Source organism: Actinokineospora inagensis DSM 44258 (assembly GCF_000482865.1).
In the GTDB taxonomy this organism is placed as follows: Bacteria; Actinomycetota; Actinomycetes; order Mycobacteriales; family Pseudonocardiaceae; genus Actinokineospora; species Actinokineospora inagensis.
Map to the genome: position 1 here is coordinate 1 of NZ_AXWW01000054.1, position 53,707 is coordinate 53,707.

At 70.3% G+C, this 53,707-nt stretch carries 50 protein-coding genes, 3 tRNA genes and 1 pseudogene; 20 read left to right on the forward strand and 34 right to left on the reverse strand.

The window, feature by feature from the left end:
• Nucleotides 1-30: 30 nt before the first annotated feature.
• Nucleotides 31-195, reverse strand: a complete 165-nt coding sequence (locus H504_RS42080; protein ID WP_169735428.1) for a hypothetical protein — start codon at nt 193-195, stop codon at nt 31-33.
• A gap of 154 nt (nt 196-349) precedes the next feature.
• Between H504_RS42080 and H504_RS0120110 the strand changes: the two genes are divergently transcribed.
• Nucleotides 350-422 (forward strand) — tRNA-Asn (locus H504_RS0120110).
• 272 nt (nt 423-694) lie between these two features.
• On the opposite strand, the gene H504_RS0120115 is transcribed toward H504_RS0120110, so the two are convergent.
• Nucleotides 695-982: a hypothetical protein gene (locus H504_RS0120115; protein ID WP_026424236.1), complete on the reverse strand. Its 288-nt coding sequence runs from the start codon at nt 980-982 to the stop codon at nt 695-697.
• A 443-nt stretch (nt 983-1,425) separates the two neighbouring features.
• Between H504_RS0120115 and H504_RS0120120 the strand changes: the two genes are divergently transcribed.
• Nucleotides 1,426-1,499 (forward strand) — tRNA-Ile (locus tag H504_RS0120120).
• Nucleotides 1,500-1,522: 23 nt separating this feature from the next.
• On the opposite strand, the gene H504_RS0120125 is transcribed toward H504_RS0120120, so the two are convergent.
• The 5 genes from H504_RS0120125 to H504_RS0120145 all read right to left on the reverse strand — a co-directional run bounded on the left by H504_RS0120125 (nt 1,523) and on the right by H504_RS0120145 (nt 4,926).
• Nucleotides 1,523-2,107 carry a dihydrofolate reductase family protein gene (locus H504_RS0120125; RefSeq protein WP_026424237.1) on the reverse strand — a complete coding sequence of 195 codons (585 nt, stop codon included), beginning with the start codon at nt 2,105-2,107 and terminating at the stop codon, nt 1,523-1,525.
• Complete coding sequence (locus tag H504_RS0120130; protein ID WP_026424238.1) at nt 2,104-2,919, reverse strand: metalloregulator ArsR/SmtB family transcription factor; 816 nt, start codon at nt 2,917-2,919, stop codon at nt 2,104-2,106. The genes H504_RS0120125 and H504_RS0120130 overlap by 4 nt, the downstream gene beginning before the upstream one ends.
• Before the next feature lie 32 nt (nt 2,920-2,951).
• Nucleotides 2,952-3,539: a PadR family transcriptional regulator gene (locus H504_RS0120135; protein WP_245614378.1), complete on the reverse strand. Its 588-nt coding sequence runs from the start codon at nt 3,537-3,539 to the stop codon at nt 2,952-2,954.
• A 194-nt stretch (nt 3,540-3,733) separates the two neighbouring features.
• A complete protein-coding gene (locus H504_RS0120140) occupies nt 3,734-4,147 on the reverse strand; it encodes a VOC family protein (protein ID WP_026424240.1) in 414 nt (137 codons plus the stop codon).
• Between the two features lie 44 nt (nt 4,148-4,191).
• Complete coding sequence (locus tag H504_RS0120145; RefSeq protein ID WP_026424241.1) at nt 4,192-4,926, reverse strand: tyrosine-protein phosphatase; 735 nt, start codon at nt 4,924-4,926, stop codon at nt 4,192-4,194.
• Nucleotides 4,927-5,216: 290 nt separating this feature from the next.
• Here H504_RS0120145 and H504_RS36085 point away from each other — a divergent pair, with 290 nt between their 5' ends.
• A complete protein-coding gene (locus H504_RS36085) occupies nt 5,217-7,322 on the forward strand; it encodes a glycosyl hydrolase family 18 protein (RefSeq protein ID WP_051386065.1) in 2,106 nt (701 codons plus the stop codon).
• A gap of 60 nt (nt 7,323-7,382) precedes the next feature.
• Here H504_RS36085 and H504_RS0120155 read toward each other — a convergent pair whose 3' ends face one another.
• The 8 genes from H504_RS0120155 to H504_RS0120190 form a co-directional block, all read right to left on the reverse strand.
• The gene (locus H504_RS0120155) at nt 7,383-8,354 is read right to left on the reverse strand and encodes a CobW family GTP-binding protein (protein WP_026424242.1); all 972 of its coding nucleotides are present in this window, start codon (nt 8,352-8,354) and stop codon (nt 7,383-7,385) included.
• Nucleotides 8,355-8,377: 23 nt separating this feature from the next.
• Nucleotides 8,378-8,854 carry an NUDIX domain-containing protein gene (locus tag H504_RS0120160; protein ID WP_026424243.1) on the reverse strand — a complete coding sequence of 159 codons (477 nt, stop codon included), beginning with the start codon at nt 8,852-8,854 and terminating at the stop codon, nt 8,378-8,380.
• Nucleotides 8,851-9,249 carry an OsmC family protein gene (locus H504_RS0120165; RefSeq protein WP_026424244.1) on the reverse strand — a complete coding sequence of 133 codons (399 nt, stop codon included), beginning with the start codon at nt 9,247-9,249 and terminating at the stop codon, nt 8,851-8,853. The genes H504_RS0120160 and H504_RS0120165 overlap by 4 nt, the downstream gene beginning before the upstream one ends.
• Before the next feature lie 684 nt (nt 9,250-9,933).
• On the reverse strand, nt 9,934-10,629 hold the full coding sequence (locus H504_RS0120170) for a copper homeostasis protein CutC (RefSeq protein WP_026424245.1): 696 nt from the start codon (nt 10,627-10,629) through the stop codon (nt 9,934-9,936).
• A 323-nt stretch (nt 10,630-10,952) separates the two neighbouring features.
• Nucleotides 10,953-11,312 (reverse strand): VOC family protein, encoded by a 360-nt coding sequence (locus H504_RS0120175; protein ID WP_026424246.1) that lies wholly within the window; start codon nt 11,310-11,312, stop codon nt 10,953-10,955.
• Between the two features lies 1 nt (nt 11,313).
• Nucleotides 11,314-12,366: a WD40/YVTN/BNR-like repeat-containing protein gene (locus H504_RS0120180; protein WP_157440527.1), complete on the reverse strand. Its 1,053-nt coding sequence runs from the start codon at nt 12,364-12,366 to the stop codon at nt 11,314-11,316.
• A 563-nt stretch (nt 12,367-12,929) separates the two neighbouring features.
• Nucleotides 12,930-13,580 carry a response regulator gene (locus tag H504_RS0120185; RefSeq protein ID WP_026424248.1) on the reverse strand — a complete coding sequence of 217 codons (651 nt, stop codon included), beginning with the start codon at nt 13,578-13,580 and terminating at the stop codon, nt 12,930-12,932.
• A gap of 2 nt (nt 13,581-13,582) precedes the next feature.
• A complete protein-coding gene (locus tag H504_RS0120190) occupies nt 13,583-14,797 on the reverse strand; it encodes a sensor histidine kinase (protein WP_026424249.1) in 1,215 nt (404 codons plus the stop codon).
• 97 nt (nt 14,798-14,894) lie between these two features.
• Between H504_RS0120190 and H504_RS36090 the strand changes: the two genes are divergently transcribed.
• Nucleotides 14,895-15,659, forward strand: a complete 765-nt coding sequence (locus H504_RS36090) for an SGNH/GDSL hydrolase family protein (RefSeq protein ID WP_035305056.1) — start codon at nt 14,895-14,897, stop codon at nt 15,657-15,659.
• Between the two features lie 931 nt (nt 15,660-16,590).
• Here H504_RS36090 and H504_RS36095 read toward each other — a convergent pair.
• The 3 genes and pseudogenes from H504_RS36095 to H504_RS0120215 all read right to left on the reverse strand — a co-directional run bounded on the left by H504_RS36095 (nt 16,591) and on the right by H504_RS0120215 (nt 18,895).
• Nucleotides 16,591-17,651: pseudogene (locus tag H504_RS36095) on the reverse strand (FAD-dependent oxidoreductase).
• A 45-nt stretch (nt 17,652-17,696) separates the two neighbouring features.
• Nucleotides 17,697-18,110 carry a GNAT family N-acetyltransferase gene (locus tag H504_RS0120210; RefSeq protein WP_026424250.1) on the reverse strand — a complete coding sequence of 138 codons (414 nt, stop codon included), beginning with the start codon at nt 18,108-18,110 and terminating at the stop codon, nt 17,697-17,699.
• A gap of 20 nt (nt 18,111-18,130) precedes the next feature.
• The gene (locus tag H504_RS0120215) at nt 18,131-18,895 is read right to left on the reverse strand and encodes a helix-turn-helix domain-containing protein (protein WP_051386066.1); all 765 of its coding nucleotides are present in this window, start codon (nt 18,893-18,895) and stop codon (nt 18,131-18,133) included.
• Between the two features lie 77 nt (nt 18,896-18,972).
• Here H504_RS0120215 and H504_RS36100 point away from each other — a divergent pair, with 77 nt between their 5' ends.
• Genes H504_RS36100 through H504_RS0120235 form a run of 4 tightly spaced genes read left to right on the forward strand, consistent with a single transcriptional unit; the run spans nt 18,973 to nt 23,549 of the window.
• Entirely contained in the window at nt 18,973-19,548 is a 576-nt protein-coding gene (locus H504_RS36100) for a TIGR03086 family metal-binding protein (protein ID WP_157440528.1), read from the forward strand.
• A 10-nt stretch (nt 19,549-19,558) separates the two neighbouring features.
• The gene (locus tag H504_RS0120225) at nt 19,559-20,596 is read left to right on the forward strand and encodes an NAD(P)/FAD-dependent oxidoreductase (protein ID WP_026424252.1); all 1,038 of its coding nucleotides are present in this window, start codon (nt 19,559-19,561) and stop codon (nt 20,594-20,596) included.
• Nucleotides 20,597-20,644: 48 nt separating this feature from the next.
• Nucleotides 20,645-22,009, forward strand: coding sequence for an FAD-binding oxidoreductase (locus H504_RS0120230; RefSeq protein ID WP_026424253.1), 1,365 nt, complete (start codon nt 20,645-20,647; stop codon nt 22,007-22,009).
• Nucleotides 22,010-22,028: 19 nt separating this feature from the next.
• Nucleotides 22,029-23,549 (forward strand): acetolactate synthase large subunit, encoded by a 1,521-nt coding sequence (locus H504_RS0120235; protein WP_026424254.1) that lies wholly within the window; start codon nt 22,029-22,031, stop codon nt 23,547-23,549.
• 876 nt (nt 23,550-24,425) lie between these two features.
• Here the strand turns inward: H504_RS0120235 and H504_RS0120240 are convergent.
• The 3 genes from H504_RS0120240 to H504_RS0120250 form a co-directional block, all read right to left on the reverse strand.
• Nucleotides 24,426-25,214 carry a hypothetical protein gene (locus H504_RS0120240; protein WP_026424255.1) on the reverse strand — a complete coding sequence of 263 codons (789 nt, stop codon included), beginning with the start codon at nt 25,212-25,214 and terminating at the stop codon, nt 24,426-24,428.
• A gap of 288 nt (nt 25,215-25,502) precedes the next feature.
• Nucleotides 25,503-25,712 carry a hypothetical protein gene (locus tag H504_RS0120245; protein ID WP_026424256.1) on the reverse strand — a complete coding sequence of 70 codons (210 nt, stop codon included), beginning with the start codon at nt 25,710-25,712 and terminating at the stop codon, nt 25,503-25,505.
• 169 nt (nt 25,713-25,881) lie between these two features.
• The gene (locus tag H504_RS0120250; RefSeq protein ID WP_051386068.1) at nt 25,882-27,132 is read right to left on the reverse strand and encodes a helix-turn-helix domain-containing protein; all 1,251 of its coding nucleotides are present in this window, start codon (nt 27,130-27,132) and stop codon (nt 25,882-25,884) included.
• A 529-nt stretch (nt 27,133-27,661) separates the two neighbouring features.
• Between H504_RS0120250 and H504_RS0120255 the strand changes: the two genes are divergently transcribed.
• The 5 genes from H504_RS0120255 (at nt 27,662) to H504_RS0120275 (ending at nt 31,877) form a co-directional block, all read left to right on the forward strand.
• Nucleotides 27,662-28,750 carry a Re/Si-specific NAD(P)(+) transhydrogenase subunit alpha gene (locus H504_RS0120255; RefSeq protein WP_026424258.1) on the forward strand — a complete coding sequence of 363 codons (1,089 nt, stop codon included), beginning with the start codon at nt 27,662-27,664 and terminating at the stop codon, nt 28,748-28,750.
• Complete coding sequence (locus tag H504_RS0120260) at nt 28,751-29,038, forward strand: NAD(P) transhydrogenase subunit alpha part 2 (protein ID WP_026424259.1); 288 nt, start codon at nt 28,751-28,753, stop codon at nt 29,036-29,038.
• Nucleotides 29,035-30,423, forward strand: a complete 1,389-nt coding sequence (locus H504_RS0120265; RefSeq protein WP_026424260.1) for an NAD(P)(+) transhydrogenase (Re/Si-specific) subunit beta — start codon at nt 29,035-29,037, stop codon at nt 30,421-30,423. The genes H504_RS0120260 and H504_RS0120265 overlap by 4 nt, the downstream gene beginning before the upstream one ends.
• Nucleotides 30,424-30,498: 75 nt before the next feature.
• Nucleotides 30,499-31,035, forward strand: a complete 537-nt coding sequence (locus tag H504_RS0120270) for a hypothetical protein (protein WP_026424261.1) — start codon at nt 30,499-30,501, stop codon at nt 31,033-31,035.
• The gene (locus H504_RS0120275) at nt 31,032-31,877 is read left to right on the forward strand and encodes an oxygenase MpaB family protein (protein WP_026424262.1); all 846 of its coding nucleotides are present in this window, start codon (nt 31,032-31,034) and stop codon (nt 31,875-31,877) included. Before H504_RS0120270 ends, H504_RS0120275 begins: the two co-directional genes overlap by 4 nt.
• Nucleotides 31,878-32,674: 797 nt before the next feature.
• Here the strand turns inward: H504_RS0120275 and H504_RS0120280 are convergent.
• Nucleotides 32,675-33,019, reverse strand: coding sequence for a histone-like nucleoid-structuring protein Lsr2 (locus H504_RS0120280; RefSeq protein ID WP_026424263.1), 345 nt, complete (start codon nt 33,017-33,019; stop codon nt 32,675-32,677).
• A gap of 421 nt (nt 33,020-33,440) precedes the next feature.
• Here H504_RS0120280 and H504_RS0120285 point away from each other — a divergent pair, with 421 nt between their 5' ends.
• Complete coding sequence (locus H504_RS0120285) at nt 33,441-34,442, forward strand: D-cysteine desulfhydrase family protein (protein ID WP_425394067.1); 1,002 nt, start codon at nt 33,441-33,443, stop codon at nt 34,440-34,442.
• A 14-nt stretch (nt 34,443-34,456) separates the two neighbouring features.
• Here the strand turns inward: H504_RS0120285 and H504_RS0120290 are convergent, their stop codons facing one another.
• The gene (locus H504_RS0120290; protein WP_026424265.1) at nt 34,457-34,960 is read right to left on the reverse strand and encodes a DUF3145 domain-containing protein; all 504 of its coding nucleotides are present in this window, start codon (nt 34,958-34,960) and stop codon (nt 34,457-34,459) included.
• Nucleotides 34,961-35,369: 409 nt separating this feature from the next.
• Here H504_RS0120290 and H504_RS0120295 point away from each other — a divergent pair, with 409 nt between their 5' ends.
• Nucleotides 35,370-36,680 carry a hypothetical protein gene (locus H504_RS0120295; RefSeq protein WP_051386069.1) on the forward strand — a complete coding sequence of 437 codons (1,311 nt, stop codon included), beginning with the start codon at nt 35,370-35,372 and terminating at the stop codon, nt 36,678-36,680.
• A gap of 4 nt (nt 36,681-36,684) precedes the next feature.
• On the forward strand, nt 36,685-37,266 hold the full coding sequence (locus H504_RS0120300; protein ID WP_026424267.1) for a hypothetical protein: 582 nt from the start codon (nt 36,685-36,687) through the stop codon (nt 37,264-37,266).
• Nucleotides 37,267-37,290: 24 nt separating this feature from the next.
• Here the strand turns inward: H504_RS0120300 and H504_RS0120305 are convergent, their stop codons facing one another.
• The 5 genes from H504_RS0120305 to H504_RS0120325 all read right to left on the reverse strand — a co-directional run bounded on the left by H504_RS0120305 (nt 37,291) and on the right by H504_RS0120325 (nt 42,280).
• Nucleotides 37,291-38,538, reverse strand: coding sequence for a beta-ketoacyl-[acyl-carrier-protein] synthase family protein (locus H504_RS0120305; protein ID WP_026424268.1), 1,248 nt, complete (start codon nt 38,536-38,538; stop codon nt 37,291-37,293).
• Between the two features lie 100 nt (nt 38,539-38,638).
• A complete protein-coding gene (locus tag H504_RS0120310) occupies nt 38,639-38,890 on the reverse strand; it encodes an acyl carrier protein (RefSeq protein ID WP_026424269.1) in 252 nt (83 codons plus the stop codon).
• A 78-nt stretch (nt 38,891-38,968) separates the two neighbouring features.
• On the reverse strand, nt 38,969-39,943 hold the full coding sequence (locus H504_RS0120315; protein ID WP_026424270.1) for a beta-ketoacyl-ACP synthase III: 975 nt from the start codon (nt 39,941-39,943) through the stop codon (nt 38,969-38,971).
• A complete protein-coding gene (locus H504_RS0120320) occupies nt 39,940-40,875 on the reverse strand; it encodes an ACP S-malonyltransferase (RefSeq protein WP_026424271.1) in 936 nt (311 codons plus the stop codon). The genes H504_RS0120315 and H504_RS0120320 overlap by 4 nt, the downstream gene beginning before the upstream one ends.
• Nucleotides 40,876-41,092: 217 nt before the next feature.
• Nucleotides 41,093-42,280, reverse strand: coding sequence for a PucR family transcriptional regulator (locus H504_RS0120325; protein WP_026424272.1), 1,188 nt, complete (start codon nt 42,278-42,280; stop codon nt 41,093-41,095).
• A gap of 1,040 nt (nt 42,281-43,320) precedes the next feature.
• On the opposite strand from H504_RS0120325, the gene H504_RS0120335 reads away from it, so the two are divergent.
• The gene (locus H504_RS0120335) at nt 43,321-43,941 is read left to right on the forward strand and encodes a nicotinamide mononucleotide transporter family protein (protein WP_026424273.1); all 621 of its coding nucleotides are present in this window, start codon (nt 43,321-43,323) and stop codon (nt 43,939-43,941) included.
• 45 nt (nt 43,942-43,986) lie between these two features.
• Here H504_RS0120335 and aceE read toward each other — a convergent pair whose 3' ends face one another.
• Nucleotides 43,987-46,752 carry a pyruvate dehydrogenase (acetyl-transferring), homodimeric type gene (gene aceE, locus H504_RS0120340; RefSeq protein ID WP_026424274.1) on the reverse strand — a complete coding sequence of 922 codons (2,766 nt, stop codon included), beginning with the start codon at nt 46,750-46,752 and terminating at the stop codon, nt 43,987-43,989.
• Between the two features lie 303 nt (nt 46,753-47,055).
• On the opposite strand from aceE, the gene H504_RS0120345 reads away from it, so the two are divergent.
• The 3 genes from H504_RS0120345 (at nt 47,056) to H504_RS0120355 (ending at nt 48,171) form a co-directional block, all read left to right on the forward strand.
• Nucleotides 47,056-47,487 (forward strand): DUF3052 domain-containing protein, encoded by a 432-nt coding sequence (locus tag H504_RS0120345; RefSeq protein ID WP_026424275.1) that lies wholly within the window; start codon nt 47,056-47,058, stop codon nt 47,485-47,487.
• Between the two features lie 107 nt (nt 47,488-47,594).
• Nucleotides 47,595-48,053, forward strand: coding sequence for a peroxiredoxin (locus H504_RS0120350; RefSeq protein ID WP_026424276.1), 459 nt, complete (start codon nt 47,595-47,597; stop codon nt 48,051-48,053).
• A gap of 43 nt (nt 48,054-48,096) precedes the next feature.
• A tRNA-Val gene (locus tag H504_RS0120355) sits at nt 48,097-48,171 on the forward strand.
• Nucleotides 48,172-48,214: 43 nt separating this feature from the next.
• On the opposite strand, the gene H504_RS0120360 is transcribed toward H504_RS0120355, so the two are convergent.
• From H504_RS0120360 to dbpB, 5 genes are all read right to left on the reverse strand, one after another.
• Nucleotides 48,215-49,390, reverse strand: coding sequence for a site-specific integrase (locus tag H504_RS0120360; RefSeq protein ID WP_035305064.1), 1,176 nt, complete (start codon nt 49,388-49,390; stop codon nt 48,215-48,217).
• Nucleotides 49,390-49,656: a helix-turn-helix domain-containing protein gene (locus tag H504_RS40305; RefSeq protein ID WP_084467932.1), complete on the reverse strand. Its 267-nt coding sequence runs from the start codon at nt 49,654-49,656 to the stop codon at nt 49,390-49,392. Before H504_RS40305 ends, H504_RS0120360 begins: the two co-directional genes overlap by 1 nt.
• Nucleotides 49,657-49,862: 206 nt before the next feature.
• A complete protein-coding gene (locus H504_RS0120365) occupies nt 49,863-51,422 on the reverse strand; it encodes a hypothetical protein (protein WP_051386070.1) in 1,560 nt (519 codons plus the stop codon).
• Complete coding sequence (locus H504_RS36105) at nt 51,419-52,459, reverse strand: bifunctional DNA primase/polymerase (protein WP_051386071.1); 1,041 nt, start codon at nt 52,457-52,459, stop codon at nt 51,419-51,421. Before H504_RS36105 ends, H504_RS0120365 begins: the two co-directional genes overlap by 4 nt.
• 151 nt (nt 52,460-52,610) lie before the next feature.
• The coding region (gene dbpB / locus H504_RS0120375) for a DGQHR domain-containing protein DpdB (RefSeq protein ID WP_026424279.1) at nt 52,611-53,707 on the reverse strand (1,097 nt) is incomplete at its 5' end.

The following is a 53,707-nucleotide window of genomic DNA, read 5'->3' on the forward strand; positions in this document are numbered from 1 at the left end:
GGGGGGGACCACCGCACACAACCGGGTGATCTACCGGCGCAGTTCCTCCACCTTCGCCCGCGCGATCCCCGCCGCGCCCTGCACGGCAGGGTGATCCGTGATCCGCCGGTACGCCCGCAGGATCTGCTCGTACCGCCCCCGCCCCGCCTTGGCGCCCAGGACGTACCCGATCCCCGCACCCACCAGGAACCTCACCACCGCGCCTCCACACCCCGATCCGGTCCATCTCGTTCCATCCTCCCCCACCAGCCCCACCCATGCCGTCCCGCCACCGGGGTACCCCCTGCGTGTCCTTGGTCGACATGCGCTAGAGTTACCACCCGTCGGCCCCCAGGGGGCCGGACGACAATCCTCCATAGCTCAATTGGCAGAGCATTCGACTGTTAATCGAAGGGTTGATGGTTCGAGTCCATCTGGAGGAGCAAGAGACCCGTTCTCCCAGGTCAACACCCGGGAGAACGGGTCTTCTTCGTTCTGCGGCGGCTACCTCAGTGCTCGGTAACACTTCGAGCCGAGGCTTTCACCACGACGATCCAACCTGCCGTCGTTGCCCCACCTGCGGTGGCACCCTCACCACGGACCGTTCAAGTCGGACTGTTCGTCTGCGGATCGGTGCAGCCGGAGCAACACGCACCCGACGCGACGCTCCGCTGCTACGGGATGCCCTCGCCCGACTCGGCGCCGTCGAACGCCGTCAGGCTGGGGCTTCTCGTGGCGGCGTCCGTACAACTGCGGCGCCCACCAGTATCAGGGCACCGGCGCCGGCAAGCGGCCACCCAATGCTGCGGCGGGTACCAATGGCCGATTCGCAGTCCTCGGTCAGCAGCTCGTTGATGTTGTGGGCCACACCCTTCATCGCGTCACCGCACTGAACGTCCGTACCGGCGACGGAGGTTGACGTGGGGGTGGCGAGCAGCAGGATACCTACGAGCAGCAGGAGTGCGCCGAAGATCTTGGCTGCGGGACGTGGGGCGATGGTCACGCCTCGCATGATCGGCTGATGATCCGTTGGTGTTACGAGGCGGCCCCCTGCGGTATGCCGGGGGCCGCGGCTATCACAGCCGACCGGTCCGGATCGCGGTGACAAGGTTGCCGACGTCGACATGCAGCGATGCCCCTCTGGGGTTCTTGCTGTCTCGAACCGCGCCTAGATCGTCGGGGCCCTCCGGATCGCTGCTTCGGACATGGTGACCCACAGTCCGGGCGCGTCCGGTGCGGTGAGGCGGGTCTGTCGATCGGCCCCGGGGCGGCAACCAGCGGCTCGACATCGGCTCGATCGTTGAAGGGGCTCGACGCGAGCAGGGCTCGGGCATAGTCCGCAGTCTGGAGCGCGCGCCCGCGTTTGGCGGCTTCCCGACCAGAGTTGATCAAGGTAGGCGGCAGGTGTCCGCTCCACGAACACCCTGGGTAAGATCCAACGGGCTGGGGGCGGTAGCTCAGTTGGTCAGAGCAGGGGACTCATAATCCCTTGGCCGTGGGTTCGAGCCCCACCCGCCCCACTCTCCGGCGCCGCTGCCCCTCGTTACCGAGTTCGGTCGTAGACCAACGCCATTTCGCCCAGGGAGCCGGTTTCCTGGTGGGTGAGGGTCCACTTGGACGCCGGGAAGTTCTCGAAGAGGCGGTCGCCGCCGCCCGCGAGTTCGGGGGTGACGATCAGGTAGAGGCGGTCCAGCAGGTCGGCGGCCAGTAACGGCTTGATGATGCTGGGGCTCGTGTTGACCAGGATGTCGCCGGTGCCGGTGGACTTGAGGTCGGCGATCACCTGGGGGACCGGGTCGTTGGCGAGGCGGGTGCGCGGCCAGGGGGATTCGGCGAGGGTGCCGGAGAAGACGACCTTCTCGGTGTCGACGAGCCACTGGGCGTAGGCGCGGTCGCGGGGGTCCGTGTCGGGGTTGTCCAGGACGGTGGGCCAGAAACCGAGGAAGCCCTGGGCGCTGCCCCTGCCGAGGACGGCCGTGGTGGCGTTGGCGAGCATGCGGGTCATCTGGTCGCGGGCGACGTCGGTGGTGGCGTAGGGGACGATGGCGGTGAGGTCCATCGGGCCGCCCGCGCCGTGGTAGCGGCCGTCGAGGGTGAGGGCGATGTTGGCGGTGACGAGGCGGGTCATGACCGGGGCCTTTCGATGGTGGTGACGAGGTTGTCCAGGACTTGGCCCCAGCCCGCGGAGATGCCGGCGATGAAGGGGACCGCCTTGGCGGTGGTTTCGGTGATGTGCAGGTCGAGCCGCAGCGCGGTTCCGGCCGAGGCGGGGGATGCGGTGGCGGGGGACAGGGTCAGGTCGTAGTGGCCGGTGAAGAAGACCGCCCCGGCCGCGTCGAGCACCGAGAGGTCGAAGACCAGGTGTGACGGGGCGTCGGCGGTGTGCACGCGGCCGGACGACAGGTACCGGCGGCCATCGGCGTCCTGGTATTCGAGGACCGCGTCGCCGCCGGGGTCGGGGGCGATGGCGCAGGTGGTGATCGTCATCGACGGTGGGGCGCACCAGGCCGCGAGCAGGTCCGGGTCGACCCACTGCCGCCAGACCACGTCGACGGGGGCGGCCAGGGACCGTTCGAAGGTGAACGCGCGGCCGTCCGCCCAGCGGTCCTGGGCGACGGTGGCCTCCGACTCGATGGCCGCGCGGTACCGGTCGAGGACGTCCCGTTCACCCGAGTGGGCGACCGCGGTCGCGATCAGGGCGCGCAAGCGGTCTTCCAGGGTCCGTAACGGTGCCGTCTCGATGGCGTAGACGCGGCGTTGGCCCAGCGGGTGGACGGACACGATGCCCGTCCTGGCCAGGGTTTGCAGGTGTTTGGTGGTCTGCGGTTGGCGCAGCCCGGCCAGGTCGGCCAGTTCACCGACCGACCTGGGGCGTTCGGCCAGGAGCTCCACGATGCGCCACCGCGCGCCGTCGCCGAGTGCTGCTGCGATCTCGTCCACGAGGCAAGTATTCACCACGCAGAATATTCTTGTCAAGGAATGACTTGGCTCGGGGTTGGCCAGGCCAGCGAGCCGCTGTCCAGGTCGGCCTGCAGGGCGCGCACCCAGTCGAGTTCCCCGGTCACCCTGGCGAGCTCGTACTCCAGTTCCACCAGCAGGACGCGGGGGAGTCGCGGGCCGAGTTGGTCGAAGTCGGCGCGCAGCGCGGTCGCCGCCTCGGTCAGCGCGGCGGCCCGTTCGGCCAGCGCCTCCTGGGCCTCGCCAACGGAAACGCAGCCCACGTAGGACAAGGCGGCGACGAACGGGGTCGGGTCCCGGTCGGGTGTGGCGAGCAGTCGGCGCACTCTGGACCGCAGTTCGTCGCGGCCCGCGTCGGTCAGGCGGTAGCGGGTGCGTTCCGGGCGGTTGCCCGCGCGGGTGGTCTCGACGGCGATGACCAGGTTGTCCCGGCTGAGGCGTTCCACCGCGTGGTACATGCTGCGCGGCAACCCGACGACGAAGTCCTTGCGCGTGTCGATGATCTGCCGGTGCATGTCGTAGGTGTGCCGCTCGCCGTGGAGGAGCAGGGCGAGCACGGTCAACCCGACGAGATCGCGGTCGGCGCGGCGCAACGGGGGCACGCCCGCGACCGTATGAAGCGCGCCGCTATATGGCAAGCCGCCATAACAGTCGTCGGGTGTGGCACGGACGGGACACAGTGGACCGGTTGTCGGCACATCCAGTGGGAGCGCAACCGCGATAAAGGGACAAGCAACCCGAAAAGCGACAACACCGTGCCCGGATGGCGGACACGGTGTTGTGCGGGGGTGGGACCTCAGTCGCGCGGACCGGCGATGTTCACCAGCCACGGCACGCCGAAGCGGTCGGTGAACGAGCCGTACTCGTCGCCCCACATCTGCCTGGCCAGCGGGGTCTCGATGGTCGCGCCGTCGGTGAGCTTGTCCCAGTAGCCGCGCAGCAGGTCGGACTCGTCGCCGCTGAGGCTGACGGTGATGTTGGTGCCGGGCCGGTGCTCCATGCCGGGCGCGAGGTCCGCGCCCATCAGCACGAGCCCGGACCCGGTTTCCAACTGGCCGTGCATCACCTTGTCGGCCAGCGACGGGTCCGGCGCGCCGAACTCGCCGAAGGTGTTGACCACCAGGGTCCCGCCGAGCGCGGACTGGTAGAACTCCAGCGCCTCGCGGGCGGTGCCGGGGAAGGTCAGGTAGGGGTTGAGCCGAGAGGTCATCGCGGTCCTCCGTTCGGACTAACGGTCGCCCGGATCCTCGCAGATCAGGCTCGGTGCGTCCACGCGTGCGTCAACTTCTCGCGCAGCCCGCGCACGGTCGTGTCCGACACGCCCAAATAGTCCCGGAGGTAGGCCGTGGGGGAGCCGTAGTCGGAGACCAGGTCGACGAGGGCCAGTTCCATCGCCTCGGCGGGGGCGTGGCCGAAACCGGGCCAGGTCGACTCGTTGCCCTCGGCCCGGTACTCGGCCATCAGCCGCGTCCTGACCAGGGCGGTGAGCGCGTAGTCGGCGACCACGTCCGCCTCGGCCACGCCGACCGCGAGCAGCACCAGCGCGGCGAGCAGGCCGGTGCGGTCCTTGCCCGCCGCGCAGTGGAAGACCGCAGGCCCCGGGCTGTCCGCGAGCACCTCGAGGGCGGTGCGCAGTTCGACCCGGCCGTCCTCGGCGACCTCCCGGTAGCGGTCGGCCAGGAAGCGGCCGACGGGCCGGTCCTCGTCGAGCGCCGCCAGGTCCCACGGCCTGCGTTCGACGGGCAGGTGGTGGTAGGCCAGATCGGGCAGGTCGGGGACCCGGCCGCGCTTGTCGATCTCGTGCTGGTGCCGCAGGTCGATGACGGTGCGCACGCCGAGGTCCCGGAACCGCTCCAGGTCGGGTCCGGCCAGCTTGCCCAGGGAGTCGGAGCGGTAGTAGACGTTCCAGCTCAGCGTCGTGCCGTCGGCGGTGCGGTAGCCGCCAAGGTCGCGGAAGTTGTTCAGGCGCTCGAACCTGTGGTGTCTCACCTGCCCACTTTACGACGCGATGGTCTATCCACAGTGGACCAATTGACCTGCCGGCGCGAGTTTGCGGGTACCGGTCGAGATATCGGCTGGTCCACTTGAGACTGTGAATTCCCAGTGTTGGCCTGCGGAAATGCCCGCTTGGCGTGAATTGGCACAGATGCGCGGGGGTGGCCACCGTCTGCCGCAGCACTCTTGACATCGAGTTTGGTCTAGTCCAATTTTGTGGGGCACCACCGCGGTCGGGGTTGTCCGCCCGGCCGCGCACCCCCACCCTGCACTGGAGCGCGACAATGCGGCTGTCCAGACCACTCTCCGCACTGCTGGCCACCGTGGCCGCGGCGGCGTCCGTCGTCGGGATCACCCTGGCGACCAACTCGGCCCAGGCGGCGCCTGCGGCGGCCAAGCCGCTGCCCGCCCGGGTGTTCGCCCCCTACTTCGAGGCGTGGACCGGGGAGAACCCGGCCACCCTGTCCGCGGCGTCCGGCGCGAAGTACCTGACCATGGCGTTCATCCAGACCGCCAGCAAGGGCTCCTGCACCGCCCTGTGGAACGGCGACACGTCGATGCCGATCGGCTCGACCTTCGCCGCCGACATCGCCAAGATCCGGGCCGCGGGCGGTGACGTCATCCCGTCGTTCGGCGGCTACACCGCCGACACGACCAACACCGAGCTGGCCGACAGCTGCACCGACGTCAACAAGATCGCGGCCGAGTACGAGCGGCTGGTCACCACCTACGACATCAGCCGGATCGACCTCGACATCGAGGCCGACTCGCTGGACAACACCGCCGGTGTCGACCGCCGCAACAAGGCCATCAAGATCGTGAAGGACTGGGCCAAGGCCAACGGTCGCACCGTCCAGTTCTCCTACACCCTGCCCACGACCACCACCAGCCTGGCGGACAACGGCAAGGCCCTGCTGCGCAACGCGGTGACCAACAACGCCGAGATCGACGTCGTCAACCTCATGACGTTCGACTACTACGACAACGCGGGCACGCACAAGATGGCCGAGGACACCAAGACCGCGGCCCAGGGCCTGGTCAACTACCTCGCCTCGCTGTACCCGAGCAAGACCCAGGCCCAACTGTGGGGCATGGTCGGCATCACCGAGATGATCGGCGTCGACGACTTCGGCCCGGCGGAGACCTTCACCACCGCAGACGCCCCGACCGTGCTCGCCTGGGCGCAGCAGAAGGGCATCAACACGCTGTCCTTCTGGGCCCTGCAGCGCGACAACGGGAGCTGCGCCGGTGGCCAGGCCGCCGACAACTGCTCCGGCATCCAGCAGGACCTGTACTACTTCAGCAAGCAGTTCCAGCAGTTCACCGGTGGCACCACCAACCCGTCGGACGACTTCTCGCTCTCGGCCAACCCGACCTCGGTGAGCGTCGACCCGGGCAACACCGCCACCTCGACCATCAGCACCGCCGTCACCTCCGGCAACGCGCAGACCGTGACCCTGTCCGCAGGCGCGGCGCAGGGCGGCGTCACCGCCGCTGTTTCCCCCGGTAGCGTCACCGCGGGCGGCACGGCGACCGTCACCTTCACCGCCTCGGCCGGCGCGACCCCGGGCACCTACACCTTCACCGTCACCGGCGCGGCCGCCTCCGGCAGCCACACCGCGACCGTGTCCGTCAAGGTCAACGGCACCCAGCCGGGCAACGACTACTCCGTGACCCTTAACCCGGCCTCGGTGAGCGTCGACCCGGGCAAGACCACCACCAGCACCGTCACCACCGCCGTCACCAACGGCAGCGCGCAGACCATCACCCTGAGCGTGCCGAAGACGCAGGGTGGCGTGACCCTGTCGGTCAACCCGACCACGGTCACCGCCGGTGGCACCGCCACTGTTACCGCTACCGCGGCCGCGAACGCCACCGCGGGCAGCTACGACTTCGCCATCGGCGCCTCGGCCCCGTCCGGCAAGAAGTCGGCCACGCTCACGGTCAAGGTCAACACCAGCACCCCGCCGGGTGGCTCGGTGACCAACGGTGACTTCGAGTCCGGCTCGCTGTCCCCGTGGACCGCGGCCACCGGGACCGCCGTCGTCAACTCCGGCGCGCACGGCGGCACCTACGCCCTCTCGGTCGCGGCGACCAACTCCAGCACCGGTGAGGCCGCGCAGGCCATCACCCTGCAGCCGAACACCGCCTACACCCTGAAGGCCTGGCTCAAGGGCACCTACGCGTTCATCGGTGTCCGCGGCGGCGCGACCGCCAGCATCTGGGCCTCGCCGTCGGACTGGCAGCAGGTGTCGCTGCCGTTCACCACGGGCGCCAACGGCGCGGTGACGATCTACGTCCACGGCTGGTACGGCCTGGGCACGGTCTTCGCCGACGACTTCACGGTGACCCAGGGCACCGCCAAGGTCGCCAAGCTCGCCACCAAGTAAGACCTGCGGATTGTGAAACGCGGCGGGCACCCCAGTGCGGGGTGCCCGCCGTTCCCGCGCTTACCGGGGTAGGTACCTGGTGATGGACAACAGGTCCAGCGGGTCGACGTCCTCGCCCGCGGTGGTCTCGGTCGATTCCAACGCGGCCCGGATCGCTTCCGCGTCGAGGTTCGCGCCGATGAGCACGAGGGTGGTCCTCGCCGGTCGGTCCGCCGCCTCGGTCGCCCACACGGCCGCCCCGACCGTCTGCAACCCCAGCGGCTCATCCCGGCGGGCGAACCACGCGAACCCCTTCATCCGGTACAGTCCGGGCGGCCGCTCGGCCAGGAACCGGGCGAACCTCCTGGGGTGCAACGGGATTCCGGTGTCGAACTCGACGCTGGTGTACCCGGCGTGCAGGTGCTCCCCGTGCTCGACAAGGTCCTCAAAGGACAGTTGCCGCTCGACCGGGTCCGGCCGGTCGACGGGGTCGAACAGGAGATCCGGGTCGACCCGGCCGAACTCCGTTGGTACGACTGGGGTTTCGCCCGCGAGTTCGCGCACCAGCTCCAGCACCCCCGGCTCGGCCCGGTCGACCTTGTTGAGCAGCACCAGATCCGCCTGGCGCAGGTGCAGGTCCAGCCGGGGGTGGTCCTTCCGGGTCGCGGTGAACTCGGCCGCGTCGACGACCTCGACCAACCCGCCGTAGCGGATGTTCGGGTTCGCGCTGGCGAGCACCAGCTTCACCATCGCGGGCGGCTCGGCCAACCCGCTGGCCTCGATGACGATCACGTCGACCGGCCCGTCCGGCTGCGCCAACCGGTCCAGCATCGCGTCCAACTCGCCGGGGTCGACCGCGCAACACAGGCAACCGTTGCCCAACGACACCATCGAGTCGACCTGGGCCGCCACGGTCAACGCGTCGATGTTGACCTTCCCGAAGTCGTTGACGACCACCCCGACCCGCAGGTCCGACGTGTGCAGCAGGTGGTTGAGCAAGGTGGTCTTGCCCGCGCCGAGGAAGCCGGCGACCACCAGAACCGGGATATCCACGCCGGAGAGGGTAACCGTGGCTCTTACCGCCCGCCGAAGTACCTCGCCACGGCGTCCGTGTGCAGCGGGAACGCCAACTGGACGGGCCCGTGGATCAGCTCCCAGCCTCGTGTCTCGTTGGTGGCGATCGACGCGGGTAGCGCAGTCCTGGTGGTCTTAGCCGCCACACCGAACACCAACAATGTGCTGTCCGGCGCGCTTACCGTGTCGAACAGGGAGATGCCTTGAGGGTCTGTGTCGATGTTGGCTTCTTCCCGAAGCTCCCGCGCCGCCGCCTCCCGCCACGACTCCCCGTAGTCGACGAACCCACCAGGCAAGGCCAACGCCTTCGGCTCGATGTCGCGCTGGACGACGAGAAGGGCATCGTCGACAGGGAGCAGCAACACGGCTACGGGGGTCGGATTGAGGTAAGAGGTCTGCCCGCACTGTTGGCACTGTCGAGGCCAGGGGAGATCCTGCGGGTACTGGCTGCCGCAGTAAGAGCAGTACGAGTTCCTCACCGGTTGATCTCCATCTCGACACCGGCCGACCGTTTCAACGTCCGCGTCACTGTGCACAACGCGTCAACCGCCCGGTTCACCACCGCCACCAACTCGTCCCTCGCGGCCTGATCCAACCCGGCCACGTCGACGCCGACGTCAACCCGCACCCCGTCCAACTCGTGCGCCCCCTCAGGCCGCACATCCGACGCGGCCACCCTTGGCGCGGCCCCCGTCCGCCGCATCACCAGCTCCTCCGCCGTAATCCCCACACACCCGGCGACCGCGGCCAACAACAACTCGACCGGGCTGAACACCCCCTCCATCCCCGCCCGCCCGACCTCCACCGCGGCCCCACGCCCGTTCACCGCCGTGAACACATGCTCCCCGGTCCGCTCCGCCCGAATCGTCCCCACGCCCTCACCCCTCACTCAACCCCGATCACAGTCGCCCCGGATCCCACCGCATCCAACCCCCGGAACACCAGAGCCGCCCCCCGCCAAACAATCCGGTGAACCCGCGCCCCGCCCATCCCCGGGCCTCCCGGGCGCCCATGCCGCTGACCTGGTCACCACCACCGGGACCAGAGCGCACCCGCCGTCCGTTGATCACCTGCCGCCCGACGGCTCGAACCTGGTTATCCGGCCCGAACACCGCAACTCACGAGCACGCCCGCACGCGCTCGCTCAGCGGAGCGATGTCGACCCGGCCGCGTTCCGCGTCACCAGCACGCCACCACCAACCGTGACGGACACGACGAATCGCACCGGCTGATCACCGTGCCCCCACCGGCGCCGAAGTGGTCGCTTCCCACCACGAGCGACGGGACATCAAGTCCGCCAGATCGAGCCACCACCGCGAGTGCCCGACCCCGGCCACCCCACCGCTCCCAGCCACCCCCACCACCCCCAGGCGGCCCCCACCCTCTCCGGGGGCAGCCCTCGATGCCAGTCTACCGGTGGGGGGTGACAGTGGATCTTGAGAAGGTGGCCGGAGAGGTTCTCCTGTGGATAACTTCTGTCGCTGGGACGGGTGAAGGTCGTGGTGGCGGGCTGAGGTCGTCGGGGTGTGTTGACCTGCGGTTTTGCCCGAGAAGAAGATCAGGCGTCGAGGAGTTCGCGGAGGGTGCGGACCTGGTCGGCCGCCACCGGGGTTTGCCAACTGTCGCGCACCAGGCCGCCCGCGTGGATGGCGTTGACGCCGATGGAGCGCAGGCCCGGGACGTGCGCGTGCTTGAGGCCGCCGCCCGCGAGGAGGCGGATGCCCGCGTCGCGCCAGTCGTCGCGGGCGGCGAGGCGGGGGAGGCCGGTGTCGAGGCCCTGGGCGGAGCCCGCGGTGAGGACGGTGTCGAGGCCGGGGAGGCCGCGTAAGGCGGCCCAGGCCTGTTCGGCGTCGGCGGCGTGGTCGACGGCGCGGTGGAAGGTCCAGGGGGAGCCGTCGATGGCCTCGACGACGGCGCGGGTGGCGGCGAGGTCGACCTCGCCGGTGGGGGTGAGGAAGCCGAGGACGAACTCCTGGGCGCCCGCGTCGCGCAGTTCGCCGACGGTGGTGATCAGGTCGGCCAACTGGTCGGCGTCGGCGGTGAAGCCGTCGGTGGTGCGCACCATCACCCGCAGCGGGATGTCGACCGCGGCCCGCATCTCGGCGACGAGCCGCGGGTCGGGGGTCAGCCCGTCCCGGTCCATCTGGGCGACGACTTCGATCCGGTCGGCGCCGCCCTGTTGGGCGGCGACCGCGTCGGCGACGGTCAGGGCGATGATCTCCAGCAAACCGCGCTGTGGCGAGGAAACGGTCACAGCCACCATCATCCGGCCTGGCCGCGGTTTTGTGATGCCCAGGGTCGGAAAATCCCGCGGATCGCACGGGTTGGCCACGACTCCCGACCGGGAAAAGTGGTCCAGACCACATGAATTGACCGCTGATCTTGTGTGGTGACCACAACTTCAGCTCCCAGCGGGCCGCTGTGGACGCCCGCTCGGACCCGCCGGAAATAGTGGTCCAGACCACATTGTGGTTAGCGCCCGTGAACCGCGAGGCGTCCGTTTTCCGGATGTGCACGTGTGCGAATACGACGATGCCCCGGTGACGACCCGCCGTCACCGGGGCACCGCGGCCGCGATCAGGCGCCGCGCAACACGCAGAACTCGTTGCCCTCGGGATCGCCCAGAACCGCCCAACCCCGACCGTCCGGCCTGCGCAGGTCGGCGACCATGCTCGCCCCGGCCGCCAGCAGCCGGTCGACCTCCTCGTCGCGCGGGCCGTCCGGCCGCAGGCACAGGTGCACCCGGTTCTTCACCGTCTTCGCCTCGGGCACCCGGTTGAAGTACAGCGTCGGCCCGCCAGGCTGCGCGATCCACACCTCTTCGTCACCCGGCGCGCACTCCGGGTCCACCGGGTGGCCCACGACCCCCGACCACCACTGGGCCAACGCGTGGCTGTCGGTCGCGTCGAACGCGATGTTCACGACGCTGGACGGCACGTCAGAACCCCAACCGGGCGACCCGACCGTGCTCGCCCGCGGCCCAGCACGAACCGTCGGACGCGCAGTCGACCGTGTCGAAGCTGCCCTTGTCGAACGACCGCCACGTCCGCCCGTCGTCCACGGTCAGGTCGCTGCCGGTCGGCCCGACCGCGACCGCCACCGTCGGCAGGAACGGGTACCAGGTCACCCCGGACCGGTACCCCTGCGGCGCCGACGCGGGCTTGCGCCAAGTGCGTCCGCCGTCACGGGTCGTGCCCAGCGCGTCGACCGCGCCATCCGGCTTCGCGTAGTCACCACCGACCGCGATGCCGTGGTCCCGGTCGCGGAAGGCAGTGGCGAACACGCCCGCGCTCGCGTTGCTGGCCAACACGGTGTCACCGACCGTCCAACTACGGCCCCGATCGGATGAATGGAGCACCCGTGCCCGCGCCCCACCGCCCGTCGCGATCCACGCGTCCCGCGAACCCGACACGCTGACGCACTGCCCGCTCGCCGCGAACGCGAACTCCCCGTCGAGCGCCGCGGGCATCCGGTCGGTCGGCAACACGGCCCACGACCGGCCACCGTCTTCAGTGGACAGAACCCGGAACTTGCCGTCGACCGGGTCGCTCAGCACCAGCCCGTGCTGCCGGTCGAAGAACGCCATGCAGTCGAAGAACGCCGTCGGCTCGGCGTTGCGGTACGCCTCAACCCAGTGCGCGCCGCCATCGTTCGTCCGGAACAACCGGGACTGGTCACCCGGCCCGATCGACATCGCGACCGCCGTCCGCGCATCGAACGCCTCGACGTCCCGCAACTCCAACGCGGCCGTGTCCGGCGGGGACGAGCGGGACCAGGTGCGGCCACCGTCGATGGAGCGCAGCACCGCGCCGCCACTGCCGCTCGCCCACACCACCTTGTCGCTGACAACGGACAAACCGCGCAACCGCGCGTCCGACCCGGTGGAGGAGAGCCGCCAGGTCAGGTCATGACCGTGGGCGGCGGACGCGGGCAACGCCAAACAGCCCACCGCCACCACGACGAGCGCGCTGAGGATGAAAGGTCGCTTCATGCCGGGACCGTAGACCAGCCGGACCTGGTCGAACAGGTCCGAACAGCCGCACATCGGAGGTTTGCCCGCCGCTGGCTTCAGCCCCTGGCTCCCCTTCCTGACAGGCAAACTTAGCCACGCGCGACCTGCCTGACCGCCCCCGCTCCGGCCAAGCACGCCACGTTGCCCATTCCCCGGCCTTGACCAGCCACATCCGCCCCGCCCGACGCCCTGGCTCTCACCCGCCCCGGCCATTGACACCGCTCACCCCGGCCGCTACGCGAGACCCCACCCACCCGGGGGCTGGTCGCCCATTCCTGACGATAGCGCGTTCGGCGACTTGTCAAGAGGGACAACGGTTGGACTGTGGACGGGTCTGTGCGTTGTGGATAACCGGGTCGAGTGGGCGCGGCGGAGCAGGGTGACGGTAGCTGTGTGAACAGCGGCCGGGTTCATAAAGAGGCGGTGGGCGTGAGCAGGCGGCGGTGGTTGTGCGAACACAACGGCCGGACCCGCGAAGAGGCAGCGAGCGGGCTTGGCGGGGTGTGAATGGAGCCGCGAGCCAGCGGGCGGAGAAGGGACTGTCAGCGGGTGACGAGGCCTGCGTGGTAGGCGAGGAGGCCTGCCTGGGTGCGGTTGGCGCAGTTGAGTTTCACCAGCATGCGGGACACATAGCTCTTGACCGTGGCCTCGCTGAGGGTCAGGCGGGTGGCGATTTGGGCGTTGGACATGCCCTCGCCCAGGGCGGTCAGGACCTCCGTCTCCCGTTCGGTCAGGTCGCGCACCCGGTGCAGGGCGCGGTCGCGGGCGGCTTGTTCGCCGACCTGGGCGGCCACCAGGCGACGGGTGGCGGCGGGGGACAGCACCGTGTGCCCGTCGGCGGCGACTCGGACCAGGCTGATCAGGTCTTCCGGTGGGGTCGTCTTGACCAGGAACCCGGCCGCTCCCGCGCGGAGTGCGCGGATCACGTACTGGTCGGCGTCGAAGGTGGTGAGGGCCACGACGGCGGGTGGGTTGGGCAGGCGGGAGAGGCGTTCGATGGCGGTCAGGCCGTCGACGCCGGGCATGCGGAGGTCCATCAGGACCACGTGCGGCTCGTGCCGGACGACGGCCTCGACGGCGGCGGCGCCGTCCTGGGCGGTGTCGACCACGTCGATGTCCGGGGCCGAGCCGAGGATGGTGCGCAGGTGCGCGCACACCATCGGCTCGTCGTCCACCACGACGACCCGGATCAACCTCATCTACCCGCTTCCCCACCCGCCGGGACGTACGCGGGCAGCACGGCGTCCACCTCGAAACCGCCGCCCGGTCGGGGACCCGCGGTGAGGGTGCCGCCGACCAGTTCGACCCGCTGCCGCAAGCCTGCCAGACCGGCGCCGGAGCCGGTGCGGGAGAGTCCACTGTCGACGGACCGGGTGGCCGGGTCGTTGCGGACGGTCAGCCGCACCCGGTCGCCGCTGTAGCGGACGTGCACCCGGGTCGGGGCGCCCGGCGCGTGCTTGCGGATGTTGGTCAGCGACTCCTGCACCACCCGGTACGCGGTGCGGCCCACGGTCGGCGACGTCAGCGCCGGGTTGCCGTCGAGCACCAGGTCCACCGGCACGCCGACCGACTCCGACTCGGCCACCAGCGTCGACAGGTCCGGTACCGCCGTCGGCTCGTCGGTGGCTTCGCGCGGCTGCCGGTCGTCGCTGGTCTCGTTGCGCAGCACGCCGACCAATTCCCGCAGCTCGTTCAGCGCTTCGCAGCCCGCCGAGCGCAGCCCCTCCGCCGCGGTGCGGGTGCGGTCGTCCGGACCGGTGACGGCGAGGGCGCCCGCGTGCAGCACCATCAGGCTGACCCGGTGGGTGACGACGTCGTGCATCTCCTCCGCCAGCCGCACCCGCTCGTCGGCGCGGGCCTGTTCGGCGAGCAGGTGCTGTTCCCGCTCGGCGCGTTCGGCCCGGTCGGTCAACGCCTGGACGAGGCGGCGGTGGGCGCGCGCGTACAACCCGATCAGCGCGGGCAGCACGAGCAGCAGCACCGACCCGAGCAGCAACTCCGCCGACGTGTTCCACGGCCGCACGACCAGGCCGATCAGCAGCGCCACCAGCACCGGGCCGAGCACGGCGCCCGCGTAGACCATGGCGTTGTAGACGTAGACCGGGGTCGACACCGGCATCCACGGGTCGGTCGCCTTGAAGTCCGGGTTCCAGTCGCCGCGGCCGAGCCACTCCAGCAGCAGGTACGCGGAGCACAGCCCGATCGTGGCCACCACCAGCAGCACCGGATACCACTTGCGCACCACCAGCAGCCCGGCCATGCCGAACGTGACGACCCCGTCGACGCAGCCCGCGAAGGTGGCCGGGGTGCTGTCGAACACCATGCCCCCGACCTGCAGCGCCAACGTCACCGCGACCGGCAGCAGGTAGAAGAACGCCTCACGCCTCGTACGCCACAACGGCTCCCGCACGGGGGAACGGTACCGACCCGGCTCGGCAGGGGGGGCGGATCGGCACCATTCGGGTGGGCGGCGCCGCAACGAAAGTTGCTGGTTAGCATGGCGCACGATGAACGCCTACACCAGCATGGTCGCCGTGGGCGACTCCTTCACCGAAGGCATGTCCGACTTCGCGCCGAACGGCGACCCGCGCGGCTGGGCCGACCTCGTCGCCGCCCGCCTCGCCGCCGACACCCCCGGCTTCCGCTACGCCAACCTCGCCATCCGCGGCAAACTGGTCCGCCAGATCGTCGACGAACAGGTCGACCCGGCCGCCGCCATGCGCCCCGACCTGGTGACCTTCGCGGGCGGCATGAACGACGTGCTGCGTCCCGGCTGCGACATGGCCGCGCTGACCGCCCGCGTCTCGTACGCCGCGCGAACCCTGGCCGCCGCGTCCGGCAGGCTCGTGCTGTTCCGCGTCATCGACCCGACCCGGCGGATGCGGGGCAGCTCCCGCCTCCTGCCCCGGATCAACCGACTGCTCCGACTGGTCGACGACTTGGCGGCCGAACACGACGCCGTGGTCGTCGACCTCTTCTCGTCCCGCGTGTTCGACTCACCCGCGCTGTGGGCCGACGACCGCATCCACCTCAACGCGGAAGGCCACCGGCGCGTGGCCGAGGCGACCCTCCGCGCGCTCGGGTTCACCCCGGCCTTCGACTGGGACACACCGCTGCCCGCCGACCCCGCCCACTGGCGCGACCGAGCCGCCGCGGACCTGCAGTGGGCCCGAACCCACGCGGGCCCGTGGATCGGACGGCGCCTCACCGGGCGGTCCTCCGGGGACGGACGGGTACCCAAGCGGCCACACTTGGAGCCGTTCACCCCCTGACCCGTTCACCCTTTGCGCGTTCCCCCCTGACATGTTCGCCTGTGAGCTTGCACCCCTTGGGCCGTGCGCTCCCTGAGCCGTTCACCCTTTGAGGCGTTCGCTTTGAGCCGTGCATCCCCTTGAGCTGTGCCCCCTGAGGCGTTCGCCTTTGGGCTGTCCACCCTTTGAGCCGTTCTCCCTGGAGCAGCCCACCCCTGGGCCGTGCACCCTTTGAGCCGTTCTCCCTGGAGCAGCCCACCCCTGGGCCGTGCACCCTTGAGTTGTCCACATGCGGCAGTGCCGTCCACAGCTTTCCACCGCGGCCCTTGACAAGCCGCTTTCCTCGCTATTCTCAGGAATGGGCCCCCGGCCCCCGGGTGGGCGGGCTCCTGCGTGGACCCGGGTGGAGTTGGCGTCAATCGCTGGGTCGGGTGAGTACTGCACCCGAGCTCTGGGTGGGGGCTGTGGTCAATTGCGGGGTGGGGTGGGGCTTGGCGGACCGCAGGCGGTGGGAGTCTGCGGCCGGGTGGGTGGGGTTGTCCACATGCGACTCGGGTGTCCACAGGTGGGGCTGTTGGCCTCTTGACAGGTTGGGATTCGGGTTACGGTCAGGAATGGGGCCCCGGGCCCCGGGTGGGTGGGCCCCTGCCTGGACCCGGGTGGAGCTGAGGTCAACGCTGGATTGGGTGAGTGCGGTGGCCTCGGGCTCGGGTGGGCGAGCTCCTGGGTGGAGCCGGGATCGACCGCTGGGTCGGGTGAGTACTGCGCCGCGAGCTCTGCCTGGATCCGGGCGGAGTTGGGGTCAATCGCGGATGGGTCCTCGATCAGGTGCGGGTCCAGCGGGGTCTCGCTGGGTCGGGGTGACGTGGGGGCCGGGTGGGATTGGCCGGGGGTGGGCGGGTCGGCGGCGGCAGGCTGCGTGGGGCCGTGTGGAGCCGGGGATGGAGCGGGGTCAACCGGTGAGTTGGGCGATGTGGCGGCGGGGTGGGTTGCCGGGGGTGGCGAGGTGCGTGCGGAGGGTGGCGACGGCGGCGCGGCCTGCGCGGGTGGCGCCGATGGTGCTGGCTGAGGGGCCGTAGCCGATCAGGTGGACGCGGGGGTCGGTGGTGACCTGGGTGCCGGTCATCGGGATGCCGCCGCCGGGGGTGCGGAGGTGGAGGGGGGCGAGGTGGTCCAGGGCGTGGCGGAAGCCGGTGGCCCAGAGGATCACGTCGGCTTCGACGGTGTGGCCGTCGGGCCATTGGGCGCCGGTGGGGGTGAGGCGGGTGAACGCGGGGTGGCGGGTCAGGACGCCGGTGGCGCGGCGATGACCTCGGGGGTGAGGCTGAGGCCGGTGACACTCACGACGCTGTCCGGGACGTGGCCGGCTTCGACGGTGGCGGCGACCTTGGCGACGACGGCGCGGCCGTGTTCGGGGGTGAAGGGGCCGTCGCGCCAGATCGGGGGGCGGCGGGTGACCCAGGTGGTGGTGGCGGCGACCTCGGCGATCTCCAGGAGGGCCTGCACACCGGAAGCTCCGCCGCCGACGACGATGACGCGTTTGCCGGTGAACTCGGCGGGGCCGCGGTAGTCGGCGGTGTGGAGTTGGCGGCCGGTGAAGGTGCCGGGGTAGTAGGGCCAGAACGGCTTGTCCCAGGTGCCGGTGGCGTTGATGACGGCGCGGGTCACCCAACTACCGGCGCCCGACTCGACAAGCAGGTCGCCGGCGGCCTCGCGGACGGCTTTAACGGTGACGGGGCGCAGTACCGGCAGGTCGAACTCGTGCTCGTAAGAGCCGAAGTAGTCGCCGACGACCTCGGACGCTGGTAGGTCTGGGTTGACGTGGGGGAGGGACATGCCAGGGAGGTCGTGGATGCCGTGCACCTTCCCCAGCCGTAGGGTCGGCCAACGGTGCTGCCATGCGCCGCCGGGGGCTGGGTTGGCGTCGAGCACCACGAACTCCAGGCCACTGCGGCGCAGGAAGTAAGCAGCGGACAGGCCCGCCTGCCCCGCGCCGATCACCACCACGTCCATACCGGCTACAACGCCCAACCCGGCCGCCGCCTTTCGTTCCTTCCGTCACAGCCGCGGGCGGCGTTCCAGGTAGGTCTCGTCGGGGCGGGCGAAACCGAAGGACGCGTAGAGCCCATGGGCGTCACTGGTGTGCAGCATCCACCGGAACCGGGCGCCGGGACCGTCGTCGACCATGGTGCGGACCAGGGCCTTGCCCAGGCCGTTGCCGCGCGCGGACGTCAGCACGTACACGTCCGCCAGGTATGCCTGGCTGATCCCGTCCGACACCGCGCGGGCGAAGCCGACCTGGGCACCGGTCGACCGGTGGTACGCGCCCACCACCCGCCACGCCGACGCGAGCTGGGTCTCGACGTCCGCGCGAGTCCGCCAGCGACCCCAATACGCCTCAGTGGACAGGTACGACCAGACAGCGTCGACATCGATACGGGTGGGGTCGTCGTCCAGTTCGTACTCGCTCATGCGCGCAAACTAGCGAGCCACTAGCCCGCCCGGTAGCGGCCCGGTGAGGTGCCGATGGCGGCGGTGAACTCGCGGGTGAAGTGGGCCTGGTCGCTGTAGCCGAGTTCGGCGGCGAGCCCGGCCCAGTCGACCGGGCCACCGGCGTCCGCGCGGGCGGCGGCCTCGTGCATCCGGTGCCGCCGGATCACCCACTTCGGGCCGACGCCGACGTACTCGTTGAACAGCCGCTGCAGGCCGCGCACGGTGATGCCGGAGACCCGGGCGAGGTGGTCGACCCTGGTGAGCGCCAGGTCCGCGGTGATCTGCCCGACGAGCTCGCGGACCTGGTCGACCACCGGGTCCGGCGCGGGCAGGCGGGGTAAGAGCACCGCCTCCGCCTCGGCGACCATGGTGGCGTCGTCGGTGGCGTCGGCGATCGGCTTCTCGGTGCCCTCGACCCCCAGCCAGTCGGTGACCGCCAGGGTGCGGTCGGTGAGGTCGGCGACCCGGCCGCCCAGCCACGGCCGGAACCCGCCCGGGTGGAACCGCACGCCCAGCACGTGCCCGCGCCCGGCCAGCGTGCGGGTGAACCGGCCGCGCAGCACCCCGTACACCTTGGCGCCGCCCGGCTCGAACACCAGGTGCACGTTGGGGTGCGGCACGACCTGCTGGGAGAACGGCTCGGCGAGGTCCCAGGACACGATCCAGTGGTACTCGACGAACGGGCCCAGCGCGGCCGAGGGCGCGACGGTGCGCAGCCGGAACTTGGTCCGGCCGGTCCGCTCGTCCAGCACTCCGCGCGCCACGCCACCACGGTAACCCCGGGCACCGACAGTCGCGTTTGTTCAAGACGCCGAACCGGTCGGCTGCCAAGCTGCACCACATGGACAAGAGCCTGATGACGCGGGCCACCGAGCACGTGGTCGCGATCGCCCGCACGGTCACCCCGGACCAGTTCGACCTGCCGACCCCCTGTCCGGAGTGGACGGTGCGGGACCTGGTCAACCACCTCACGCTGTGGAGCGGCGTGGTCGCCGAGCGGGTCACCCGCAGGCTGCCGCCGCCGGAGGACGGCTCGGAGGACCAGGCGGCCGACCGCTCCGACCAGTGGCCCGCCCTGTTCGTCGACACCGCGACCCGCGCCGCCCGGGGCTGGGACGAGCCGGACGCCCTGGACGGCGAGTTGGTCATGATGGGCGATCCGCGGCCCGCGAGGTACTTCCACGACATGCTGCTCGGCGAGCTCGTCCTGCACGGCTGGGACCTGGCGAAGGCCACCGGTCAGGACCTCCCGGTCGACGAGGACGTGGCCGTCCGCGTGCGCGACGCGTCCGCCGGTTACGCCGAGCAGGCCCGTGAGTACAAGGTGTTCGGGCCGGAGGTCCAGGTCGGGTCGGACGTGTCCGCGTTCGACCAGGCGCTGGCCGTTTCGGGCCGGGACCCGGGGTGGCGGCCGTAATGTGGCGGGCATGACGTGGGACGTGCTGGTGGTGGGCGGCGGTATCGCCGGGGTGTCCGTTGCGGCCGAACTCGCGCGGGACCGCGCCGTCTTGCTGGTGGAGGCCGAACCGGTCTTGGCCAAGCACACGACGGGGCGGTCCGCCGCCGTCTACATCCCCAGCTACGGCAGTCCCGTCGTGCGTGCTCTTACCGCCGCGAGCTATCCCTTGTTCGGCGATGGCATCCTCAGTCCGCGTCCGATGCTGTGGGTCGGTAGCGCTACCGAGGTCGCGCACATGGACTCCACTGAACCGGTGTCGATTGATGACGCTGTCGGCATGTGTTCGGCACTACGAGCAGACCGGATCGAAGCCGCCGCCGTCGACAACGGGACGATGGACATCGACGTCATGGGTCTGCATCAGCGCTATGTCCGCGAGCTAAGAGCACGCGGTGGCGAAATCCGCCAAGGTGCCCCGGTTACCGCCATCAGCCGTGATGGCGCCGCCTGGCGAGTGAACCTGGGGAACGAAGAGATCGCGGTAGGCACCGTGGTGAACGCCGCTGGACCGTGGGCGGACAAGGTCGCCGAGTTGGCAGGCGTACCCGCGCTTGGTTTACGCCCATTGCGGCGCACTATCGCCATCGCCGTCGGTAAGCCCGTCGACCCGGGGTGGCCGTTGGTGTCAGACGTCGCCGACACGTTCTACTTCCGCCCGGAAGGCCCCGGCGTGCTGGTGTCCCCCGCCGACGAGACCCCCGCCGAACCGGGCGACGCCAAGCCGGATGAGGTGGACGTGGCGTTGGCCGTCGAACGGGTCAACCACGTCACCACGCTGGAACTCCGGTCGGTCCGCACCGCCTGGGCCGGTCTGCGCACCTTCGCCGTCGACCGGGAACCCGTGCTGGGCGCGCTCCCCGACCACCCCGGCTTCGCGTTCGTCGCCGGTCAGGGCGGGTACGGCATCCAGATGGGCCCCGCCTTGGCCGTCGCCGCCGCGAGGATCATCTCCGGTGAACCCGCCGGGATCGACCCGGCGTCCGTGTCGCCCGCCCGCCTGCGCTGACCGCCGCGCCCGATCCGCACTATCGTGGGCGCACCGGAAGGAGTGCCAATGGACATCGGGGTCAGGCTCGCCGAGGTCGTCGAGGACGTGCGAACCGGCGCCGAGGCCGCCGACGACTACGGGCACGACGAGGCGCTGGGTGCCGTGCTGGTGCGACCCGCCTACGTCGTCCGGCCGCGCACCACCGACGAGGTCGCCGGAGTGCTGCGGCTGGCCACCGAAGGGCGCGTACCGGTGACCGCGCGCGGCTCGGGCAGCGGCTTGTCCGGCGCCGCCATCCCCAGCGCGGACGGGATCGTGGTCTCGTTCGAGCGGATGAACTCGGTGCTGGAGATCGACCCGGACAACCACGTCGCCGTCGTGCAGCCCGGGGTGACGCTGACCGAGTTGGACGAGCGGACCGCCGGGGCCGGGCTGGTCTACCCGGTGTACCCGGGCAACATGGGCGCGAGCCTGGGCGGCAACGTCGCCACCAACGCGGGCGGCATGCGCGCGGTCAAGTACGGCGTGACCCGCCACCACGTGCTGGGCCTGGAGGCCGTGCTGCCGACCGGCGAGGTCCTGCGCACCGGTGGCCGGTACGTCAAGTCCAGCACGGGGTACGACCTGACCCAGTTGATCGTCGGCTCCGAGGGCACGCTCGCGCTGGTCACCGAGGCGACCCTCAAGCTGCAGCCACGCGTCCGGCACAACGCGACCCTGCTCGCCCCGTTCCGCGACCTCGCGGGCGTCACCGACGCCGTGCCGAAACTCGTGTCCTCCGGGCTGGCACCGCTTGTCCTGGAGTACATCGACTTCCTGACCATGGCGGCCATCACCCACACCGCGGACCTGCCGTTGGGCGTGCCGGACAGCGTCCGCGAGAAGGCGTTGGCCTACCTGGTGGTCATGCTGGAGAACCGCGACGCCGACCGGCTTGACGCGGACGTGGCCACGGCGGGGGAGCTGCTGTCCGACCTCGGTGCCATGGACGTCTACGTGCTTCCCGGCGGTGCGGCGCGGAAACTGGTCGAGGCCAGGGAGAACGCGTTCAACACGGCGCGCTCGGTCGGCGCGGACGACGTGATCGACACGGTCGTCCCGCGCGCCGCGCTGCCCGCGTTCATGACCCGGGTGACCGAGATCGGCCCGGCGCACGACACCGTCATTGTCGGCTGCGGCCACGCCGGTGACGGGAACGTCCACTTGGCATTGTTCCAAAAGGACGCTGACAAGCTGGCGGCGACGCTGCGGGACCTGTTCGCCGCCGCGATGGACCTGGGCGGTGCGATCTCCGGCGAGCACGGGCTCGGCCGCACGAAGAAGAAGTACTTCCTCGACCTGGAAGACCCGGGCAAGATCGCCCTCATGCGGCGGATCAAGCAGGCGTTCGACCCCGCCGGTGTGCTCAACCCCGGCGTACTCCTGGATTAGGGCTCACGGAAGGGCACGCATGAACGGCGCGCAGGCACTCATCCGCACCCTCGTCGACTCCGGCGTCGACGTGTGCTTCGCCAACCCCGGCACCTCGGAGATGCACTTCGTCGCCGCCCTGGACGACGTCCCGGAGATGCGCGGTGTGCTGGCGTTGGCGGAGGGCGTGGTCACCGGCGCGGCCGACGGCTACGCGCGCATGGCCGACAAGCCCGCCGCGACGTTGCTGCACCTCGGGCCCGGCTTGGCGAACGGGTTGGCGAACCTGCACAACGCGCGCCGGGCGCACACCCCCGTGGTCAACGTGATCGGCGACCACGCCTTGCCGCACAAGGCTTTGGACGCTCCGCTCGAGTCGGACATCGACGCGTTGACGGGGTGGACCGGGGGGTGGAGCCGTTCTTGCCTGTCGTCGGACCAGGTCGGGGTGGACGCGGCCGCGGCGGTGGCGGCGGCGCGCTCCGGGCGGATCGCGAATCTGGTGTTGCCCGCGGATGTCTCGTGGGGCGACGGGGGAGTTGCGGCGGGTCCGGTTCCGGTCTCGCCCCGGGTTTCCGTTGCCGAGGAACGGTTGGTCGAGGTCGCTGGGATCTTGCGTCCGGGCACGGTGTTGTTGCTGGGGGGAGCGGCGACTCGTTCCCGTGGACTGTTGGCGGCGAGCCGGATCGCCGCCGCGACGGGGGTCCGGCTGTTCGTCGAGACGTTTCCGGCGCGGTTGGAGCGGGGGGCGGGGCTGCCGAACGTCGAACGGCTCGGGTATTTGGCGGAGCAGGTGGAATGGCAGTTGACCGGGGTGGAGAACCTGGTGCTGGTGGGGGCGCGGCCGCCGGTGTCGTTCTTCGCCTATCCCGGTAAGGCGAGCGAGTTGACGCCCGCGGGGTGTTCGACGGTGTCCTTGCCGGAGGACGCTTTGGAGCGGTTGGCGGACATGGTGGCTGCCGGGGTTTCGCCGGTGGTCGCGCCTGCTGAGCGTCCGGAGATGCCGTCGGGGGAGTTGACGGTGCAGAACTGGGTCTCGGTTGTTGGGGCACTGTTGCCTGAAGGGGCGATCATCTCGGATGAGGCGAACACGTCTGGGGTGCTGTTGCCCGCCGCGACGGCTGGGGCGCCTCGGCACGATGTGTTGACGCTGACGGGCGGGGCGATCGGGCAGGGGTTGCCGGTGGCGGTGGGGGCGGCGTTGGCTTGCCCATCGCGACCGGTGATCTGCTTGCAGTCGGATGGTAGTGCGATGTACACGATCTCGGCGCTGTGGACGATGGCACGGGAGAACCTGAACGTGACGACGGTGATTTTGAACAATCGGGCATATGCGATTCTGCGGTTGGAGCTGACGCGGGTGGGGGCGTCGGGTGGGGACCGGGCTCGGGCATTGTTGGATCTGGGGTCGCCGGAGATCGACTTTGTGCGGATTGCTGAAGGGATGGGGGTTTCGGCGTCGCGGGCGGGGACGGTGGAGGAGTTGGCGGAGCAGTTTGAGCGGGCAGTGGGGGAGGAGGGGCCGCATCTGATTGACGCGGCGGTGCCTGCGTTTATGTGAGGTGCTCTTGGGGGTGGTTTTGTCGGTGGGTCGGTCTAGGCTGTGTATTAGGGGCTCATGTTCAGGTTGATCATGGTTCTTGGTTGGCTGGGCGATCTTGTCGGTGGGCTTGGTTAGGCTATGTATTTGGGGGCTCTGGAGCGGGTTGATCATGCTCGTGGGGCGGGTAGCTGATCTTGTCGGTGGTTGCGGCTAGGGTGTGTATTCGGGGGCTCTGCGCTCGGTTGATCTTGGTGTGAGGGGGCACTGGGCCTCGGCTGCGCCTCGGGGTTCGGCCTGGTCGCCTTCGGCGACGCCGGCCTCGGGCGCCAGATAAAGCTGGGGTGCCCGTTGTGGTGAAGTTGTTTTGTTTGGGGCCCCTAGCGGCAGCCTGGGGTAAGGCTAAAAGGCGGGGCCACTGGAAAGCGTGGCCTTACCCGCCTGCCGGCTTAGGCCACCGCTCCCCAAACAAAACAACTCCACCACAACGGGCGGTTGGGATCGGCGGCTTTCGAGGCGCGCGGGGCAGGTTGGTCGTGGTGCTACGTCGATATGGGGTGGGGTTCTTTGGGGCGCGGTGTGGGTGTGGGGCTTTGTGATTACTTGGTAGGGCTTCTACTCCTGTATCGTACCCACGAATCCGACCCGTATTGAAAAATGCCGCGAACTCGCGTTCGTGCCTCAAGCCCGCCTTCGCTCACCCATCGACAAAGCGTCTTCTTGTGCTGTGTGCCTCAGAGACCTGCACCCATGCAGATGGCGGTCTGACACGTGTGGCTTGCTGTTGGTTGGGGGAACAGGTGGTTGGTTGGGTGGGGGTGGGAAATGGCGTAGGGCCCGCCGAACACCAGGAGGTGGTGGCGGGCCCTACGGGGTGGAGCGGATGTGTATGTGGAGCTAGTGGGTGCTTGCGTTCGTGGTGGTGGCGGAGGGCTGGGTGACGCTGGTCAGGTTGTCGGTCGCGGTGGCCGCGGTGTTGGTGAGGTCGCTGGCGACGTTGTTGACGGCGTCGGTGACGGTGTTGGTGACGGTGGTGGCCGGGGTGGTGGTGGCGGAGGTGTTCGTCGAGGTGGCCGGGGTGGTGGTCGACGACGAGGTGCTGGGCGAGGTGGTGGTGGAGGTGTCGCGGCCGCCGAGGTTGAGGTTGGCGAGGAGGCTGATCTCGGTGTCGCTCAGGCCGCCGTTGCCGCCGAGGAGGTCGCCGAGGAGACCGTCGTTGCCGCCCAGGAGACCGCCGAGGAGACCGTCGTTACCGCCGATGTTGAGCAGGCCGCCGTTGCCGCCGAGGAGGCTGCCGTTGCCGAGGTCGATGTTGAGCAGGCCGTTGTGGCCCAGCAGGTTGTGCAGCAGGTGGTGCAGGTTCAGGTGGATGTTGATCAGGCTGCTGTCGTTGTCGTTGACCAGCAGGGCCAGGGCCTGGGTCGGGGTGAGACCACCGGTCTCGGAGCCCGCGATGCTGTGCGCCAGGCTGATCAGCGCCTGGACGTCGGCCAGCGACGAGCCGGCCAGGTCCTGGATCGTGTTGTCGTCGAGCAGCGAGGCGTCGATGTCGCCAGAGACCAGCAGGTGGGTGACCACACCGATGGGCACGTCCGTCGTCTCGGCGGAGGCGTTGGGAGCGGCGAGGCCGAAGGCGATCGCCGTGGTGACCGCCATGAAACCGAGACGCAGTGCGGCTTTGCGCATGGGGGAAAGCTCCTAGCTGACTGGCCGAATTGGACAGTGATCAGCCTTCCAGAGCGATCACCCCGTGACGAGTCCACAGTAGAGTGGTCACGTTCGAGACCGTCGAATTCGCTCGGATGGCCCTTGTCCTGCATGGTCAACCCATTCGAGGGAGCGAGATCGACTGCGGTGAGCGTTGTCCAGAACGCGCCCTGCCCACTGATGGCGGACGCTCGATCGTGGGTGGCGTGATGAACAAAAAAGCCGGGCCGGAGCGGTGGCTCCGGCCCGGCTGGCAGCGGGGGACGATCAGGGGTTGGTCCCGGTGAGGTCGATCAGCGGGCTGGCGACGTTGACCGACTGGGCGTTGATCACGTTGATGGTCAGGTCCGGTACCAGCGAGTCGGTGGCGCCGGTGCCCGCGAGGGTCTCCGCGCTCGCGGTGCCCGCCGAGGCGAGGCCGAAGCCGAAGGTGGCCAGCCCGAGGGCGGCGCCGATCCGTAGAACTGTTGTGCGCATGCGGGATTCTGCTCCTAGTCGGCATGGACGAGTTCCAAGCGGCTAGCAGCCTGGCAGAACCGGACGCGCCCGGCGAGTCCACAGTAGAGTGATCACCTGATCGAGACGGCCTGCCACCCCGACAGCGGGGTCGGGGTGGCAGGTGGTCAACAGTTGTAGGCGGTCGGGATCACCGGCGGGGAACCGGTCCGCGCGGCGCGAGCAGGGACCGCACCATGTTCAGCGCGCGGAACTCGCCGGGCACCCCGGTTGGTCGGACCAATCCGGCCTGCAGCAGCCGGTGCACGGCGGCCGCCGCGACCGGCTCCGGCAGGGACCGTTCGCGGGCCAGGTCGCGGACCGACTTGCCCGCGCCCGCGAGGGCGGCCAAGGCCGACGCCTCGGGGCCGCGCAGGGCCTCGACGGTGCCGGTGACGGCGGCCCGGAGGTCGCCGACCAGGCGACGCGCCGTGGGGCCCGCCGGGGTGGTGAGCTGGAACGGGTCCCGGCGGGCCGCCTCGATCAGCCGGGGCAGCGGGTAGAGCGGGAACCAGGTGGCGGCGGCGATCAGCGCGGCGGGTACCCCGTCGAGCGCGTCGCACAGTTCGCGCAATTCGGCCAAGGGGAACGGGCGGTCTTGGCCGTGCGCGCGCAGCCTGCCCAGCAACAGCCGGGGGGCTGGGGCGTCGGGGCCGTCACCGCGGGCGGCCAGTGGGCGCAGCGGCACGGTGTGCGCTTCCGGGTGGGTGCTCGGGACGCGCGCCGTGGTCAGCAGCCGCAGCCGGGGGCACCGGGTGAGCAGGTCGACCAGGCCGGGCTCGGGCAGCCGGGCCGGGACCCGGTCGTCCACCACCAGCACCGCAGGCGTGTCCCCGATCAGGGCCGCCAGCTCGTCCCAGCGCGGGGCCGGGGAGCCGAGCAGCAGGTCGGCGACGGTGCCGGGCAGCGGGGCGGGTGAGCCGCCCGGGTCGACCCACCACACCGGGTCGGGCAGGGCGTCGTGCACGGCGCGGGCGACCTCGGCGGCGACCCGGCTCTTGCCGACACCGGCGATGCCCACCAGCGACACCCAGCGCTGGCCGCCGGTGCCGAGCAGGTCGACCAGGGCGGTGACCACCCGGTCGCGGCCGACCAGCGGGGTCCCCGCGCCCGGCGGCAACTGCGACGCGGTGACCGGGACGGCGCCGCCGGACTGCAGCCGGAGGTGGTCCGACGGGCTCATGTGCAGCGCCCTGGCCAGCAGCAGCAGGGTCTGCTTGCGCGGCCGCTCGACCTTGCCCAGTTCCAGGTCGCGGATGGTCCGCTCGCTCACCCCGGAGCGCACCGCCAGCCGGGACTGGGTCATGCCCCGGCGCAGCCGGGTCGCCAGCAGGAACTCGCCCAGCTCGCCCGCGTGCCGTTCCGGTCTCGCTGATTCCGCTGTTCGCGCAGTGCTCTGCATGGTCGTCAAAACCTCACAAGGTCGGCCACACGCGGTGGCGTTGTGATCGAGCGACCAAGCCACGGCGCGGGCGACGTGTCACCCCAGATCGTCCGCGCGCGCGTGCGGCACGAGTCCGACGACTCGGACGGCGTGCCCTTGACCAGCCGCTCGCTTCCCCAGTTCCGCTGCGCGGCGCGCTGCGGTCATTCGCGACGGTAAGCCCCCATTACGCCATGAAAGCTATCGGTGTGCCAGACGATGGACAACCACGTGTGATCTGGTTCACACCTGATGTACCACGGGTGGAGTATCCAGCGGTCCCGACCGTGGTCGAGCGACCAGCAAACGCTTATTTGCGCGTCTTTTCGGCGGTACGCGGTGCCGGATGGCCATGACGGCGACAACCCCGGTTCGCATTCCCGGGCCTAGTTCGACAACCGTGGTTTCCGGACAACTATCCGTGACATTTGCCGGTCCAGGCGAACTGTCAAGCGACTGGCAACCGGGATGCCCGGCGGACCGCGGCCGCAAATGGTACAACTGTACTGTGACCGCCAACACAGTGGTGGGTGTCCCGCGGGAGACCGCCGAGGGCGAGCGGCGGGTCGCGCTCGTGCCGAAGGTGGTCGAGCGGCTGCGCGCCAGGAACCTCGCCGTCGTCGTCGAGCCGGGCGCGGGCGCCGCGGCCCTCATCCCGGACGACGCATATGTCCATTCTGGAGCGACGCTGGGCGATCCGTGGCAGGCCGACGTGGTGGTCAAGGTCGCCCCACCGACCGACGCCGAGATCGCGAAACTCCGCAGTGGCGCGGTTTTCCTCGGTTTCCTCGCCCCGCTGACCGACCCGGGCAAGGCCGACGCGTTGCGCCGCGGCGGTGTGCACGGCTTCGCCATGGAGTCGATCCCGCGCATCTCCCGCGCCCAGTCGATGGATGCCTTGTCCTCCCAGGCGAACGTCGCAGGCTACCGCGCCGCCCTGCTCGCCGCCGAACACCTGACCCGGTTCTTCCCCATGCTGACCACCGCGGCCGGAACCGTTCCCCCGGCGAAGGTCCTGGTGCTCGGCGTCGGTGTCGCGGGCCTGCAGGCGCTGGCGACCGCGCGCAGGCTCGGCGCGCACACGACCGGGTACGACGTGCGCCCCGAGGTGGCCGACCAGGTCCGCTCGGTCGGCGCGCAGTGGCTGGACCTCGGCATCGAGGCGGCGGGCAGCGGCGGCTACGCGCGCTCGCTCACCGACGCCGAGCGCGACGAGCAGCAGCGGCGGCTGGCGCGGGCCATCACCGGGTTCGACGCCGTGATCACCACCGCCCAGGTCCCCGGCCGCACCGCGCCGACCCTGGTCACGGCGGACGCGGTCAAGGGCATGCGCGCGGGCAGCGTCGTCGTCGACCTGGCGGGCGAGTCGGGCGGCAACTGCGAGCTGACCAGGGCGGGCGAGGTCGTGGTCGAACACGCGGTGACGATCGCGTCCCCGCTGAACCTGCCGTCGACCATGCCCGAGCACGCGAGCGAGCTGTACGCGCGCAACGTCCAGGCGCTGCTGGAGTTGCTCGTGGACAAGGAGGGGGCGGTCTCGCTCGACTTCACCGACGAGGTGGTCGCGGGTGCCTGCGTCACCGGTCAGGAGGGCTAGATGCTGGTGCAGAACCTGGCGGTGCTGGTGCTGGCGGGGTTCGTCGGCTTCGCGGTGATCTCCAAGGTGCCCAACACGTTGCACACGCCGCTGATGTCGGGCACGAACGCCATCCACGGCATCGTGCTGCTCGGCGGCCTGATCGTGGCCGGTCTCGGCGCGCAGGGCGTGTTGGACAAGATCCTCCTGGTGGTGGCCATCGCGTTCGGCACCATCAACGTGGTCGGCGGGTTCCTGGTGACCGACCGGATGCTCGGCATGTTCAAGGGCAAGCGGGAGCGGCGATGAGTCGGGAGACCCTGATCCAACTGCTCTACATCGTCGCCTTCGCGCTGTTCATCTACGGCCTGATGGGGCTGACCGGGCCGCGCACCGCCGTCCGCGGCAACTGGATCGCCGCCGCGGGCATGGGGGTGGCCGTGGTCGCGACCCTGCTGACACCAGGGATGAGCAACTGGTGGCTGATCCTGCTCGGCGTCGGCATCGGCACCGCGGTCGGCGTCCCGTCCGCCAGGCAGGTCAAGATGACCGCGATGCCGCAGATGGTGGCCCTGTTCAACGGGGTCGGCGGCGGCGCGGTCGCGTTGATCGCGTGGGTGGAGTTCCGGGAGAGCGCCGGGTTCGCCGGTGAACCCGGGCACGTCGCGGTGGCCAGCCTGTTCTCCGCGCTCGTCGGGTCGGTGTCGTTCTGGGGTTCGCTGATCGCCTACGGCAAGCTGCAGGAGTTGATCACCGGCAGGCCGGTGGGCATCGGGAAGCTGCAGCAGCCGCTCAACCTGCTCCTGCTGCTGGTCGCCCTCGCCTGCGCCGGGGTCGTCATCGGCGGCGGCCACTCGCAGTTGCTGATCATCGGCGTGCTGCTCGCCGCGGCCGCGCTCGGCGTGCTGGTGGTGCTGCCGATCGGCGGCGCGGACATGCCGGTGGTGATCTCCCTGCTCAACGCGCTGACCGGGCTCAGCGCGGCCGCGATGGGGCTGGCGCTGGACAACACCGCGCTGATCGTCGCGGGCATGATCGTCGGCGCGTCCGGCACCATCCTGACCAACCTGATGGCCAAGGCGATGAACCGGTCCATCCCGGCCATCGTCGCCGGTGGCTTCGGTGGCGGGGGCGGCGGCGCGGTCCAGGCGGACGGCGACCGGTCGGTCCGGCAGACCAGCGCATCGGACGCGGCGATCCAGATGGCCTTCGCCAACCAGGTGATCATCGTGCCCGGCTACGGCATGGCGGTGGCCCAGGCCCAGCACGCCGTTCGGGAGCTGGCGGACCTGCTGGAGTCGCGCGGGGTGTCGGTGTACTACGCCATCCACCCGGTCGCGGGCCGGATGCCCGGCCACATGAACGTGCTGCTCGCCGAGGCCGACGTGCCCTACGAGCGGCTCAAGGAGATGGACGAGATCAACCGCGAGTTCGCCCGCACCGACGTGGCCGTGGTCATCGGCGCGAACGACGTCACCAACCCGGCCGCCCGCACCGACCAGGACTCGCCGATCTACGGCATGCCGATCCTCAACGTCGACGAGAGCCGCTCGGTGATCGTGCTCAAGCGCGGCATGGCCCCTGGCTTCGCGGGCGTGGACAACGCCCTGTACTTCGACCCCCGGACCAGCATGCTCTTCGGCGACGCGAAGGCGTCGGTGGCCGAGGTGACGGAGGAACTGAAGGCGCTCTAGTGCCTTGTGCCATGCTTGCCCCCGTTCGGTCGAGTGGGGGAGGCGCCCGCCATGGGAGTTGACCGGTCTCGCCGGGTGAGACCCACGGCCCTGTACCGGCACCCCCTGGAGCGGGTCGGTCTGTTGTGGACGGCGTCGGCGGGCGCGCTCGGCGCGGTGCTCGCGGCCTCGCCGTGGTCACCGGAGCGCCCGGTGGACAAACTGCCGGTCTTGGCCGTGGCCGTGCTGGTCGCGGTGGCGACCGGGTACCAGGCGCTGCTGCCGTACTGCTTCATCCGGGACGGCAAGATCGGCGTGCGCACCGTGCTCGGCCTGCGCACGGTCGCGCTGGACGACGTCACCGGGGTCGAGCGGCGGGACGCCCGTGCGCCGCTGGGGCGGGCCACCTACCGGTACCCGGCGATCACCGTCGCGGGCAAGGTCATCCCGCTCGACCGCGCCCACTACCGGCCGGGGTTCGGCCGGGAGGGGCAGGTCGAGGAGTTCCTGCGCCAGGTGACACCGGCGCACGCCGGTCAGGGACCGTCCGAAGTGGACCGACCAGGGCCGGGTGACCCGCGGCACGCACACCGTCTCGGTCGGGGTGGTGCCCGCCTACACTCGATCCCATGAGCGAGGTTGGCCTGTTCGGACCGGACTCGGTCACCTGGCAGGTGCACGCCGACCCCGCCATGGTGCTCGGTGGCATCCGCAGCCTCTTCCTGCAGGCCCTGCACCCCCGCGCCGTCGCCGGGGTCTTGCAGAACTCCGACTTCCGCACCAACCCGCTCGGCCGGTTGAAACGCACCGCGGACTTCATCGGCACCACCACCTACGGCACCGCTGAGCAGGCCCACGCCGCGGCCGCCCGGGTCCGCGCCATCCACCGCGCCCTCCGCGCCACCGACCCCGACACGGGCGAGAGCTACCCCCTCGACGACCCCGACCTGCTGCTGTGGGTCCACTGCGCCGAGGTCTCGTCGTTCCTGTCCGTCACCCGCCGCGCCGGCTACCCGCTCACGAAGGCCCACGCGGACCGGTACCTCGCCGAACAACGCACCAGCGCCGAACTCGTCGGCATCGACCCGGCCGACGTCCCCACCGACACCGCGGCCATGACCACGTACTTCCGCCGGATCCGCCCGCACCTGCGGCACACCCCGGACGCGGACGAGATCTACGCCTTCCTGCACCGACCGCCGATCCGGGGCGCGCTCGCCGTCGGACTGCCGCTCTACGAGCCCGCCATCGGCCATCTCAGCTACTCACTGCTGCCCGGCTGGGCCCACCGCGTCTACGGCCGTAGACCCTATCCACGCCACGTGGCGACCGCCATGGCCCGCGCCCTCCGCTCCGCCGCGCCCCACCTGCGGCCCATCATCCGCGCGGCAGGCGCCCCGGAACCCGCGACCGCCGCCGCCATCCGCCGCCTCGGCCCGCAGGCCACCCCCTCGGCGGCCCGCCTCCCCGCCTGACCCCGACCCCACCGACGCGGCACGGCGGAAGGTAGGCCATCCGGTGCCGAGTTGCGTCGATCACCCCAACCCGAGGTGCGTCGATCACCCCAGGGCTGCGTCGATCACCACTCCGAGGACGCATCCACCACCCAGTCCAGAACTGCGGAGATCACCTAATCCCGGGCTGCGGAGATCACCCGACCTAGCGGCACGCCAAAGCTTGACGTTTCGCCGCCGCTGGTCCAGACAGGGCCCCACCCACCCGGGGGCCGGGGGCCCATTCCTGACGGTATCGCGAACTGCGGTCTGTCAAGGGGTCGAGGGACCTGCCTGTGGACAGCTCCGCGGGATGTGGACACCTTGCTGTGCGGCAGGCGGGCCATCCGATGCCGAGGCGCGTCCATCACCCAGTCCAGAACTGCGGAGATCACCCGAACCAGGGGCAGGTCAAGCTTGACGTTTCGCCGCCCCCGGTGCAGGCGGGGCCCACCCACCCGGGGGCCGGGGGGCCCATTCCTGACGGTATCGCGAAACGCGGTCTGTCAAGGGGCGAGCGGCCCGCCTGTGGACAGCGCCAGGGGATGTGGACGCCTTGACCACGCGTGGCTCCGCGGGATGCGGATTCGCGCGGGTCGCGATTGGCGGCGGCCATCGGGGTGGCGATGACGGCGAGCGAGTGGTCGCCTGCCAGTGGTGGGGCGGGCCGAGAATCGCCGCGTGCGTCGCCGGGTCCGGGGCGGGCGGTCGCGGCGTGGGGGGAGAGATGAGGAGGCCCCCGGGGAGCGGTGTGGGTCCGCCCCCTGGGCGGTCCGGACTCAGCCGCCGTGGGCTTCCTGGAACTTGGTCACCAGGGCCTGCGGGATGCGGCCGCGTTCGGCGATGTTCTCGCCCTGGGAGCGCGCCCACTCGCGGATGGCCTGGTTGTCCAGGCGGGTGCCGCCGCCGGTGAAGCGGCGGGCGACGGTGCCGTTCTTGCTTTTCCGGCCGTCGGTGCGGCGGGCGTGGCCGACGTACTGGGCGAGGGAATCTCGCAAGCGGGCGGCGTTCTCTCTCGACAGGTCGATGAGGAACTCGACCCCGTCGATGGCGAAGGCGACCGTCTCGTCGGCCAGGCCGCCGTCCAGGTCGTCGACGAGTTCCACAACTGTCTTCTGCGCCACGGTTTCCTCCGCGTGATGAGAGTTCGTTTCCTGGCCGGGGCGGACCGCTTTATCCAGGCCCGCTCCGGCCCCCAGTCCGGGTTAGCTGAACCGATGGGTGGAAGCTTATCGGTAACCAGGTCCGCGATCCAGCCAACACCCCTGTTGGCGGTCCACGTTATTAGTACCGTATCCGCCCCGGTAGGTCCACCAGCGAGAAAGCGACCTGCCCGTTTCGTCCGACATGACCGCCGGTGGGCGGCCGACTACCGATGTTTGCGCAGGTCAGTGTAGTAAGTGGAATCGCGCTGCGTTATCGGCCACCCGTTCGTGGTAATTGCCTACCAGGCAACATGGGGGTGGGTCAGGCATTTCCGCGCCGCCCGCGGTAGGTGAATCCGGCCCTTCTCGTTCCCGGGCGCGCGGACGTTACAGTTCGACGGTGACCATCGACCTCGCCGAGTTCCCCCGTGTCCAGCTTGGGCATTGGCCGACCCCGCTGGACCCGGCCCCGCGACTGGCCGCGGCGCTCGGTCTGCACCGGCTGCTGATCAAGCGCGACGACGTCAGTGGATTGGGGCTCGGTGGCAACAAGCTGCGAAAACTGGAGTTTCTTCTCGGCCGCGCGATGGCCGACGGGGCGACCCAAGTGATCACTTTCGGCGCGCTGCAGACCAATCACGGGAGGCTCACCGCGGCCGCCTGCGCCCGGCTCGGACTGCGCTGCGACCTGGTGCTCACCCGCGATGTGCCGCGTTCCGGCGCCGCTTATGAGCGGTCCGGGAACATGGCGCTGCACGGCGTCTTCGGAGCGAACACGCACATATCCGAGAATGAACACGAGGTTGCCGAGACCTGTCGTCGGCTGCTCGCCGAGGCCGCTGACGCGGGTCGGACCGTGTGCACCATCCCGGTCGGCGGCTCGAACGCGCTCGGTGCCCTCGGTTACGTCTCGGCGGCCCGGGAACTGCTCGACCAGGTCAAACCCGACCGGATCGTCACCCCGGTCGGCAGCGCGGGTACCGCGGCGGGTATCGCTGTCGCGCTCGAAGGGAGTGATATCCGCTTGGACGCGGCCTGCGTCTCCCGCGCCGCTGCGGATTCTCTGGTGAAAATCAGTGATTTGGCTATCGAGACAACTGACCTGATGGGACTACCGGCGCCGACTCTGGCGAACCTACGCGTCGACGACCGCGCTGTCGGTCCCGGTTACGGCATCCCAACCCCTGATGTGTGGGCCGCATTGACCCTCTTCGCCCGCACCGAAGGCATCACGCTCGACCCCGTCTACACCGGTAAAGCTGCCGCGTACCTCCGCTCGGCAGCGCTATCCGGCGAGATTGACCCGGACGAGACCGTCGTGTTCCTGCACACAGGGGGCCATCCTGGCCTCTTCGCCTATGAGCCGGAACTCACCGAGGCGATAAGGGACCAGGCAGACTAAACGGCAGGAATTGCTCAGCCGACGCGGTGCAGCCAGGTGACCGGTGCACCGTCACCCGCCCGGCGGTACGGCTCCAGCGCCTCGTCCCACGACGACCCGAGCAGCTCGTCGACCTTGTGCGCGAACGACTCGCCGCCCCTGGCCGCCGCCGCGACCGCGCGCAACTGGTTCTCGTCGACCACGATGTCGCCGCTGGCGCTGGTCCGGGCGTGCCAGAGGCCGAGCGCGGGCGCGTAGCAGTACCGCTCGCCGTCGACGCCGCTGCTGGGCTCCTCGGTGACCTCGAACCGGGTCATCGGCCACGCGCGCAGCGCGGCGGCCAGCTTCGACCCGGTGCCCTGCTCACCGGTCCACGCGCATTCCGCGCGCAGTTGCCCCGGAGCGGCGGGCTGCGCGGTCCAGCGCAGCTCGGCGCGCACCCCGAGGGTGCCCGAAATGGCCCACTCGACGTGCGGACATACCGCAGCCGGCGACGAGTGGACGTACACCACACCTTGGGTGTTTCCACGGGTGCTCACTGCTGACCTCCGCTGCTCGACGAGGATCGTCTTCCCCTACGTCCTGCGCGTACAACGGGTGTCGGTGACCACACGAGGTATTCCCGGCGCTCATTGTGCCCTGCTACCGGACACTTTGGCCACACGAACCCCGAAAACAACCAGTGCCCCAGCAATTGCGGGTGAAAAGTGGCACACGGGCGACGGGAGTGTCGCCGTGTACGCGCTCCCGATCCCCCCGGAAGACGTTCGAGCCGCCCGCGCGTTGCCTCGTTCGTGATCCTTTTCCGGACCGGGTGACTCCCACCGGGTGAGCGATGGCGTTGGGACGACGTTGGATCGTCACGTTCGGCCATCTCGACGCCCGGTCGGGGCGGCCGGGCGCTAGCGTGTCAGGCGATGGTGGGAATCCCACCAAACGCTGCCGGAGGTGACGACCGTGCGCTTGGTCCGCGTCGGTGAGACGACGTCCGAGGTGGGCAGGCACGTGCGGGCCGCGCTGACCTCGTGGGGCCGCGGCGACAAGGTCGCTGGCGGGATCGCCCTGCTCGGCGCGCGAATCCCCGGCTACGGCTCCGCCGTCGAGGCCGTGGTGCTCTTACCCCGCGGCGTCCTGGTCGTGCTCGGCGTCGACCTGCCCGACCCGGCGTTGCGCCTGGAGGCACCGCTCGGCGACCGCTGGCGGGTGGACGGCTGGCCCATTTCCCGCCCGGACGGCCCGGTCAACCCCGCCGCCAACGCCCTGGGCGCCACCGCCGCCGTCGCGGCCGTCGTCCGGGCCCAGCAGCCCCGCCCGCTGCCGGTCGGCACCGTGATCGCCGTCGGGCCGTACGTGTCGCAGGTGGACCAGCCCGCCGAGGACCTGGCGCGCGGCGTCCGCATCCTGCACCCCGAGCCGATGACGCTGCTCGCCGTCGCCAAGGACCTGGCCGCGCACAGCCGCCCCTGCCCGGTCGACGAACTCCGCCGCGTCCTCACCGCTTTGCACCCCGCCACCCACATCACCGCGACCGACCCGACCGCCAGTGATCCGACCCGCGCAGGCCTGACCGACGCCGACCTGCTCGCCGAGGGCTTCCCGGACGGTCTGTCCGCCGAGTCCGCCGCCGAGCGCACCACGATCCTCCCGTTGATCCCGGGCCGACCGGCCCCGCCCGATCCCCCGCGCCGCCGCCGTCCCCGGTGGATTCCCGTGGTCACGGTCGTGGCGGTCGCGCTGCTGCTGGTCGTCGGCATCGCCGTCGCGGTCAGCTCCGCCGACTCCAGTCCGCAGCGCGGCGCGGCGCCCCCGCCGCCACCGGACGGCATCGAGTTCGCGGACAAGGGCACCACCGCGGCTCCCGACTGCGCCGCCCACGCCACCGGCGAGGTCCAGGGGTGGCTCCAGCGCAACGGCTGCGCCCGCCTGGTCCGCGGCCGCTTCGAGGCCGCCAAGTCCGGCCACCACGCCGCCGTCCTGCTCAGCGTCCTGCGCTTCGAGGCCAGCTCGTCGGCCACCGAACTGGGCACCGTCCTCGCCCGACCGGGCGCGGGCACGGTGCTCGACCTGGAGCGGACCCCGTGGCCGGGCGGCGCCGCCCCGAAGTTCACCGGGGCCGTCCGCGCCGCCGGGCGGGAGGGCAACAGCGTCAAACTCGCCCAGGTCGTCCGGCTCGACCAGCCCGGCGCGGACCTGACCGAGGCCGACCTGCGCGACATCGCCGTCCACGCCCTCGACCTGCCGGTGGCTGTGGCACCCTGACCACGTGCAGGAACGCCAACGCTGGCTGCTCCCGGTGATCCTCATCGCCGTGGTCGTCGCCGCCGCGGCCACCATGGTCGCCCGGGAGCTCTACGCCACCGCCGCCACCGACCGGCAGTCCGCCGCGCCCATCCTGCCCAGCACCAGCGCCCTCCCGGTCGCGGCGCAGCCCGGCCCGCGCGACGTCCGGGCCACCCAGGACGCGACCGGCCACCCGCTGTACGAGACGGTCCGCCAGCTCCTGCAGACCTACTTCGACGCCATCAACGGCAAGAACTACGCTCGCTGGAAGACCACGGTCACCGACGACCGGGTCAAGGACATGCCGGAGGACACCTGGCGCGCGGCCTACCGCACCACCCAGGACGGCAGCATCATCGTCTACCGGATCGAGACCGGCCCGGTCGGCAGCGCCAGGGTCCTGCTCACCTTCGTCAGCAAGCAGGACCCGGCGGACGCGCCGCTGGAGCTCCCGGCGGGCTGCATCCGGTGGAACGTGATCTTCCCGATCACCGACGTCGACGGCGAGTGGCGCATCGACGCGGGCGCCACCGGCGCCTCCCCCCAGCACGACCGCTGCCAGTGAGTCGTCAGGTGAGTCGTCTCAGTCTCAGGCCGCGGTGAACAGGACCGCGACGTTGTGCCCGCCGAAGCCGAACGAGTTGTTGATCGCCGCCGACAGGTCCACCTTGCGCGGCTCGCCGGTCACCACGTCCAGGCCCACCTTCGGGTCCAGGTTCTCCAGGTTCCTGGTGACCGGGATGGTGCCGTAGTAGATCGCGAGCAGCGTCGCGATGCTCTCCACCGCGCCCGCCCCGCCGACCAGGTGGCCGATGGAGGCCTTGGGGGCCGTCACCACCACGTGGTCGCCGATGGCCTTGCGGATCGCGGCGGCCTCGCCGATGTCGCCGACGACCGTGGACGTCGCGTGCGCGTTGACGTGGCCGATGTCGGTGGCGGTCAGACCCGCCAGCGCCACCGCGTTGCGCATGGCCTTGATCTGGCCGATGCCCTCCGGGTGGTTGCCGGTGATGTGGTGGGCGTCGGAGGTGATGCCGTAGCCGGAGAGCCGGGCGTACACCCGGGCGCCCCGGGCGGCGGCGTGGTCGGCGCGCTCGAGCACCAGGATGCCCGCGCCCTCGCCGAGGACGAAGCCGTCCCGGTCGACGTCGAACGGGCGGGACGCGCGGTCCGGCTCGTCGTTGCGGGTGCTCAGCGTCCGCGACTGGCAGAAGCCCGCGACGGTGATCGGCGCGATGCACGCCTCGGCGCCACCGGCGACCACGATGTCGGCCCGGCCGTTCTGGATCATCTGGTACGCGTTGGCGATCGCCTCCGCGCCGGACGCGCAGGCCGACGCGGTCGTGTGCACCCCGGCGCGGGCGCGCAGCTCGATGCCGACGTGCGCGGCGGGCCCGTTGGGCATCAGCATCGGCACGGTCAGCGGCGACACCTTGCGCAGGCCGTCGCGCTCCAGGATGTCGTCCATGCCGAGCATGGTCAGCGGGCCGCCGATGCCGGTGCCGATGCTGACCCCGAGCCGGTCCGGGTCGACCGGCTCGTCGTCGTCGGTGGGGATGGCGAACCCGGCGTCCGCCCAAGCCTCCCTGGCGGCGATCACCGCGATCTGCTCGCAGCGGTCCAGCCTGCGCGCCTGCACCCTGGGCAGCACGTCGGTGGGTTCGACGGCCAGCGGGGCACCGATGCGCGACGGCATGTCGAAGCGCTCGAGCCAGTCCATCTCGAGGGTCCGGACGCCGTTGCGGCCTGCGACCAGGGCGTCCCAGGTGGACGACACGTCACCGCCGAGCGGCGTGGTCGCGCCCAGCCCGGTGACGACGACATCGACGTTGCTCATCGGGTTTCCTTCGCGAGCGAGCGGGTGGTGGGTAAGCGGCCCGGACCGGTGCGGCCGCGGGCGGGAGGGGAGGGTGGAGCCGGGTTCCGCCAAACCGGTCTCAGACGTGCTTGGCCACGTAGTTGACGGCGTCGCCGACGGTCTTGAGGTTGGCCAGCTCGTCGTCCGGGATCTTCACGCCGAACCGGTCCTCGGCCTGCACCGCGATCTCCACCATGGACAGCGAGTCGATGTCCAGGTCGTCCACGAAGGACTTGTCGGCGGTCACGTCGTCCGGCGCGACACCCGCGACCTCTTCGACGATCTCGCCGAGTCCCTCGAGGATCTCGGCCTCGCTGGGCTTCTCCGACATGCTCTGGTGTCCTTCCTTCGTTTTGCCGACCCGCAGGCGCGAACGCGTCCGGCGGGAGTTCGTGGTGTGGCCGCCCGGCTACGGGCAGATGACGACCTGACCGGCGTAGGACAGGCCCGCGCCGAAGCCGATCAGCAGCGCGACGTCGCCGGGTTTGATCCGGCCCGCGGCGCGCATGTGGTCCATGGCCATCGGGATGGACGCCGAGGAGGTGTTGCCGGAGTGGACGATGTCGTCGGCGACGACCATGTCCGCCCTGGCCCCGTTGGCGCGCAGCTTCTTCGCGATCGCCTCGACGATGCGCAGGTTCGCCTGGTGCGGGATCAGCACGTCGAGCTCGGCGGGCGCGATCCCGGCCGCGTCCAGGGCGCGCTGCGCGATCGGGGCGATCTGGGTGGTGGCCCAGCGGAACACCGACTGGCCCTCCTGGAAGATCCACCGGTCGTCGCGCAGGCTGATCAGGTCGACCAGGTCGCCCGCGCTGCCCCAGACGACCGGGCCGATGCCGGGCTCGTCGGCCGGACCGACCACCGCGGCGCCCGCGCCGTCGGCGAAGATGATCGCGTTGGCCCGGTCGGTCGGCTCGACCCAGTCGGTCAGCTTCTCCGCGCCGATCACCAGCACCCGCCGCGCCGACCCGGCCCGGACCAGGTCGGAGGCGGTGCCCAGGGCGTAGCAGAACCCGGCGCAGGCGGCGTTGAGGTCGAACGCGCCTGCGCCCTTCACCCCGATCCGGTCCGCGACCTGCGCCGCGCCGTTCGGGATGGGGGTGGGCATGGTGCAGTTGGCCAGGATTACCGTGTCCACGTCCGACGGGGACAGCCCGGCGTTGGCCAGCGCCTTCGACCCGGCGAACACGGCCATGTCGACCAGCTTCAGGTCCGCGTCGGCGAACCGGCGCTCGACGATGCCGACCCGGTCCCTGATCCACTCGTCGGTGGTGTCCATGATCTTGGACAGGTCGTCGTTGGTGACCACCCGCTCCGGCTGGAACGAGCCGACGCCGAGGATCCGGGTGGCCTGGACCGCCGGGGCCAGCCGCAGGCCGGTCACTCGGCACCGCCGGTGTGCTCGGTGCCGAGGTGGCCGAGGACGGTGTCCAGCTCGGCCGGGGTCTTGAGCGCCACGGTCGGCACCCCCTTCAACTCGCGCTTCGCCAGGCCGACCAGGGCACCGGCGGGCGGGAACTCGACGATCGCGTCGACGCCGCGCTCGGCCATGGTCGCCAGGCACAGGTCCCACCGCACCGGGTTGGTGACCTGCGCGACCAGCCGGGCCAGCACCTCGGCGCCGTCGGTCACCACCGCGCCGTCGGCGTTGGACAGCAGCGTGCGGTTCGGGTCGGCCGGGGACAGGGTCGCCGCGTGCGCGCGCAGCGCCTCCTGGGCCGGGGCCATGTAGTGGGTGTGGAAGGCGCCCGCGACCTTCAGCGTGATCGCCTTGGCGCCCTCCGGCGGCTCGGCGGCCAGCTTCTCCAGCGCGTCCTTGGCGCCCGCCGCCACGATCTGACCGGCGCCGTTGCGGTTCGCCGCGACCAGACCCAGCTCGTCGAGCCGGGCCAGGATGCCCTCCTCGGTGCCGCGCACCAGCGCCGCCATCCCGGTCGGCTCCAGCTCGCAGGCCGCCGCCATCTCCCGGCCGCGCACGGCGGCCAGCGCCACCGCGTCCTCGGCGGTCAGCACGCCCGCGATGGCCGCGGCGGCGAACTCGCCGATCGAGTGCCCGGCGATGATCGCGTCCGCCGGGATCTCGGTGCGCCGGGCCAGCTCCTCGTAGGCCAGCAGCGTCGCCGCGACGATCAGCGGCTGGGTGATCGCGGTGTCCTTGATCTCGTCGGCCTCGGCGGTGCCGCCGAGCCGGACCAGGTCCAGGCCGACCAGCTCCGACCAGGCGGTGAGCCGCTCGGTCGCCCCGGGCAGGCCTAACCACGGGGTGAGCATGCCTGGTGCCTGGGAGCCCTGGCCGGGCGCGAGGAGTGCGATCACCCGTTCAGCCAACACTGAGCGGGCCGTTCACCTGCATGCCGTCGCTCACCAAGTCGGGGCACTCTCTTTGTAGGAAGTCTCCAAAAGTGACCGGGCTATTACCACGTGCGGCCGGGATTCGTTGTCAGTTGTCGGCCAGGACACCATCCCGTTGCCGTCCGTTACCCATTCGCCGGAGCCCGACTGTTCGCCGCTGACTCCTCGATGGTGTGGTGGATCACCAGAGGCCGCGGGCCCGGGAGAGCCGCCCGACGGCCAGCGCGACCCGCAGGACCAGGGAGTCCCGGGGGTCGCCCGCGTTGCGGCCGGTCAGCTCGGCGACCTTGCGCAGCCGGTACCGGACGGTGTTCGGGTGCACGAACAGTTGCCGCGCGCACGTCTCCAGCACGCCGCCGGTCGCCAGGTAGGCCTCCACGGTTTCCTGCAGCGCCCCGCCCGCGTCCTCCAGCGGCCGGGCGACCCGGTCGATCAACTGCCACTCGGCCTCCGGGTCGCCCGCCAGTGCCCGCTCCGGCAGCAGGTCCGTCGACCGCACCGGCCGCGGCGCCTCCGGCCACGCCACCACGGCCCGCAGCCCGGACAACGCGTCCGCCGAACTCCGGTGCGCCTCGGCGATGCTCGACACGGTCGGCCCGGCCACCACCGCCCCCGCCCCGAACGCCGCGGCCATCTTCACCAGCACCTCCTGGTCGACGGCGTCCTCGGTGGGCCCCGCCAACACCACGACCAGCCGGGAGCCCTGCACGCTCAACAGCACCGGCCTGCCGACTCGCGCGGCGCGGCTGCGGACCTCGTAGACGACGGTCGGGGGGTCGTCGGAGGGCGGGTTGCCGACCAGCACCGTCGCCTCGGCCGCCGGGTCCCACCCCAACGCCGTGGCCCGCGACAGCAGCGACTCCTCCGCGTCACCGCGAACGATCCCGTCGACGACCAGCGCCTCCAGCCGCGCGTCCCACGCGCCCCTGGCCTCCGCCGCCGACGCGTACGACATCGCCGACGCGAACGCCACCTCACGCCCGTACCGCAGCACCGCCTCGGACAACACGGCCCGCTCCGCGTCGTCGGCCGCCAGGTCCGGCACCAGCTCCTCGAACACCTGCAGCGACACCCGCACCATCTCCACGGTCTGCCGCAGACTTATCCACCGCGACAGGTCCCGCGGCGCCCCCCGGAACGTGTCCGTCGTCAGCCGCAGCGCCTCCCGGGTGTCCTTGAGCCACGCGGTGAACCCCGCCACCCCGTTCTGCGCGACCAACAACACCGACGCCCGCTGGTCCGCGGGCATCCGCCCGAACCACGCGAACTCCCGGTCCATCGCCGCCACCGCCGCCGCCGCCAGCTTCCCCGAAGCCCGCTCCACAGCCGCGAGCGTCCCCCCCGACAACCCCTCCGACGCCGACCTCATCCCCCCACTCTCGCACCCCGCCAGGGCGTTTCCCGGGTCGGGTGGTCAGTGCCCCGGATGGTTCAGCCAGGACCGCACGTCCACCGTGCCCTGGTCCAGCCGCGCCAGCTTGGCCCGCAACTCCTCGGTCAACACCACAACATCAACCTCAACCTCGTCGCCGGACCCCGTTCGGTAATCCCGGCACGGAGTCTGACCCTGGCGTCGGTGAGCGTGGGCGGCGTGACACCGAAGTCGTTCACCAGTGTCCCGCAGTCCTGGAAGTAGTAGCTGGCGTTGTCGATCGCTGCGATCGCCCCTTCTCGTTCACCCGCCGGTAGTCATCTGCGGAGGTCACACAACGGGGGCAAGTTGGAAGTCGGGAGTGAGGACAGACTCCGAGGAAAGTGTGGGATGAGGTGGGACCACAGGCAGCCAGCGGAACGGCGGCGGAGCCGGTGAAGGCGGCGCGACAGACCTGGTTGGGCACCCCGAATACCTGACTCCGGAGGCGCATGCAGCGATTGAGCCGCACTCCCGGCCGCAAGACAGCAGGCAAGATCATAGGAGTGGCGCACGGGATACAGAACAATGGGTTCGATTCAGTGTCGCCCCGTTTGGCTACATACTTCGACGCGATGACCGAGGGTCGACCGAAGGTCAAGCCACCACGCTGATCCCGGCTCCCACCGCACCATGGGCGCCAGCCCATCGGTCACCTACTCGACATGAGGGCCGACAGGCCCAAACGAGCAACGCTGGTTCCGCCACCCACCGCACCGTGGGGGTCTGGGGGGTCGCCCCCCAGATTCAACGCCGCCCGATCCAGGTGAGCGCTCCCCGCGAACACGACTCGCCGATCGGGCGGGCCGCCCGACATGTCGGTGCGCTCGATGTCGGGCGGCCCATCTCCCCGGTCCCCACCGGTAGTTCCACTATGGAGGGTTTCCCGGGGCGGTGCCAGGCGAGGCGGGGAGGTTCCCTCTTTCGTGGCACATCGCCGGTGGGGAACATCGGTGCGGGGTGTGGTGTTCCGGGGAGTGGACCGAGAGGGGGACCGGGTGGGTTGGTTGGCGCAGGCTTCGGTGTCGGTGTTCGGGCAGCGGTTGGGGTTGGCGGAGCTGTTCGGGCAGTTCTTCGCGTTGGCGGTGGTTTTCCTGGCGCGGCGGCGGACTTTGTGGACGTGGCCGGTGCAGTTGGTGTCCGTGGTGTTGTTGTTCAGCGTGTACGTGTCGGCGCACCTGGGTGGGTTGGCGGTGCGGCAGGTCGTGGTGGGGGTGATCGCGCTCTACGGGTGGTGGGCGTGGGCGCGGCGGCGGGACCCGGTGTTCGGGGTGGCGGTGCGGCGGGCGTCGTCGGCTGAGTTGGCGGTGACGGCGGGGGTGTTCGCGGCGGGGACCGTGGGGTTCGCGCTGGTGTTGGACGCGTGGGGCGCTTCGTGGGCGCCGTGGCCGGACGCGGCGATTTTCGTGGGGACCGTGTTGGCGTTCGCGTTGCAGGCGTGGGGGTTGGTGGAGTTCTGGTTGGTGTGGCTGGTGGTGGACGCGGTGGGGGTGCCGGTCCAGCTCGGTTCTGGCTTGTGGTTCAGCGCGGGGGTGTACACGGTTTTCGCGGTGCTGGTGATCCACGGCTGGGTGAGTTGGTACCGGTCGGCGCGGCGGCAGGTTCCGGTCCAGGCGTGACGGAAGGCCCCACCCAACCGAGGGCGGGGCCTTCCAACCAGCACGTCAGGCTGAGCCGGGGTCCGAGGTCTGCGGACCGGCGGCGGAGACGTCGTCGATGCGGTAGCGGGTGGCGGCCTCGACGACCTGGTCGCGGGCGATCTCGCCGCGGCGGGCCAGCGCGGTGAGCACGCCGACGGTGATCGACTCGGCGTCCACCAGGAAGTGGCGGCGGGCGGCCGGGCGGGTGTCGGAGAACCCGAACCCGTCGGTGCCCAGGGTGAGCATGTCGGTGGGGACCCACGGGCGGATCAGGTCCGGTACCGCGCTCATCCAGTCGGACACGGCCACGACCGGGCCGACGCCCTCGGACAGCACCGACGTCACGTACGGCACCCTGGCCTCGGCCTGCGGGTGCAGCAGGTTGTGCCGCTCGACCTCGACGGCGTCGCGGCGCAGCTCCGACCACGACGTGGCCGACCACACCTCGGCGCCGACGCCCCACTCGTCGGCCAGCAGCCGCTGGGCCCTGAGGGCGGACGGCATGGTGACGCCGGAGACCAGGATCCGGGCGCGCGGGCCGTCGGTCGTCGGGGCCGTCGCGTACCGGTAGAGGCCGCGCAGCAGGCCCTCGACGTCGAGGTCGTCCGGTTCGGCGGGCTGCCGGTAGGGCTCGTTGTAGACGGTCAGGTAGTAGTAGATGTCCTCGGCCTGCTCGCCGTACATGCGGCGCAGGCCGTCGCGGACGATGTGCGCGATCTCGAACGACCACGCCGCGTCGTAGGACACCACGGCCGGGTTGGTGGCGGCCAGCAGCAGCGAGTGCCCGTCGTTGTGCTGCAGGCCCTCACCGGTGAGCGTGGTGCGGCCCGCGGTGGCGCCGAGGACGAAGCCGCGGGCCATCTGGTCGGCGGCGGCCCACAGGCCGTCGCCGGTGCGTTGGAAGCCGAACATCGAGTAGAAGATGTAGATCGGCACCATCGGCTCGCCGTGCGTGGCGTACGAGGTGCCCGCGGCGGTGAACGACGCGGTCGACCCGGCCTCGTTGATGCCCTCGTGCAGGATCTGGCCCTGCTCGCTCTCCTTGTACGACAGCATCAGCGACGCGTCGACCGAGGTGTAGAGCTGGCCGTTCGGGTTGTAGATCTTCTGCGTGGGGAACATCGAGTCCATGCCGAACGTGCGCGCCTCGTCCGGGATGATCGGCACCAGCCGCGGCCCGAGTTCCTTGTCCTTGGCCAGGTCGCGCACCAGCCGGACGAACGCCATCGTGGTGGCGACCTCCTGCTTGCCGGACCCGCGCTTGAGCACGTCGTAGACCTTGTCGCCGGGCAGCACCAGCGCCTTCGACTTGTGGCGGCGCTCCGGCAGGTACCCGCCGAGCTGGCGGCGGCGCTCCTGCAGGTACTGGATCTCCGGGGCGTCCGGTCCCGGGTGGAAGTACGGCGGCAGGTACGGGTCGCGCTCGAGGTCGGCGTCCTCGATCGGGATGCGCAGGGTGTCCCGGAACGCCTTGAGGTCGTCCAGGGTCATCTTCTTCATCTGGTGCGTGGCGTTGCGGGCCTCGAAGTGCGGGCCGAGGTTGTAGCCCTTGATCGTCTTGGCCAGGATCACCGTGGGCTGGCCGACGTGCTCGGTGGCCGCCTGGTAGGCCGCGTACACCTTGCGGTAGTCGTGGCCGCCGCGCTTGAGGTTCCAGATCTCCTGATCGGTCATCGGGGTGACCAGTTCCTTGGTCCGCGGGTCGCGGCCGAAGAAGTGCTCCCGGACGAACGCGCCGTCGTTGGCCTTGTACGTCTGGTAGTCGCCGTCCGGGGTGGTGTTCATCAGGTTGATCAGGGCGCCGTCCCGGTCGCCGTGCAGCAGGGTGTCCCACTCCCGGCCCCAGATGACCTTGATGACGTTCCAGCCCGCGCCGCGGAAGAACGACTCCAGCTCCTGGATGATCTTGCCGTTGCCGCGGACCGGGCCGTCCAGCCGCTGCAGGTTGCAGTTGACCACGAAGGTGAGGTTGTCCAGGCCCTCGTTGGCCGCGACGTGCACCAGACCGCGCGACTCGGCCTCGTCCATCTCGCCGTCACCCAGGAACGCCCATACTCGCTGGTCGGACGTGTCCTTGATGCCGCGGTCACGCAGGTACCGGTTGAACCGGGCCTGGTAGATGGCGTTCATCGGGCCCAGGCCCATCGAGACGGTCGGGAACTCCCAGAAGTCCGGCATCAGCCGCGGGTGCGGGTACGACGGCAGGCCGCCGCCGGGGCCCGCGTGCGAGAGCTCCTGGCGGAACCCGTCGAGCTGCGACGTGGAGAGCCTGCCCTCGAGGAACGCGCGGGCGTAGATGCCGGGCGACGCGTGCCCCTGCACGTAGATCTGGTCGCCGCCGCCCGGGTGGTCCTTGCCGCGGAAGAACCAGTTGAAACCCACCTCGTACAGCGTCGCCGACGAGGCGTAGGTCGAGATGTGGCCACCGACACCGACCCCGGGCCGCTGCGCCCGGTGCACCGTCATCGCCGCGTTCCAGCGGACCCACGCCCGGTAGCGGCGCTCCACCTCCTCGTCACCGGGGAACCACGGCTCCAGCTCGGTGGGGATGGTGTTGACGTAGTCGGTGCTGGTCAGCGCCGGGACGGCGACGTGGCTCTCCCTGGCCCGCTCCAGCAGCCGCAGCATCAGGTAGCGGGCGCGCTGCTGCCCGCCGCCCTGCACCGCGGCGTCGAAGGACTCCAGCCATTCCGCGGTCTCCTCCGGGTCGATGTCCGGCAGGTGCGCGGCGAGGCCGTCGCGGATGACGCGAACGCGCTCGGGGGTGGGCTGGTTGTTCTGGGTGGCCAACTTGGAGCTCCAGCCTGGGGTCGAGGTCGGATATCGCGCGCGCGATATCGCGCGCGCGGAGGCTACTCTGCCATGTTCCGCCGACCTGGGGGTCGACTTCACCGTTACCCGTCGGTACAGCGGAAGTGGGGTTGCTCGCATACGCTGCCGGGCAATCCGACGGCGGCGTGTCGAACAGCGGACGGTTGCGCAGGTGGCCACTGTCAGTGTTCGCTATCGCCTAACCGAACAGGCAGAACGCGGCCGACGGCCCTGACCATCAGGGCCGACGGGTCGCGCGAGCACAACTGGAGGAGTGACACCGTGGTGGCCGCGGGAGACGCCGGGAACGCCGACGTCGCCGACAAGCTGGGGATCGAGACTGGCGCCGTCGTCCAGGAACTCGGCTGGGACGAGGACGTCGATGACGCACTGCGGGGCGCCGTCGAGGAGCGGATCGGCTCCGACCTGCTCGACGAGGACGCGGACGAGGTCGTCGACGTCGTGCTGCTGTGGTGGCGCGAGGACGACGGCGACCTGGTCGACACGCTGATGGACGCGATCGGACCGCTCGCCGACAACGGCGTGATCTGGGTGCTGACCCCCAAGACCGGCCGCGATGGCCACGTCGAGCCCAGTGACATCGCCGAGGCGGCGCCGACAGCGGGCCTGGCCCAAACCTCGAGCGTGAGCGCTGGCCCCGACTGGGTGGCCACTCGGCTGGTGTCGCCCAAGTCGGCCAAGTCCAAACGCTGACTCCCAGTCGCCGGTCACCCGGGCGTTCCCCCGCCCGGGTGGCCTAGGCTGGGCCGCGCACAGTCTCAGGCGCTGGTAGGCGCCCCCAGTCACGGAGGATGCCGGGTATGGCAGTCGAGGTCGGTTCGAAGGCCCCGGACTTCACGCTCAACGACTACAACAGGCAGCCGGTGACGCTCTCCGAGCACACCGCCGCCAAGAACGTCCTGCTCGTGTTCTACCCATTCGCCTTCAGCGGCATCTGCCAGGGCGAGCTGTGCCAGGTCCGCGACGAACTGGCCACCTACGAGAACGGAAACGTCCAGGTCATCGGCGTCTCCGTGGACACCCCGTTCAGCCTCAAGGCCTGGGCGGAGCAGCAGGGCTACCAGTTCCCCCTGCTCTCCGACTTCTGGCCGCACGGCGACGTCGCCAAGCAGTACGGCGTCTTCAACGAGGCGGCGGGCCTGGCCAACCGGGGCACCTTCCTCATCGACACCACCGGCACGGTCCGCTACGCCGAGATCAACGCCCCCGGCGAGCCCCGCGACCAGGAAGCCTGGAAGAAGGCCATCGCCGAGCTGTAACCTCGGTGACCCTCCCGCGCTCCCCTCCGGAGTCGCGGGACCAGGGCGCATAGCTCAGCGGGAGAGCACTCGGTTTACACCCGAGCGGTCGCAGGTTCGAATCCTGCTGCGCCCACCAGCCAGAACGGGGCCCTCGGTAGCCTCCGAAGGCCCCGTTGACATCACTGGCCGACATCAGTTGGGGCGATGATCTGGTCCATCTGGTGCGCAATCCTCTTCTTGGTCGCGTCAAGGACGTGCCCGTACACGTTCGACGTGACCCCGATCGTGCTGTGCCCGAGCAACTCCATGACCTCCTGCAGCGTCGCGCCATCCATGAGCAGCAGGGTGGCGCACGTGTGCCGGAGATCATGAACCCGCGTCAGTGGGATGCGGGCGCGCTTGAGCAGTCGAGCGAGCATGGTGTTGATGTTGCGCGGCTCGACCACGCGTCCGGTCTTGGTGATGAAGATCAGATCCTCTGGTTGTCCTGGTGCCAGGTTTAGCGGTGGCGCTACCAGCCGGTCTGCGGTCTCCGTTCGGTGTACTAGCAGGGCGGCGATGATGACTCGTCCGACGTAGAGCTTGCGCCTTGACCGCGGGGTCTTCGGCGGCCCGAAGACCAGTTGTCCGCGTACTCGCTGGACTGTGCGCCGTATGGTCACGGCGCCCGTTGCGAGGTTGACGTCCGACCAGGCCAATCCCAGAGCTTCCCCCTTTCGTAGTCCGGCCATGATGAGGATCAGCCAGTAGGCTCGAAGCCAGTGATTGAGTACGTGACTGGTGAATCGACGAGCACCGTCTTCGTCCAATGGCTCGACTTCAAACTCACCCCTGGATGGTGCCTGCACCATCTTGGCCACATTCCTGCCGATGAGGTCCTCTTGGATGGCGTAGGTCAGTGCGCTTCGTAGCGTCTCGAAGATGTTCTGCACGTATCGATCCGACAGACTCTTTCCGAGGACGGTCTTCTCTTTTCGCAACTCGCGAATGAAGGTGCGCATGTGCGAAGTGGTCAGGCTGTTCAGTCTCTTGGTGCCGAGGTGCTTCTTGATGTACCGCCGTACCACGATCTCGTAGCCCGAGTACGTGGATGGTCCGCGTTCCGCCTTGACTATGTCCGTGAGCCAGTGGTCCAGGTAGTCGCCGAGCTTCATGCCCGACGAGATGGACGGCGTCCCCTTCCGGTTGTTTTCCAGCATCTCAACACGCTTGTCATTGGCCTCGTCCCAGGTCTTGCCGTAGACATACTTGCGCTTGGTGCTGCCGTCCGCTGTCAGTACGTGGACGGCAGCCTGGTAGCGGCCGTCCTTTCGTTTAATGATTGTGCCAAGCCCGTTGGGTGCTCGTCCGGCCATCAGGCCACCTCTGCTTGTTGAAGTGCCCGCGCCTGTTGAACGAGGACTTTTATGTACTCTTCGACTTCTGCCAGGGGGATTCGTCGGGCACCAAAGATCTTGACCGACGTCAACTGGCCAGTGCGCAAAAGGTCGTAGACTCGCGTTCGCCCGATGCTCAGCAGCGCGGCGGCATCTTCGACCCGTAGCAGAAGCGGCCGGGTGGCGGGTTTGTCGGTGACTGCATCCACGGCGGTCGAGCTGCTGTGGGTCGCGTGTTCGGTCATCCCCTGGGCTCCTTAGTCGGGCGGCGCACGCGCCGCGTCGTGCTCGACTCGTCGTGTGTGCGCGGCAGCCCGAGGGGTGCCGGATTCAAACCCGCAAACCCGCGATACACCCCGTACAGGGGGTGTGATCAGGGGAAACAGGCGCGGGTTTGGCTGTGGGGCAAACCCGCGCAAACCCGCGGCAAACCCGCAGACGGCCGGATGGGTCAGGTGCCGTTGCGGCGTTCGACCCAGAAGACTCGGGCGTTGGCACGTGGGTCCATGCCTGAGCGCAGGACGTGGTTGCCGTGCCATCGGCCGATGTGGCCGGTGAGGGTGCGGCCGAGTGATTTCGCGGAGGGTGCGCGGCCGAGGTCGTCGGTGAGGAAGGTTCCTTCCCATCGATCGACCGGCCTGCCGTTGACCATGTCGATCTCGGCCTGCATCCGCAGTTTGCGGGCGGAGACGGGTCGGTCGTCGTTGATGGTGTGCCAGCAGGCGAGGAAGCTCGCCCATTCTTGGTTGTCGTCGTCGGTTTCGCGGAGGTCGCCGAGGTTGTCGAGGAAGCCCGAGATTCCGTGGTGGGCGAGTAGGCCGCCGGTGGCCTGGGCCCAGGTGGTGAATTGGCGCATGGAGTGCGTGCTGCGGGGTGCGTTGTTGTTGATCCAGTCCATGACGAGTACGAGTAGGTGCCGGAGCACCTGGGTGCGGTGGGTGGGTTCTTTGAGCCAGGTGTCGAGGTGTGGGATGCCGAAACGCGTTTGGTCGCGTTGGTCGGGGTGTGGGTCGTTGGGGTCGAGTCTGATGAGGACGGTGCGGGTGGCCATGTCGCCGCCGAGGCGGATGTTGTTGCCGGTGGCGAGCCAGACCCGGTTGTTGGTGGTGGTGAATCCGTCGCCGGAGGACCCGAGCATCCGCGCGGACCACTCCGGTGAGGTGAGCAGTTGTGCGAGTACGGCGGAGGAGATGATGGAGCCTTCGGCGAGGTTGTCCCAGAGCAGGACGGGTGCGGGACTGTGTAGGGCGGAGGTGATGGATTTTTCGAGTTCGGCGTCGTCTCCTCGGCGCCAGACGAGGTTTTTGGAGCCGTAGAGGTGGCCGAGGATTTCGGCGAGCAGGGTTTTGCCGCTGGATTGGGTGGTGGCGGAGATCAGCCCGAACGGGGTGAGCGCGCGCAGGTAGGGCCGCAGGATGGGTGCCAGCAGCAACCCGAGCCCGTTGGCGCGGTCGGCGTCGGCGACGAACGGGAAGTCGCACACCAGCCGGTCGAGCACGAACGACGCGGCGTCGTCGACGTCGGCCGGGGTGGGTCGGGTCGGGATGGGCGGGATGGTCGTGGCGGGTGCGTAGTAGAGGCCGGTGGCCTGGTCGTAGCCGGGTTCCTGGACGAGGGTGCCGTCGGGGCGGAGCACGGGTGAGCCGATGACACCGAGCAGTGGGGGCACGCCGGACCAGTGGCGGTGGGACAGCACCGCTGACAGGGTGGTTGCTTTGGGGCTGGTCTCGGTTTTCTTGTCGTCGCGGATGGTGTGGCAGTAGGTGTGGTGGGCCAGCAGCCAGGCGAGGCCGGCCGGGGTGAGTGGGGCCGCCGTGGTGGGCAGTGGGTGTCCGCCGGTGTCGGTGGTGTGGCCGGACTCGCGGGCCAGGTGGACCAGGCCGCCGCCGGTGACGTAGACGTCGGGCAGTGCCCCGGTGTCCAGGGCTGTGGTCAGGGCGCGGATGGCTTCGGCGTCGGAGCCGACGTAGATCGAGGGTTTCGGGTCGGACCCGGTGGCGGGGGTGGTCATGGTGTCCTCCGGGGTCGGCGGAACCCGGATGCGATCGCGTAGCCGATCTCGGAGGCGGGCAGTCGTGCGGCGGTGGCGGCGGCGGCGAGGTCGGTTTCCACGGTGGCGCGGTCGATCCATCCGGCGGCGACCATCGCGGCCAGGCTGGAGGACGACCGGAACAGTTTGCGGTTGCGGCCGCCGGGGGTCATCGCGGCCAGCTCGGCGCAGGCGGTGTGCAGTGCCGCGGCGGCGTACCGTTCGCCGCGGCCGCCGGTGACCGCCCGTCGCGGCGCCGGTGGTGTGTGGGGGGTGGTCGGGGTGGTGTGGCGGTCGTGGCCGGTGTGGGTCAGGGCGGTGCTCAGCCAGGCGGGTAGTGGGAGGGGTCGGGTCGCGGTGGAGGCGCGTCGGTAGTGGCCTGCCGTGGTGAGGCTGCCGGGGAGCACCACGTACCCGCCGTGGGCCTTGATGTCGATCTGCCAGCCCAGCCCGGTCCCCACGGTGCCGTTGTCGTGGACGCGGGCCGAGCTGGACTTCCAGCGGGCCACCTCGGCGGTGTAGATCAGGTGCAGCCCACCAGAGGGAGTTCGGGTGCACAGTGTGGTGTCGGTGTCGAGTCCGGCGCCGTGCAGTCCGGCGAGGACGGTGAACGTGTCGATCCCGGAGGCCGGCAGCGTGGCCGGTGTGGGCCAGGGCACGTTGTGGAGGGGTTCGCGGGGGGCGGTGCCGCCGTGGGTGTCGAGGTCCACCGCCAGCAGCCCGGACGCGCCGAGGTTGACCGCCCACACCGTGGTGCGGCACCGCCGCGCCCACCAGGCGATGACGTCGGGGTCGGCGCTGGCCGCCCACACCGCGTGGCACAGGGCGCCGTTCCCGCGTGCCAGGCAAGCGCAGTCGGCGGCGGTGTGGGCGACCGGCCGCTGGCGGGTCGCCCGGCACGCCGTGCAGCCGCCGAGTGGGGTTTTGCTGCCGGGGTTGAGTGGCAGGACGCGCCACCCCAGCCGGGTCGCCAACCACGACGCCGCCACGGCCGCGTCCGCGACATCTGCTGTGGACATTGAGTCACCCCATCCGGAAATCTGCGGGAGGTCAGGTGGGAAGGGCGGCCCGGCCACCCCTGGGCGGGACGGCCGGGCCGACGTGCTCGGTGTGGTCGGCGCGGGTGGGCGCCGGTGTGGGCGTTGAGGGGCGTGCGGGTGTGGGCGGTGATCAGCGCCTGTCCGGGGTCAGGAGTCCGGTGAGGAAGGCGGTGAGTGCGCTGATGTCGTGAGTCGTGTTCTGGATGCTGTTCCAGCGGCGGGCACCGTCGCGGAACTGCCACTCGCCGCGTGTCCAGGCGGTGTGTGGGACCAGTTCGGCGAGTCGGCCACGAAGTACGGTGGGGTCGAGGGTGTCGACGTGGTGGTCGTCGGTGAGCAGGTCCATGGCGTAGCCCAGGGCCACGATGCCGACGCCGTGGGTGAGCCGGGACAGCCGCGGCGGGAGCGCCCATTCGGCGGGCCAGGTGTCGCGTACGGCGGTCCACCAGGTGGTGAGGTGGGTGGTGATGCGGTCGAGGTCGCCGGCCCCGGTGGTCGGGTCGCGGTATTGGTGGAGGGCGCCGTTGGTGATGCTGTTCTCGATCATCTTCAGGACGCTGTTGTCCTTGATGTACCCGCCGGGTGTGGTCGGTGTGGCGATGGCGCCGTGGAACGGGCCGGTCGGGTCGTCGTTGAGGCGGGCCATGATCGCGGCGGGCAGTTGTTTGCGGGCGTAGACCGGGGGCAGGTGCCCGGTGGCGCCGGGCAGCAGTTCGTGGATCAGGCCCTTCGGCAGGGCTTTCGTCGAGTTGACCAGGATGAACTGTGATCGCTGCTCGTCCTCGGTGTCCGCGATGAACCCCACCACCGCCACCGGGAACTTCCGGATGTTCGCGTCCCGGATCGCCGCACTCCGCTGCTGCCCGTCCACCAACCACGCCGGCTTGCGCTCCTCCGCCTGACCCTCGTCGACCGGGATCACCAACTCACCCATCACCGAGTAGTCCACCGACTCGCCCTGCATCACCGCGGGCACGAACTCCACCCGCTTGTCGAACGCCACCACGATCGCGTTCGGCAACATCGCCCCATCCGACTCCAGATACCGGCGAATCGCCCGAATGTGACTAAGCACCTCCGGCCGCTGATACCCCTGCAACTCCTCACCCTCATCACGCCGCACCCGCGACACCGCCGCGAACCCCGGCAACTTCTTCCCATCCACGGCGAAGCAGTAAATCCGCCGCCGCCCCTGCCGAACCTCCAACGCGGGAAGGCGCAGGGTGT

Bases quoted from the DNA above. Each gene is read 5' to 3' on its own strand.
- H504_RS0120125 (WP_026424237.1), bottom strand. From the start codon at position 2,107: ATGACCCGCCTCGTCACCGCCAACATCGCCCTCACCCTCGACGGCCGC.
- H504_RS0120140 (WP_026424240.1), bottom strand. From the start codon at position 4,147: ATGACCTCTCGGCTCAACCCCTACCTGACCTTCCCCGGCACCGCCCGC.
- H504_RS36085 (WP_051386065.1), top strand. From the start codon at position 5,217: ATGCGGCTGTCCAGACCACTCTCCGCACTGCTGGCCACCGTGGCCGCG.
- H504_RS0120180 (WP_157440527.1), bottom strand. From the start codon at position 12,366: ATGAAGCGACCTTTCATCCTCAGCGCGCTCGTCGTGGTGGCGGTGGGC.
- H504_RS36090 (WP_035305056.1), top strand. From the start codon at position 14,895: ATGAACGCCTACACCAGCATGGTCGCCGTGGGCGACTCCTTCACCGAA.
- H504_RS0120210 (WP_026424250.1), bottom strand. From the start codon at position 18,110: ATGAGCGAGTACGAACTGGACGACGACCCCACCCGTATCGATGTCGAC.
- H504_RS36100 (WP_157440528.1), top strand. From the start codon at position 18,973: ATGGACAAGAGCCTGATGACGCGGGCCACCGAGCACGTGGTCGCGATC.
- H504_RS0120225 (WP_026424252.1), top strand. From the start codon at position 19,559: ATGACGTGGGACGTGCTGGTGGTGGGCGGCGGTATCGCCGGGGTGTCC.
- H504_RS0120230 (WP_026424253.1), top strand. From the start codon at position 20,645: ATGGACATCGGGGTCAGGCTCGCCGAGGTCGTCGAGGACGTGCGAACC.
- H504_RS0120235 (WP_026424254.1), top strand. From the start codon at position 22,029: ATGAACGGCGCGCAGGCACTCATCCGCACCCTCGTCGACTCCGGCGTC.
- H504_RS0120240 (WP_026424255.1), bottom strand. From the start codon at position 25,214: ATGCGCAAAGCCGCACTGCGTCTCGGTTTCATGGCGGTCACCACGGCG.
- H504_RS0120245 (WP_026424256.1), bottom strand. From the start codon at position 25,712: ATGCGCACAACAGTTCTACGGATCGGCGCCGCCCTCGGGCTGGCCACC.
- H504_RS0120250 (WP_051386068.1), bottom strand. From the start codon at position 27,132: ATGCAGAGCACTGCGCGAACAGCGGAATCAGCGAGACCGGAACGGCAC.
- H504_RS0120260 (WP_026424259.1), top strand. From the start codon at position 28,751: ATGCTGGTGCAGAACCTGGCGGTGCTGGTGCTGGCGGGGTTCGTCGGC.
- H504_RS0120265 (WP_026424260.1), top strand. From the start codon at position 29,035: ATGAGTCGGGAGACCCTGATCCAACTGCTCTACATCGTCGCCTTCGCG.
- H504_RS0120275 (WP_026424262.1), top strand. From the start codon at position 31,032: ATGAGCGAGGTTGGCCTGTTCGGACCGGACTCGGTCACCTGGCAGGTG.
- H504_RS0120305 (WP_026424268.1), bottom strand. From the start codon at position 38,538: ATGAGCAACGTCGATGTCGTCGTCACCGGGCTGGGCGCGACCACGCCG.
- H504_RS0120310 (WP_026424269.1), bottom strand. From the start codon at position 38,890: ATGTCGGAGAAGCCCAGCGAGGCCGAGATCCTCGAGGGACTCGGCGAG.
- H504_RS0120325 (WP_026424272.1), bottom strand. From the start codon at position 42,280: ATGAGGTCGGCGTCGGAGGGGTTGTCGGGGGGGACGCTCGCGGCTGTG.
- H504_RS0120350 (WP_026424276.1), top strand. From the start codon at position 47,595: ATGGCAGTCGAGGTCGGTTCGAAGGCCCCGGACTTCACGCTCAACGAC.
- H504_RS0120360 (WP_035305064.1), bottom strand. From the start codon at position 49,390: ATGGCCGGACGAGCACCCAACGGGCTTGGCACAATCATTAAACGAAAG.
- H504_RS40305 (WP_084467932.1), bottom strand. From the start codon at position 49,656: ATGACCGAACACGCGACCCACAGCAGCTCGACCGCCGTGGATGCAGTC.
- H504_RS0120365 (WP_051386070.1), bottom strand. From the start codon at position 51,422: ATGACCACCCCCGCCACCGGGTCCGACCCGAAACCCTCGATCTACGTC.
- H504_RS36105 (WP_051386071.1), bottom strand. From the start codon at position 52,459: ATGTCCACAGCAGATGTCGCGGACGCGGCCGTGGCGGCGTCGTGGTTG.